Here is a 48,930-nt window from a genome sequence, read left to right on the forward strand (position 1 = left end):
TGCGCAGAAATGCTCACCCGTGATTTTCCAAACAGGCTCTAAGGGGCCTGGTCATTCCTTATCGTAGAATGATTTTCCGCAGTGTGAGAATGCTTGACACTGTCAGTGCTCGTGTCATGGCACTGATTGTCGCGACGACACTGCCACTCGCTACCATTGCGGGACTTCTTGCGTGGCACAATTATCAGGAAAATGTGGGCAATGCGCTTTCTCGAACAGAGAAAGATGCACAGTCAGCCCTGTCTGAACTCTCCAGCGACATGGATCAGACGCACACCGTGCTGGACATGCTCGCAGAAGGAGACGTCTCTGCTGACAATGCTCTCAGAGAATTTGGCCTCGTTCAGACCATATCCCAACATCACTACTGCTCACTGGTTCTGACAGACTCACAGGGTCGCCCCTCTGTGGTTTTGCCCCCTCCAGCTTCGCAGGATCCCGCCATCTGCAAGTCGGGTGAGCTGTTACCGACTCTCTATGATGGCTCTGAACGCCCCAATATCGGCGTGGATGTCCTGAAGGGAAATCGTGGCCCTCTGATTCGCTTTGTTGTTCCCCTGATGAACCAGGGCGCAATTGGCGGCTATATTATCGCGGTCCGTACGCTCGGCTGGCAAAGGAGCCATCTGCCTATAGGAGATGGTCGGCTTCTCCTGGGCGTGAATGACAATGCCCGTCACCTTCTGCTCATGAGCGACGGATCGATCTTTTCGCTATTCCCGGATCATCCCGGTACCCCCGAATTGCCTGCTGTAGTTCACGATCGTCTCCGCGCAGATCTGGCAAGACATGCGCTGCATGATGCTTTTACGATCAAAGGCACGACATATGTTCTTCAAAACGCATACGGCCCAGTCAGCCTTCTCGTGGCAACCGAGCGTACTCACGAGGAGAACAGGGCTCTTAATATTTTCCTCATCCGGGTCGGGCTTATTGCAGGGCTACTCGCGCTTGAACTGATTGGTGTCGCCCTGGCGGCAAGAGCATTTCTGGTGGAACCCCTCGAGCGGCTTGCTCTTGCAGTTGCAGAATGGAGACGCGGCGCCTCTTTTGATCCCCGAATCAATCGTTCCATCCCGCTGGAAATCCGTCATCTTGAACGTGCATTTCTCCGAGCGACACGTCGGCTCCCGCGTCATGAACGCGAGCTGGAACAGTCTGCCCATCATCAGGACATGTTGATTCGGGAAATTCACCACCGGGTCAAAAACAACCTTCAGGTTGTCGCATCGCTGTTAAACCTGCAGGCCAGCCGCATCCGATCCCATGAAGCCCGGGAAGAATTCAGACTGGTACGCGACAGAGTAAGGGCACTCGCCACACTGCATCGCTATCTTTATTCGGAAAATGGCCTGTCTGCGCTGGACGTGCAGAGCTTCCTTGAAGAACTCTGCTCCATTCTGTTTTCCGCACACAACATGAATACACAGACACGCATCCGGTTGAAGCTGGACATCGAGCACGTGCTGATTTCGCCCGATCAGGCTGTTCCCGTGGCGCTCATTGTAACGGAAGTCGTCAGCAACGCGTTACGCTATGCCTTTCCCGAGAACCGATCGGGTTTCATCCGTATTTCCCTTCGCCGTGTTCCCAACCCTCCACCGGAAAAAGAGGGTCTTGTAGAGCTTGAACTAGGAGACAATGGAATTGGCCTGGATGCTGCTCGCGCTTCCGAGTCCCGAACACGTCGGGAAGGCATCGGCATCCAGTTGATTCGGGGGTTTGCACGTCAGATCAGCGCAGATCTGCTGATCAGCAATGATAACGGCACCTGGTACAATCTGAAATTCGTGCCAGCCGACCCTATCCCGACCGCAGTCGCGCTCGCCCAGCAGGCGATCAACAGGAGTGATTCGCCCAATACATAGGGCATCACTGAAAGCTCCGACTCCGGAAAACCCGCATAAAAATCTAAATAAGCTGCAAGAAATCCTTCAAAGGCTGTCTTGTGGCGATTTTGCGACCTATATGCAGGGATCATGAAGGCCGACAAAACAATCGCAAAAGCGTGGATCAAGGCGCAGGGACGAGCCAGCCGTTCCAGTACCTCCTTCGTAGTGATCCTTGGACTGCTCTCGACCCTGCTGGGTCTCATGCAGGCATGGGCTCTGGCCCGGACACTTGCTTCCATCCTGACGTCTCATCCGGGCAATGCGCCGCCAGCTATCGGGCTGTTCCTGATTGTCAGCGTGGCCCGGACGGGACTGAGTGTCATTCAGGACGTCATGGCCTCCACCTCCAGCCTGATCGCACGCCGAAGACTGCGCTCAGACATCCTGGCACGAATTATCGGGGAGGGACCAGCTCTCCTACGCCGTCAACACAGCTCCGTCATCGCCTCAACACTGGTCGATCGCGTTGAAGCTCTGGACGGCTATTTTGCCCGCTGGCTTCCTGCATCAGCTCTCTGGCTGGTCTCTCAGTGGATCGTGGTTGCCGCTGTATTCTGGCAGAATCACAAGGCAGGCATCATCCTTGCGATTTGCTGTGCCACTCTACCTGTTTTCCAGGCAGTCTTTGGAATAGCCACAGCTGTGGCATCCCGCCGGCAATTCCTCGCCATGACCCGTCTTCAGACGCGTTTTCTGGATCGCGTCAAAGGGATCGCCACCATCGTGCTGTCTGGCGGCACCGAACGGGAAACGCAGGCTCTCGCAAAAAGCGCCGATGACCTGCGCATACGCACAATGAAAGTCTTGCGCATCGCTTTCATTGCATCTGCGACGACAGATGTTGCCATGGTGGCGGCTCTCGTCCTGATCGTCATTACCCAGAGCCATAGTCTGACAAATTCAACTCCAGAACTGACCTTGACGCGTGCTCTGTATGCAATCCTGCTGGTTCCGGAAGCCTTCGCCTCGTTCCGTGCCTTGTCGGCCGCCTATCAGGACCGCGCACATGCAACGGCTGCTGCCGAAGCCATGCATGCACTTGAACCGATCCCGAACGAACGTGCTGTCATGGGAGCGATAGCTACAGACGCGGCGCACAGCCTGTCGATCACTGCAAAGGACCTCTCTTTTGCGTGGAATCAAGAGCGCGGCCCCGTCATTCACAACGTCAGTTTTACGCTTCCGGCTGGCGAAACACTGATCCTGGAAGGCCCATCCGGATCAGGAAAATCTACGCTGCTTGAACTGCTTCTCGGCTTTGTTGCGCCATCCGAGGGACGCATCTTCCTTGGTGGTCAGGACATGGCCAACATGACGCCACGCCAGATTTCTTCCCAGATCAGCTGGATCGGACAGAAGCCTGTTCTTTTCGCGGGAACAATCCGCGAAAATATCCTTTTCGCAAAACCTGATGCGTCCGAGCCAGAGCTTGACGCCGCCATTTCGGCAGCAGCCATGGATCGTTACCTTCCGCTCCTTCCGGCAGGTCTGGAAACCCGCATTGGGGAGGGAGGTTTCGGCCTCTCCGGAGGGCAGGCCCAGCGCATCGCCATCGCGCGGGCATTCCTCAAAAACGCACCGATCCTGCTGCTGGATGAACCTACGTCCCATCTCGATCCGGCAACAGAAGCCGAAATTCTGGACAGTCTTCACAGACTGACACAGGGAAGAACTGTCGTCCTCTGTACACATTCGGCACAGGCTCGGCAGTTCCATGGGCGGCACCTCGTTCTCAATAGAGGTCGCGCCATCTCCTATACGGAGGAAGCGGCATGAGCGCCTCTCTTCAGTCCGAGCATCCCAAAAACGGAACAGCTCTTTCTCGCATCATCCAGATCTGGAAGCCACATTACGGTCGCCTGATTACCGGTGGCATCATCGCAGAACTCGCTGTCTGCTCCGGGCTGCTTCTGATGGGGCAGGCGGGCAGCCGTATCGCTGCCGCTGCAGTAGGGGTGGCGGCCGGGTCAGCTCTTTTGCAGATCGCTGGATCGTCCCAGATCGTTCTCCGGTATCTCGAACGTCTCTACACGCATGACGCAATGTTCCGGGCGCTGTCGGATCTGCGTGTCTGGTTCTACCGCCGACTGGCTCAGGGCGCCGCAGCAGGCCTTGGCTTTCAGAGATCCGGCGACCTTCTGTCGCGTCTGGTGTCTGACGTGCAAACGCTGGACAGTCTCTATCTTCGCATTCTCATTCCACTGGCAGCAGCCGTCCTGACGCTGCCAGTAGCGACCATTGTCTGGCTAAAAGCGGGCACGTTACCGGGCCTGATCACCGGGGCACTCTTTGCCATTCTGGCGTTTGCCCTACCTATGATGGCGGCACGCCTCTCCCGGAAGTTTGGTCCTGATATTCTTCATGCAGAATCCGATCTCCGGGTGGCAGCCCTCGATCTTGCGTCGGGTTTACGGGAAGCAAGAGCTTTCGGCGCCGAGGACGTGCTGGCGAACGTCGTAACGCAGCGGCAGGACGTTCTGTTTGCAGCACAACGACGCCAGTCCCTTCGCATGGCTCTTACAAACGGGCTGGCAGGGCTGATTGCGAAAGCGGGTGTTGCAGTCATGCTCTGTGCCGTTGCAGGCGTAATCTTTCACCAGTCTGCGCCTGTTGCCGGTATCGCTGCTCTATTTGTTGCGATCACAGCCCTGGATGCCGTTACGGGCCTCTCCCGTGCAGGCCTTCTATACGGGCAGGTCTCACACGCGGCGGACCGTATTATGGACGTTGCCGAACGTGGCTCTCAAGTCCAGGAAGGAACATCACCCCTACCAGCCCGTCACGATATCCGCATCGAGAACGTGACCTTCCGCTGGACGCCTGAACGGGCACCCGTTTTTCAGGATCTGACACTGACCCTTCGCGAAGGGGAGCGAGCCGCCCTGATCGGCCCTTCAGGTGCCGGAAAGTCGAGCCTTGCCGCGCTGCTCCTTAAGGTCGCCGCTCCAGAAAAAGGCGAAATTCTTCTGGGCGGAACAAATATTGCAGCGCTTCAGAACGACGCGCTTCGGTCCCGGGTCGCATGGCTCTCCCAATCCAGCCACCTGTTTGATGACACCATCCGCGATAACCTTCTTCTGGGGCGCACGAACATTTCCGAAGACGCCCTGTGGGCTGCACTGGAACAGGCGAAGATTGCCGACACGGTTCGGACCCTTCCTGATGGCCTGGACACATGGATTGGTGAAAGCGGATCAAAGCTCTCTGGCGGGCAGGGCAGGCGTATTGCACTGGCCCGTGTCCTGCTCTCGGACGCCCCTGTTCTTATTCTGGACGAGCCGGCAACCGGCTTGGACGCAGATACAGAAAAAGCTTTTCTGGAAACCCTGAACAATGTCGGAGAAGGACGAAGCGTGTTACTGATCGCTCATCGCCTGACAGGCGTTGAAAGGCTTGATCGGATCTGGCGCTTTGAGAACGGACACGTTGTTTCAAGCGCAGGTTGACCAGTCTTTGCCGAAGAGGCACCTAAAGGCCTCAATCCTTTCTTTCAGGACGTTACGCCATGGTTCGTATTTTTTCTTCCATTCGTCTTGCGGCTCCGGCTCTCGTCCTGACCGCCGCTCTGGCGGGCTGCGCAGACCAGCCTTCCCGCGACAGCTACGTCGTGTTCTTCGATCGTGATTCCGTGTCCCTGAGCCCGGTCGCGCAGGCTGTCGTAACGAAGGCCGCAACGGCTGCCCGTAACGAGCACGCACAAACCATTCGTGTTTCCGGCTCTGCTGGCGTGCATGGGGATCCGGCCGTTCTGAAAGAACTTGCAGACAGCCGTGCACAGGCCGTTGCAACTCAGCTCGCCAACGATGGCGTTAATGATGCAAAGATCGAGATCCGCCCGGAGCCGGAAACAACGATCGATGCCTCGCACGTCGCACTGCGTCGTGTTTCCATCACGATCAATCCGGGCCAGTGATCCGGCGCCCGGAGTGACGGAGGGATCCATCCCCCTTGCGCCCGGCCCAGGCCAGAACCCTGAACAGGTCCTTGCGGATGTGTTCGGGTTCTCCGGTTTCCGCGGTCTTCAGGGAGACGCCGTAGAAACCGTAATGCGAGGCGAGGACGTTCTGGTTCTCATGCCCACTGGTGGTGGAAAAAGCCTCTGCTATCAGGTTCCCGCCCTATGCCGTGACGGCATGGGCATTGTTGTCTCCCCCCTGATTGCCTTGATGGACGATCAGGTTGCGGGTCTCCGGCAGCTCGGTATCCGTGCAGCAGCCCTTCATTCAGAGCTTGAGACGGAAGAGCGGGAGATCCTCCGCGACGATCTGCGCAACAACAAGATCGACATTCTGTATATTTCGCCTGAACGGCTGCTCCAGCCAGGCACCGCCAACTTTCTGTCAAAGCGCAAAGTGTCTCTCATTGCGATTGACGAAGCACACTGCGTCTCCGCCTGGGGGCATGAATTCCGCCCCGAATATCGTGCTCTTGCGTCCCTGCCAGAGCTCTTTCCGAATGTTCCCCGCATTGCCCTGACGGCCACGGCTGACCCCAGAACCCGGGATGATATCCTGAACGTTCTGGGAATGCCCGATGCACGGGTGCTTATGGCCAGCTTCCACCGGCCCAATCTGTTTGTGGAAGCACGGCCGAAAGGTGGCGAGAGCAAGCAGCTTCTTGAGGCTCTCGAAAGTCACCGAACCGGCGCAGCCATCGTTTATTGCGGCAGCAGGAACAAAACCGAGCGCACCGCCACCATGCTGCGGGGGAAGGGCCTGACGGCTCTTCCGTATCATGCAGGCCTTTCACCCATCGAGAAGCGTGCGACCCTCATGCGCTTCCGCTCCGGGGAAGACATGGTGATCGTCGCTACGATCGCGTTCGGCATGGGGATTGACCGGCCAGATGTACGTTGCGTGATCCATCTGGATATGCCGTCTTCTCCGGAAGCCTATTACCAGCAGATTGGGCGGGCAGGGCGTGACGGAGAAAAATCCGACACACTTCTCCTGTATGGCGGTGAGGATATGGCGCGGGCGCGCCATTGGCTGGAGCAGTCAAACGCGCCCGACAATGAAAAACGTGTCATGCAATCCCGCCTGGAAAGCATGATCGCCCTTACGGAAACCACAGGATGCAGAACGCAGGCACTTCTGGCCTGTTTCGGCGAGAACCTGTCATCTCCCTGCGGACATTGTGACAACTGCATCACGCCCGTCTCCACGTTTGACGGCACAGAAGCAGCCCAGAAAGTTCTTTCCGCGATCTACAGGACCGGTCAAAGGCTTGGCGCCGTGCAACTGACGAATGTTTTGCGGGGCAAGACGAACGAAACAATCGAACGCCATGCCTATAACCATTTATCCGTGTTCGGGATCGGTAAGGATCAGACGGAAAACTGGTGGCGAGCGGTTGTCAGGCAACTGATTGCCCGAGGCGCCATCCGGACCCATGGCGAGCACGGCAGCCTGGCCCTTCAGGCAGAAATCGCACGGCCGATCCTGCGCGGGGACGAAAAAATACTGCTCCGTCAGGATACGCGCCAGAGCCTGATCGCCCGCACGCCGTCGAGCAATCAGGAAAACGAGAGCCTGTCTCCCGAAGAAAAAACCGTGTTCGATGCGCTGCGTCAGTGGCGGCTTTCAGAAGCCCGGGAACAGGAAATCCCGCCTTACGTCATTTTCCACGATTCTGTACTGCGTGACATCGCCCGGGAGCATCCGGTCAGCCATCAGGAGCTTGCCAGCATCAAGGGCGTGGGAACATCCAAGCTCGACCGGTATGGCGAATCGGTTCTGGCGGTCATCAAGGAAATCTCGGCCACGATCATGGCCTGAGACTTCCGGGAATTTCACTTTACGCTTTTGACCGCAAACCCGATCGTAACGCTGTCTCCATCCAGGAACTGGAAGGTAAACGGAATTTTTTCTCCCTGTTGCAGGGACTTTGTGATGCCGCTGCACAGCAGGTGATACCCTGAAGGAGGAAAAATCATTTCCGAATTATGGGGAAGAGACAGATGGGAAAACAGGTCATTCGTCGCCTGTGTCTGTTCCTGATTGGTATGATGCGCGGTGATGCTGGAGCAGATCGGGGACGACACGCCTTTCAGCAGATGATCGACATCATCGTCATTGCGAATCGTAAAATACCCGTTGGCATATGACGTGTCATGCGATGAGGGGGATAGCGTTCCGTCCAGAACAACGATTTTCTGGCGATTATGCTGGGCCGCAGGGAGCGCCCCGGCATCCTGAGCAAAGCCCGGAACCGCAGAAAACGACAGCAGAACAGCAAAAGCAGCAGATACCCGTTTCAACGACAGTCTCCTAAAAACGGACAGGCCCGTTTTGGGTTGGAACGTATGATCCGGTAAACTGCCTCCAATTCCCCGGCCACCACAAGGCCCGAACAATCAGGACCGTCCATGCGTTGCCCTTTCTGCGGACATGAAGACACTCAGGTGAAGGACAGTCGCTCCAGCGAAGACGGAACGGCAATCCGTCGTCGTCGCGTCTGCTCCGCCTGCACCCAGCGCTTCACGACCGTTGAGCGCGTTCAGCTTCGGGAACTGACCGTCATCAAGACTGACGGTCGCCGCGCACCGTTTGATCGGGACAAGCTCGCACGCTCCATTCGTGTGGCCCTCCGCAAACGCCCGGTTGAGGAAGAACGTCAGGAACGGCTGGTCAACGGGCTGGTCCGACAGCTTGAGGCCTCCGGGGAACAGGATATTTCTTCACATCGTATCGGCGAACTTGCCATGGACGCATTGCGTGAGGTGGACGGTGTGGCTTATGTCCGCTTCGCCAGCGTCTATCGCGACTTCCGTGAAGTCGAGGCTTTCTCGAAGATCCTCGCCGACATGAACCCCATTTCCGGGGACGCACATGCGTCCCTGCCGACCAAAGACTCTCAGGAGACACCATGACCGCATCCGACGCGCCCACGAGCCCCCCGACGCGCCGCAGCCGGACAATCGCCCGTGTTGCTGCCGTTCAGGCCCTGTTCCAGTGCGAACAGTCCGGCGACAATGCGGAGACCGTTCTCAACCAGTTCCTCCGCCACCGCCGCGTCAGCCCGACAGCTTCATTCGAAGACGGTCACATTCCTGATGCAGACCTGACGCTGATGCAGGAAATCGTCCGTGGCGTCACACTCAAGCAGGACAAGGTTGATCATACACTGAGCGACCTGTTGCCAGAACAGTGGCCAATTTCCCGTCTTGATCCGGTCCTCCGCAGCCTGCTGCGTGCGGCCGTTTTTGAGATCGCAGAGACAGATACACCCGACCGCATCGTCATTAACGAATATCTGGACGTCGCCCATGGCTTCTTCTTCGGTGACGAGCCAAAGATGGTAAACGGTATTCTGGATACCCTGAGCCGTCGCGGTGAAGGCAACGCCTGATCCATGTCGGGCGAATTCAGTTTCATCGCCCGACACTTCCGGCCCCTCGCAGGCCGGGAAAGTCTCGACCTTCGAGATGACTGCGCCCTGATTTCCTGCCCTCCGGGGCAGGAACTGGCCATTTCAACCGACACAATGGTCGAGAATGTCCATTTCCTTCCGGATGATCCTCCGGAAACGCTTGGACGCAAACTCCTGCGCTGCAATCTGTCAGATATCGCAGCCATGGGAGCAGCGCCCTACGCCTACACCCTGAACGTCACCATCCCCCGGGGACCACGTCACAACGACACCTGGTTCAGCGCTTTCGTAGCCGGATTATCAGAGGACCAGGCCCAATACGGCGTGACGCTTCTGGGAGGCGACACAACCTCCACGTCCGGACCTCTGGTTCTCTCTGCCACGGTATTCGGCCGCCTGAGCAAAGGAACCGCGCTGCGACGAAATGGCGCCAAAGCGGGCGACAGCCTGTGGGTCACGGGTACAATCGGCGATGCCGCGCTCGGCCTTCTGACTCTTCAGGGAAAAATTTCTGATCCATCAGGTTTTCTGGCTGACCGCTATCGCTTACCGCAGCCAAGAACAGGATTGGCCCTGAACGGTATCGTGCATGCAGCGATGGATATTTCAGACGGCCTTATTCAGGACTGTCAGCATATTGCCGAAGAATCCGAGGTCGCCATCGACCTTCAGACAGAAGCCGTACCTGCATCACCAGCCGCAAAAACCCTGGGCCCGGCGTGGCTGGAACAACGACTGACCGGGGGGGATGACTATGAACTGCTTCTGGCCTGTCCGCCTGAGCACGAACATTCCCTGGCTCGTATCTGCCGGGAAGCCGGAGTTCCCGTAACGCGAATAGGATCATTGCGATCAGGACGCGGCGTGCGTGCGCTTAATCGGGATGGGCAGGTCATCCAGTTTTTAAAAGGAGGATGGCAGCACTTCTGAACGCTGCCCATCGCGTTCCTTTTTCGGCCTTCAGCCCTCAATCGGGCACTCGTACAGGCGATACCGCTTGTAAGGATGCGGTACGACAGCTTCCGCCAAGTTCTTCATCCGCGTATCGGATTCCTGGATCCACCCCAGCTCGACCCATTTATAAGGGAGAGATTGACCACGGCGCAGCAGTTCCGAAATCGCTAGGGACGGCAGCAGAGAGCCGAGCATGGTTCCGTGAAGTTTCCGGGTGACCCCCAGCAGGATCACGCGTGCAGAGTGGAACCGGTGGAGCCCAAGGCGAGCACCAAGCTTTACCCAACCCAAAGGTGAGGGATCTCCACCAAGATCGCCGGCAATGTCGTAAAGGTTTGGAACGACCAGAGCCATGGCGACAGGCTCTCCGTCCTGATCAATCTGCACATAATGCTCAGGCCGCAGCAGCGGCTTGAGCTGAGCGATCATGGCCTTCATTTCATAGTCCTGAAGGGGGACGAAGTTGTACTTCCCGCTCCAGGCATCGTTATAAAGCGTGCGCAGGACTTCTCCCTGCGCCGCAATCTGCTTCTTGGAGAGGCGTGTCAGGGAGATTGACCCAAGACGTCCTTCGCCAATCGTCAGATCACCCGGAACACGGAAAATCGATTCGCTTTTATCCGTCAGGTCCAGCTTGTAGCTCAGCAGATCTTCGGTTCGCTGATAACCAGCCGCTTCCACCAAATGCCCGAGCAACTTGGGATGCCACGGCATCGCAATCATCAGAGGCTGATCCTGCCCCTCGATCATGAGGCCGGACTCACCGTTTCCGCTCAGCGTAACGGGGCCACGAACGCGTTCCATGCCCTGCAACCGGAGCCAGTGCCGTGCAGCATCCAGCAGCGCAGACACGACAGACGCTTCTGGAACAGCATCCAGCGCCCCGAAGGACCCGATTTTCTCGCCCCAGAACTCGATCGCGCGATGATCAACAATCGCAGCAATGCGACCGACCGGGGTATTGCCACGCCAGGCCAGAAAGTAGCGGATGCTGGAGTGACGAAAAATCGCCGCCTTGCGGGGGTTGAGAAGGTCGTTCTGTTCCATGTCCAGCGAAGGAACAAAGCCGGGCATCCCAGCGTAGATACGACGGGGCAGGATAATGAAGAGCTTCAGATGTGCCCGCGTCGTAACTGGACGGACTACTAGATCATCTTGCGGAGCGGGCGATGTCATAGGGTCGGGCCTTGCACCTCTGGTTGGAAAACAGGTTCCGGAATAAAGGGTAGCGTGCCGTTCAGGCACGGGGTCGCATCTTCTGGCATGGGAAGGCTATACCTTTCCACCATCAATCCGACCATGACTTTCAATATGTGGATCTTTCTTCCATGACATCGACACCGCCCAACAGGCCCGGTCTTCAATCACGCATCCTGATCACCGGAGCCTCAAGCGGCATCGGAGAAGCCCTTGCGCTTCATTATGCACGGGCTGGCACACATCTCATACTCTGGGGACGCAACCAGACACGTCTGGATCGTGTCGCAACGCAGGCCGCCAGACACGGCGCAACGACCGAGACACTGGCTCTGGATCTCCGGGACCCGGATGCAGCCCTTCAGGCCCTTCGCACGGCCGATGACAAAACTCCGGTTGATATTCTCATTCTGGCGGCTGGCCTGGGCGATATCCGGCCGGAAGGTGAACTCACGGAACTCCCCGAAGAGGTAAAGACAATCTCGCTGGTCAATTTCACCACGCCCGTCACACTGGCGACCGAAATGTCCCGGAGAATGATCAAACGGGGCGGAGGTAACATTGCCCTGATCGGGTCTGTCGCCGCATTCCATGATCTGCCGATTGCCACGGCCTATAGCGGTTCCAAGGCAGGCCTGGCCCGGTTCAGCACAGCTCTTCACGCAGCTATGACACCGCATAATGTCCATATCACGCTAGTCTCTCCCGGCTATGTGGACACGCCGATGAGTCAACGCCTTGAAGGAGCCCGACCTTTCCTCGTTTCCTCCAGCAGGGCTGCACGCCTGATTGCTCGCGCAATCGGTCAGGGGAAGGCCCATCTCATGTTCCCATGGCCGTTTGCACTGGCGCGTCTATTGGAGATGCTGGTGCCCCGACCCATTGCCCATCGCCTCCTGCGCTCCGCAGAAGTGCGACAGCGTGCGTCAAATTAGGAAAATCAACGTCTCGCTAACTTGACGCCACGCAGCCGGTAAGCGACTGCTTCCACATTAAATCCGCCAGACAGGCCAAAGGAAAGTTGTCATGAGGGAAATTGTTGCGGTCGACATTGGGGGCACCCACGCCCGTTTCGCGATTGCAAGCATCGAGAACGGGAAAGTTGTTGAGCTCGGAGAAGCCGTCACCCTGAAATGCGCCGAGCACGCCAGTCTTGCTCTCGCCTGGGAAGCTTTTGGCCGCTCCCTTGACCGGCCGATGCCAAAAGAAGCGGGTATTGCTGTCGCCTGTCCGGTCACCGGCGAAATCCTGAAGATGACCAATAATCCCTGGATCATCCATCCGTCCCAGCTGGCTCAGCGCCTGCATCTGGAAAATTTCGTGCTGGTCAACGATTTCGGTGCCGTCGCCCATGCAGTAGCGCAGGTTGACCCCTCCTACATGCAGCATCTCTGCGGACCGGACATTGACCTTCCTCCACAGGGAGCGATTACAATCGTGGGCCCCGGTACGGGCTTGGGTGCCGCATGCCTTCTTCGACGCGGATCGAGGTATTTCGTCATGGAGACAGAAGGCGGCCATCTGGACTACCCACCGCTCGATGACGTTGAAGACCGGATCCTGAAGGCTCTGCGTCAACGTTTCCGCCGTGTATCGGCAGAGCGGATCGTGTCCGGACCGGGCCTGACGAATCTTTATGAAGTCATCGCGGAACAGCAGGGACTGCCCATTACCCTGCGTGACAACAAGACCCTCTGGCAGAACGCAATAGAAGGCTCGGATACCATCGCCGCTGCCGCCCTCGAACGATTCTGCCTCAGTCTCGGCGCGATTTCTGGCGACCTGGCTCTCGCGCATGGAGCAAAGGGCGTCGTGATTGCGGGCGGCCTGGGCCTGCGTCTGGCAGGAATTCTTGGAGAGTCCGGATTTGCAGAACGCTTCGTTGCCAAAGGGCGTTTTGAGGCAATAATGAGCGAAATGCCCGTCAAGATCATCATGCATCCGCAGCCAGGACTATTTGGCGCGGCGGCAGCATATGCGGAAGCTCATTCCTGAGGGAACAAGGAAAATGCTCGGATTTTCAAGGGGATAGATAAGGTCTCCTGGAGGTCCGGGCGGGAATCGAACCCACATTCGCGGATTTGCAGTCCGCTACATCACCATTCTGCCACCGGACCTCGGGGAGACAGGCGCTGTATCGTCTCTCAGAGCGTTTTGGTCAAGAGAGATATTTCAATCCGGAAGAGGATTTTTCTTCTTGGAATGAACAGGCTATTAAGAGCTGATTCACGAAACGCTGCGATACAGTGTTCAGACGGGCAGGATATCTCATGACTTCAGGATGCAACGGCGCAAAGACAATGACTGGTCCTCTCGGGCTGGGTCTTCTGACCTTCCTCCTGAGCGGTACCGCTCTTGCTCAGAAATATGATGGAAGCGGTTCGCCAACCTTTGTGCCGCATACGTTGCAGGAAGCCCTCTCCACCGCCTATCTGACCAACCCGACCCTCAGGGAAGAGCGTGCCCGCCTCCGTGCGACGGATGAGCAGGTGCCGACAGCGATGGCTGGATGGCACCCGACCATTCAGGGCACCATGAACCTGAGTTATTATGACGGCGCCACCAATTACGCCTCAACAGGCGGATCACTGGGAAGCAACGTCCGGTATCAGACACCTGGTTACAATGGCGGAGTAAATATTTCGCAACCGCTTTATCAAGGCGGAAAAACTCTTGCCAGCATCCATGCGGCGACCAATCAGGTCATGGCGGAACGGGCCAAACTGATTGCGACTGAGCAGGACGTCTTTACCAACGTTGTAAATGCATATGTTGGTGTCATTGAAGACGAACAACTCCTTCAGTTGGCCATCAACAACGAGCGTGTTCTTCAGCAGCAGCTTCAGGCTACGGAGGAGCGTTTCCATGTGGGAGAAATCACCCGCACGGATGTCGCTCAGGCACAGGCAGCACTGGCAAGTGCTACCGCGCAACGCCAGCAGTCAGAAGGGACGCTTCAGAGCGCACAGGCTACGTATCTGCAGATCGTTGGTATTGCAGCGCCTCCGAACCTTGAGCCGCCTCAGCCTCTGAACCTTCCTGTGAAAAGCGAAAAAGAAGCTATTGGGCTAGCCGTTCAGAATAATCCCAATGTTGTCAATGCGCTCTTCACGGAAGCACAACAGAAGGACAATGTCTCCGTTCAGATCTCCGCAATCATGCCCAAGGTCTCCGCGGAACTGAACTACCAGCACTCTGTCAATCAGGGGTACAGCCGGTCGCTGACAGACAACAAGTACGGAGTGATCGCATTCCAGGTCCCCATTTATCAAGGTGGATCGGAATATTCCGCTATTAGGGGGGCGCGCCAGCAGACACAGGCCGCCCATCGGGAAGTCGACGTACAACGTCGTCAGGCTCTGCAGAAAGCCGCCGCCAGCTGGCAGCAGATGGTTGCCTACAAGCAATCCATCGCCAGCGACCGTATCGCCATTTCCGCAAACGTGGTGGCGCTGGATGGCGTCGAGCGACAGGCACTTGTTGGCACCAGCACAACCCTTGCAGTTCTCCAGCAGCAGCAGACCCTCCTCTCGGCACAGCAGGCCCTGGTACAGCATCTCTCCAATCTGGTGCTGTCGTCCTATGCTGTAGCAGCCTCCATTGGCCGCCTGACTGCATCGGACCTGAAGCTGGGCGTGCCGCTCTATGACGAAAAAGCCTATTACAACGCCGTCAAGAACAAGCTGTGGGGAATGAGCGATTACGCCATCAACCAGCCAGGGCGTTAAAACTTTCCTGTAAGCCGCGGATAATTTTGCAGCCCATGACTTCCCCAGTGCAACCACCGTCCCAGTCGGGCAGTGATGACGAAACAATTGAAACCGTTCTCAGCTCGATCCGCCGGATCCTGCATGACGATACGATTAACAAGGATAAAAAGGGTCAGCTTATGACGTCCACCACACCTCAAGATGAGCTTACCCTTGATTCTTCCATGATGGTTTCCGCACCAGAGGCGGCATCTCCGACCGAGCAGAAATCAATGGAAAGTTCTGCATCAGACGACCTCATGGGTGCACAGACCATCGCAGCAGCTGAACATTCCCTCAAGGATCTTCAGAGTGCGTTCAGCGCGCGCGGCAGCAAGGCCATCCCATCCGATACCGTCATCAGCAATGGCAGCGGCATGACAATTGAGGATATGGTACGCACAGAGGTGAGGGCCATGGTTCGGACGTGGATGGACGCTCACCTGCCATCACTGGTGGAAATCCTTGTCCGCGCCGAGATTGCGCGCCTTCGCCCTAACAGCTGAAAAGCTTTCACTCGTCTTCCACTTTAACAGCAGTCGCTGATCTTTCTGGATTATCATGCTCGAAAAAAGTTTTGTTCCCGCCGAACACGAAACCTCCCTGTACGACAACTGGGAGAAAAGCGGGGCTTTCCGTGCCGACCCGAATGCACCGGGAACACCTTTTTCGATCATGTTTCCACCCCCAAATGTCACGGGTACGCTTCATCTGGGTCATGCCCTGACCTTCACTCTTCAGGACATCCTGATCCGCTGGAAGCGTCAGGAAGGTTTCAACGTCCTTTGGCAGCCAGGAACTGATCACGCCGGCATCGCTACCCAGATGGTTGTTGAGCGTGCTCTGGATAAGGAAGGCGTAAGCCGGACTGCACTGGGACGTGAAGGTTTTGTGGAGCGCGTCTGGGACTGGAAGCAGCAGTCTGGTGGCGAAATTGTTCAGCAGCTCCGCAAACTCGGCGCATCAGCCGACTGGGAGCGTGAGCGCTTCACGATGGATGAGGGGCTTTCGAAAGCTGTCCGCAAAGTCTTCGTTCAGCTTCATCAGGAAGGCATCATTTACCGTGACCGCCGTCTGGTAAACTGGGACCCCAGCTTCCGTTCCGCAATCTCGGACCTTGAAGTCGAAAATCGCGAGACCAGGGGATCAATGTGGTACATCCGCTATCCGCTTGAGGATGGCCGGACCATTACCGTGGCTACCACTCGCCCCGAAACAATGCTGGCGGACGTCGCAGTAGCCGTTCATCCTGAAGATGAACGTTATGCTGACATGATCGGCAAACTGGTAACGCTTCCTCTGACAGGCCGGCGTATCCCGATCGTAGCGGACCTTCATTCCGACCCGGAAAAAGGTACAGGTGCCGTCAAGATCACACCTGCGCATGACTTCAACGACTTTGAAGTTGGCAAGCGCCATGATCTGCCTGCCCCCACCATGCTCGATGAAACAGCATGCATCTGGCTTGATGAAATCCGCAGCGAGTTGCAGGACGTTGAGGGCCTTGCCTCTATCGAATTTGTGAATTCTCTGGCTGGCATGAGCCGGGAAGAAGGGCGCAAGCGGATTGTCTCCGAACTTGAACGTCTGGAATGGCTGGAAAAAATTGAGCCACACAAACTTCAGGTTCCGTACGCAGAGCGTGGCGGTGCCGTTGTTGAGCCTCGCCTGACGCTTCAGTGGTACTGTGACGCACAGAAGCTTTCCGGCCCGGCAGTAGACGCTGTCGAAAGCGGTAAAATCGTTTTTGAGCCCCGGCAATGGCAGAATACATTCTTCGCCTGGATGCGGGATCTTCAGCCATGGTGCATCAGTCGTCAGCTTTGGTGGGGGCATCGTATTCCGGCCTGGTATGCGCCAGACGGAAGCGTTTTTGTTGCCGAAAACGAGGCCGAAGCTCAGGCTCAGGCCGGCGAGGGCATACCACTCACGCAGGACGAAGACGTTCTGGACACATGGTTCAGTTCGGGCCTCTGGCCGTTCACGACGCTCGGGTGGCCGGACAAGCCCCCAGAACTGGCACGGTATTATCCAACAAGCGTGCTGGTCACAGGTTTTGACATTATCTTCTTCTGGGTCGCCAGAATGATGATGATGGGTCTGCATTTCATGGATGACGTTCCGTTCCGTACGGTCCTGATCCATGGTCTGGTTCGGGACGAAAAAGGACAGAAAATGTCCAAGTCCAAGGGGAATGGCCTCGATCCTCTGGATCTTATCGCCGAGTTTGGTGCTGATGCCACACGTCTGGCAATCTGTGCAGGAACCGGCCCGGGACGAGACATCAAACTTGGCAGAAAGCGCGTTGAAGAACATCGTGCCTTCGTCACCAAACTCTGGAATGCGGCACGGTTTCTCGAAATGAACGGGGCGGCACCCGTCACAGATTTTGACCCTGCAGCAGTTCAGGGCAGCCTGAGCCGGTGGATTCTTACCGAAGCCAATGCGGCTATTACCGAAGCCCAGCAGGCTCTTTCGGCCTATCGCTTCGATGAGTATGCGAACTGCTGCTATCGTTTCGTCTGGAGCCGCTTCTGTGATTGGTTCGTAGAGTTCTCCAAACCCGTTTTCGCAGCAGAAAATGCTGAAACGACTGAGCTTCGCGCCGTAAGCGCGCATGTTCTGGGCCTGATTCTACGCCTGATGCAGCCAGTGACACCATTTGTCACGGCGACGCTTTGGGAGCAGCTAGGTTACGCTGGTGATTTCACAGCCATCCAGTGGCCGGAAACCATGTCCGTTCAGGGGGCCGAAGAAGCCCGGGCAGAACTCGACTGGGTGGTGCGACTGATCAGCGAAGTCCGGACTGTTCGTTCAGAAATGAATATTCCTCCGGCCCAGAAAGCTCCGCTGATTTTCCGGGATGTTTCCCCGGAGAATCTTGCCCGCGCCAAGACCTGGGAAGAAGCCATCGGGCGTATGGCGCGTGTTTCGGAAGTGGATGTTCTGTCGGGCGATATCCCTCGCAATGCCGCACAGATCGTTCTGGACGAAGCCACGATTTTTATTCCTCTTGAAGGGCTTATTGATCTCGATGCAGAGCGCGCGCGTCTTGCAAAAGAGATCAGCAAGAACGAAGGTGAAATTGTTAAAGTCCGCCGCAAACTGGACAACGCTGATTTTGTTGCACGCGCAAAGCCTGAAGTGGTTGAAGAAAACCGCCAGCGTCTTGAAACTTTCGAGCATGACCTCGAACGCCTCAAGGCCGCTCTGGCGCGACTTGGCTAAAACCCGGCATTTTACTTGTCTTGCTCTGGCGATAACACTTTCGCAGGTGTTTCCCGCCAGAGCCTCAGAACTTCCAACTGGATCGAGTATTCAGAAAGCTGTTCTGTTCGGCCAGACCATGGAGATGGTGGCCTTCAGGCCACCGGACTGTCAGTTGCGCGCAATTCTGCTCGTCATGGCAGCCAAAGATCGCGATAGCCAAAGCTATCGCGATGACAGTGTCCCGCTTGCCAATGCTGTTTGTGGGGTTGTTTTTTCCCCGACATTTCCTGAGAAACAGTTTCCGACCTGGCAATACCAGCGAGGCGGTTTCCCTGTGCGGAATAACGAACTTCCAACAGCAACTCTGATCAAACCCATGGAACAATGGGCTTGGCAGGAAACCGGGCTTCCCCAACTTCCTATCATCCTGATTGGCCATTCTGCTGGCGCACAGTTTCTGGATCGTGTGGCGGCTTACGCTTCCGCCGATGAAGCAGAGATCATTCTCATGAATCCCGCGACCTATGTGGAGCCTGAGACGGAAAGCCCTGTGCCATACGGCTTCAATGGCTGGCCGGAAAATATCCAGCAAATCTCGATCAAGCATTACCTTGCCGAGCACATCACCATTCTTCTGGGCTCCGATGATGTTGAAACAACGCTTGGAGCAGGGCGGGTTGCACAGGCTATGGGGCAAGGACGTAATCGCCTTGAACGGGGCCAGTGGGCATTTGCGCAAGCGCGGGAACAGGCCTATCGCCTGAACGTCCCATTTAACTGGGACATTGATATCGTTCCGAATACCGGCCATGACGGCCAGAAAATGATGGCCTCTCCCGAATTGAGAGAGGCCGTGGAGCGCGTGATTAGCCGCGGGTCTTCACAATGATCTGTGAAAGATCGCGAACAGCACCGTTCGCAGCACTGGTCGTCATCGCAGCATAAGCCTGAAGGGCGCGGGAAACATACCGTGTCCGGTTCGGCTTCCAGGCCTGCTCACCACGATTGTGCATGGCTTCACGACGGCTGGAAATCTCTGCATCCGAAACATCCAGACGCATGATGCGGTTCGGAATGTCGATCACGATGCGATCGCCATCTTCCACCAGTCCGATCAGACCACCTTCCGCGGCTTCCGGAGAGACATGTCCGATGGACAACCCCGAGCTACCGCCAGAAAAACGACCATCCGTGACAAGAGCACAGACTTCTGCCAGTCCCTTGGATTTCAGGTAGCTGGTCGGGTACAGCATTTCCTGCATGCCCGGCCCACCGCGCGGTCCCTCATAGCGAATGACAACCACATCCCCGGCACCAATCCGGTTGCCCAGAATGGCAGCAACTGCGTCATCCTGACTTTCGAAAACGCGGGCAATACCCGTGAATGTCAGAATGTCTTTTGCGACGCTGGCCGTCTTTACGATGGCACCATCTTCGGCAAGGTTGCCGTACAGAACGGCCAGTCCACCATCCTGCGAAAAAGCATTTGGCCTGTTGCGCAGAACACCTTCTTCACGGTCCAGATCCAACTCGTGATACCGGCTGGACTGTGAGAACGCATGAACGGTACGCACGCCGCCCGGCGCGGCACTGAACATATGACGAGCTTCTTCATCGCCGTGCACGATGTCCCATTTTTGCAGGGCATCAGCCATGGTGGATGAATGAACCGTAGGAATCGACGTCTGGAGCAGGCCAGCACGATCCAGTTCACCAAGAATGGCCGGAATACCCCCAGCGCGATGCACGTCTTCCATATGCACATCTGCTTTGGCTGGTGCCACCTTGCACAGATGTGGAACCTTGCGGGACAGGCGGTCGATATCCGCCATATGAAAATCGACTTCTCCCTCACGCGCCGCAGCCAGCAGATGCAGCACAGTGTTCGTGGAGCCGCCCATGGCAATATCAAGCGTCATGGCGTTTTCAAACGCACTCCGCGTCGCGATGCTGCGCGGCAGAACAGAGGCATCGTCCTGCTCATACCAGCGACGTGCCAGCTCAACGGAGAGACGGCCAGCCCGCAGGAACAGATCGCGACGGTCCGCATGAGTCGCCAGCAGGGAGCCATTACCAGGCAGCGCAAGACCCAGAGCTTCCACGAGGCAGTTCATGGAATTGGCCGTAAACATGCCAGAGCATGATCCGCAGGTCGGGCAGGCGGAACGTTCGATCTGTTCGGATTCACTATCCGTCACATTCGGATTTGCCGCAGCAACCATGGAATCCACGAGATCCAGCTTACGCTCGATGCCCGGACCGTTAAGCTTGCCCGCTTCCATGGGGCCGCCAGACACGAACACGACAGGAATATTCAGCCGCAGGGACGCCATCAGCATACCCGGCGTGATCTTGTCGCAGTTGCTGATGCAGACGATGGCATCGGCGCAATGCGCATTGACCATGTATTCGACGGAGTCAGCGATCAGCTCACGTGAGGGCAGCGAATACAGCATTCCGCCGTGACCCATCGCGATGCCGTCATCAACGGCAATCGTGTTGAACTCCTTGGCAACACCGCCTGCCTCTTCAATAGCGGAAGCGACAAGAGATCCCATGTCCTTGAGGTGGACATGGCCCGGCACAAACTGGGTGAAGGAGTTGGCAATCGCGATAATGGGCTTTCCGAAGTCACCGTCCTTCATCCCCGTCGCACGCCAGAGGGCACGCGCGCCAGCCATGTTGCGGCCATGGGTCGTAGTGCGGGAACGATAGGCAGGCATCAGAACAGAACTTTCATAACGGAAGGAGCCATGCTCCATAGCGAATCAAACAAAAAAAGAACAGTGCGGGAAAGATATGAAAAGCATTCTCTCCCGCTCTTGCTAGATGGGAACACACGAGGCCAAAATCCATCCAAAGATCAGGAGCCTTTTGTGAAACGTTATCTTCTCAGCCTTGGAACGGCTCTTTCCCTCGCATGCATCCCTGCCGCACTGGCTGCTCCAGCATCTGCTGGACCGGCCGTAACGCCAGACATGATCCAGACCGGAAACGACATTCCAGTTCATGCCGCCCTGCCAACTGATCAGCAGGATTACATCAAGCGTGACGTCATGATTCCCATGCGGGATGGCGTGAAGCTCCATACCGTGATTGTCATCCCCAAGGGAGCACAAAACGCACCAATTCTACTCACACGGACACCTTATCATGCCAGTGAGCGCCTGAACCGCATTCCCAACGCACCGACCATGCGTGAGATCTGCCCTCAGGGGGACGGCGTCTTCGTCGAGGAAGGCTATATCCGCGTTTTCCAGGATATTCGCGGAAAGTATGGGTCTGAGGGCGACTACATTATGACCCGGCCGCCCATGGGGCCGCTCAACCCGACCAAGACGGACGACACCACCGATGCGTGGGACACGATCGACTGGCTGGTAAAGAATCTGCACGAAAGCAATGGCCGCGTTGGCATGACGGGTTCATCCTATGAAGGCTGGACCGTCGTGATGGCGCTGCTGGACCCGCATCCGGCCCTCAAGGTCGCCGCTCCGGAAAGTCCCATGGTGGATGGCTGGATGGGTGACGACTGGTTCCATTACGGCGCATTCCGTCAACCTGGCCTCGACTACTTCACCATGCAGATGAGCGAAGCCGGCGAGGGACCGACCATTCCCCGTCCGGATGCAGACGATTACACCAACTTCCTGCTTGCAGGCTCTACAGGCGCCTTTGCGGCGAAAGCAGGCCTGAACCAGTATCCCTGGTGGAACCGCCTGAAAGCGCATCCAGCCTACGACGCATTCTGGCAGGAACAGGCTCTCGACCAGATTATCGTCCGCAAGCCCCTGAAGGTCCCAACAATCTGGGAGCAGGGCCTCTGGGATCAGGAAGACATGTGGGGGGCGATCCATTCCTGGATGAACCTCAAAGCGCATCACACGCAGGTCCCGAACGTTCTCGTCATGGGGCCATGGCGGCATAGTGGCGTCAATTATGACGGCTCTACGCTCGGCCCGCTTCACTTCGAAGGCGACACCGCCCTCTGGTACCGCTCCAATGTCATGCGCCCGTTCTTTGATCACTATCTGAAAGACGGCGCTGATCCGCATCTTGATGAAGCGATCATCTACAACACGGGTGAAAACCACTGGGATCATTTCCGCAACTGGCTTGGGGACTGTGACACGACCTGCATGATGCGGGGCGAGCGCCTCTACCTTCAGCCTGATCACGGCCTGTCTTTCAAGCGGACATTACCGGGAACGGATGCCTACATCTCCGATCCGGCGCATCCGGTTCCATTCATGCCGCGCCCTTACACAGCCAACGATCCACGCTGGAAACCCTGGCTGGTCACAGATCAGCGTTTTGCAGAAAGCCGCCCGGACGTTCTGACTTACGAGACACCCGTCCTTGATGCGCCCGTCCGTGTTTCTGGCGTTCCAACCGCTGACATTTTCGCCTCCACCACGGGCACGGATGCAGACTGGGTTGTGAAAATCATCGACGTTCAGCCCGGCGTCACACCGGATCGACCGGAGATGGGAGGCTATGAGCTGCCGGTCTCCATGGATATTTTCCGTGGCCGTTACCGCAATGACTTTGCCCACCCGTCCGCCATTCCGGCAGGGCAGGTTCAGGAATACAAGTTCACGCTGCCAGCCGTGAACCACGTGTTCCAGAAGGGGCATCGCATCATGGTCCAGATCCAGTCGAGCTGGTTCCCGCTCTATGACCGCAACCCGCAGACCTATGTGCAGAATATTTTCGATGCCAAGCCATCGGACTACCACACCGCCACGCAGACCATTCATCGGGGCGGAAACGCTGCCAGCGCGGTCTGGCTGCCGGTCGTGAAATAAGGACGGCGCCTCCCTATATGGGGAGGCTTACCTCCTCAGGAGATCCAGTTCATGAGCACACAGTCTTCCATTCTTCTTGGTGCAGGCTGCTTCTGGTGCGTGGAGGCCGTCTTTACCGGCCTTCGTGGCATTATTTCGGCTGATCCAGGGTACGCAGGAGGCCAGGTCGACAACCCGTCCTATGAGGCTGTTTGCACTGGCAATACCGGTCATGCGGAAGTCGTGAAGGTCGTTTTCGACCCTGAAGAGATTTCCCTGCATGATATTCTGCGCGTCTTTTTCACGACCCATGATCCGACGCAGCTCAATCGTCAGGGTAATGACATCGGCACACAATACCGGTCTGTCATTTTCGGGGATGAAGAGCAGCAGCGAGTTGCCCAGGCCGTAAAGGATGAAATCACCGCGGAACAGATCTGGCCTGCGCCAATTGTCACGAGCATCGAAGGCCCGGCCCATTTCTGGCGTGCCGAGGAAAAACACCTCGATTATTTTGCCCGCAATCCGGAAACGGCCTACTGCGCAGCCGTCGTAGCGCCAAAGGTCGCCAAGGCCCGTAAACTGTACCGGGATCGCCTGAAGACCCCGGCCTGAAACCTTACTCTTCGGTTTCCAGATGGAAGCGGTCTGACTCTTCATCATAATCGAAGAGTTCCGCGTACCGTGCCCAGCCGATCGCTGTCGTCAGCGTCTGCTGGGCATAATCAGGCGACATGTTTTCTTCCAGTGCTTTTCGGAAGCGATTGGCGTCCACGACATGATTGGGACGCTCATCAAGCGTGCTGCGGATAACACGGAGCAGGGGCAGGTAATGCAAAAGCGCCGTCCGCATGATGTCACGGCGGGCATCCGCATCCCCTTCGACAAAAGACCGCCCGTCATTTGTCAGAAGAATGTCGCCATCTTCGAGTTCCGCAAGTTCCAGAAGCTGTAACGATTCACCCAGCGACAGCAGATCGTCGAGCGTCATCTGCAGACGCTGCGCCAACTCGGGGAGATCCGCACGCCCGGACAGGGGCGCACCATTCAGCACCTCCATCAACCCGACGAGAACTTCCACCTGAAGATCAGGCAGCACAATGGAGAGCGGAGGAAGCGCTGCAGGAGACAGCCCGACCGTTGTATCCACCTCAGAGACGATCGGCGCGCGGCGGGTCATCAACGTGTAGATCTGATCCACAAACCGGCGGAAATCCGCGTCTTCACGGTTCCGCGGATGGGGGAAGGGCACATTGATCTCGTGCGTTACCCGGCCAGGACTGGAAGAGAAAATCAGAATCCGGTCACACATCAGCACGGCTTCCTCGATGCCATGCGTCGCAAGCAGCATGGCATGAAGGGACGACAGCCGCTTTTCAGCCCAGAGTTCGATCAGATCCGTGCGCAGATTTTCCGCACTCAGAACATCCAGAGCAGAAAAAGGCTCATCAAGCAGAAGCAGGGACGGCTGGAGCGCCAGAGCCCTTGCAAGAGATGCGCGCTGACTCAGGGCGTCTGACAGTTCCTTGGGGTAAGCGTTCTCATACCCTTCAAGCCCCATAACCGCGATCGCCGCACTGGCCTGACTCTCACGGTCCGCCCGCGGCAGGCGACGCGCCTCAAGACCAAGAAGAACGTTCTGTCGAAGGGTCAGCCATGGAAAGAGCGCTCCGGACTGAAAGACCGTCGCAACCCCATCAAGAGGCCCATTGACTGGTTTTCCCTGCCAGAAAACCTTTCCCTTCACAGCCGGCATCAAACCGGACATGACGCGCAAAAGGGACGATTTTCCGGAGCCGGAGCGCCCAAGCAGACCAAGAATTTCTCCGGCACGGACATCAAAGCTGACCTGATCGAAAACAACGAGATCAGCATTGCTGTCTTTCAGATAGGTCTGACGGCAGTCCTGGAGGCTGAGCAGGGTTCGGGTCATTGGATCGCGTATTTCTGGGCGGCATGAACCGCAAGGGGCTGAAGAACGAGACGGTCCAGCAACATGGACAAAAGCGTGAGAAGCATGAGGACAACAACCTGCGCCGCGATTTGCCCCTGAAGCATATCGGCCAGCAACGTTGCCCCCAGACCGGTGTCTGACGGCACAAACGCCTCTGCAATCATGACTGCATCCCAGATCGGGACGGCTGCCAGCAGAAGTCCACCACACAGGTCAGGTGCCACAGCAGGAAGGATAAGCCGTTTCCAGAGCAGCACCCCTTTGAGGCGCAGACCACGTGCGACCTGACGGAATGGCCCTGGAATAGCCTGCATGGCGTCCAGAACGGTTCCTCCGGTCAGCCAGTGCGCACCGATGAACAGCAGAACCGCTGCCGGAATAATGTCGACCTCACGGAAGAGAGGATAAAAAAGGACAGCCGGGAAAAGCCCACCTGCAAGCACGAGCAGTCTTGCTGCCCGAAACACACGCTCGCTGGCATCAAAAAAGAACAGTGCCAGAGGCAGCCAGAGCAGTCCGCACAGCACCAACGCTCCACAGACATGCGAAAGTGTAAGAATGCTCTCAAGCAGATCATAGGACAGGCGGTCTGTCAGGTGACTTTGCGCAACTGCCAGCCCCAGAAAGAGCAGAGACGCCAGCGGCACAAGCCAGTCGGGCAAAAAAAGCGATGCGTATGACATCGCGGGCGCATGCCGCCGCGCTCGACCCACACGCCAGTTTCCGATCCCTCCGATCAACCTGTGCAGACCTACACTGGCCCCATTCAGGATTGCAGACTCACGCCAGAACTGGAGCATCCAGGACCGTCCCCGACTTTTCTGGGGCTGCGGGCCATCCAGTCTGTAACGCTGTGCCCAACCCATCATCGGCCGCGTCAGACATTGATCGACAATCAGAATCAGCAACACCGCCAGACTGCCAGCGATCAGAAACCACAATGCATGATGCGTTTCGAGCCCGATAAGAGCCTGCGCTCCCAAACCGCCAACATCTTGACACATCAGCAGGGTAGCAAGCCCCTCCACACACAGCAGCCGGAACCACAGCCCCGGCAACGCCTGAGACGCCCGGAATGCCACAAGAGGAATCGCAACCGGCATCTGCAAACGCCAGAAATGCTGCCACCCCGTCATATGAAGGCCGATAGCAACTTCGTTCAATTCGGGAGGGAGCGTTTCTTCAGCATCCAGAATGGCCGTGAGAACACGCCAGATCATGTTAAAGGCAGCCACGATTACGATGGTTGCAAGAGGTGGCAAGACCAGCGCCAGAAGCCCCGTCAGCCCCAGTCCGGGAATGGACCGGGCAACAGACAGCGCGGGAACGAGTAATCTGCGAAAGCCAGGAAACTGACGGGAAAGCCCGGTCAAAGCCAGCGACACGATCACGACCGTGACCAAAGCCAGAAACACATGCAGAAGCGTGAACAGGAGTTCCTGCCAGATGGGGACTGCGGCTCTACCAGGCAGTGGCAGAGAAGCAGGCACCCAGGCTGCCTTTTTCACAAGGAAAAGGCACAGGGCAGCCCCGGCGAACAGAATCGAAAGTTCAATGCCACTCATGCGCTGTCGCCAGCGATGCATGACGCGGATGGGCATGGCCAGAGGGCTGCCCGTCATGATGACCGTTGTCCTCCCGGTTTCAGAGTGACCGAGAGTAAGGAAGGTTCTTCCGGAGGCTCAAGTGTTTTCTGCATATCCCAGAACGTTTCAGTGGCCCGTACTGCCAAAACCACCGGCGCCACGCTCCGTTTCATCCAGAGAAGGAACTTCCTGCCAGCGCAGACGGGACACCGGGGCCAGAACGCCCTGGGCAATCCGTGTGCCACGTTCGATCGTGAAGGCTTCCGTCCCGGCATTCATGACAATGATGCCAATCTCACCACGGTAATCTTCATCGATCGTTCCCGGAGAGTTAGGCAGCGTAATGCCATGCTTCAGAGCCAGACCAGACCGTGGGCGCACCTGAAGCTCGTAAGCTGAGGGAAGGGCGATGCACAGACCGGTCGGGACCAGGGCGCGGCCGCCCGGGGCAATCGTCATCGGGTCAGTGATGGCCGCCACAAAATCGAAGCCGGCAGCCCCGGATGTGGCATAGGACGGAAAAGAAAGCCCTTCTGCATGAGGAAGGCGGGTAATGCGTACATCAATCAGATCGGTCGTCATGACGCTTCTCTTATCCCGGATTTTCAGGCGGTTGAAGACCTGAAGGTTTCGGCAATCCGCTCTGCCAGTTTCCCGGCGACAGCTGACTTGTCCATCTCCGGCCAGGTCTCGATACCACTGCCATCAATCAGACTGACAAGATTTCTGTCCGCCCCAAAAACTCCACGACGGACATCATTGGCAACCAGCCAGTCACAACCCTTTCGCTGACGCTTGGCCAACGCATTTTCCCGAACATCGTCCGTTTCCGCCGCAAAGCCGACAACCAGCCTCGGGCGTCTGGCATGATGGCACAGCGTTGCCAGAATATCCGGGTTCTCAACAAGATTAAGAGCTGGAGGGCCATCGCCCGTCTTCTTGATCTTACGTCCAGCCGGAACACTGGCGCGCCAGTCACTGACGGCAGCCGTACACACGGCAATATCTGCGGGAAGCGCCTGTTCACAAGCGGCCAGCATCTCCTCCGCAGTCTGGACCTTCACGCAGGTCACCCCCCTGGGCGCAGGAATGGAGACAGGCCCACTAACAAGCGTGACCCGCGCGCCCAGGGCCGCAAGGGCTTCTGCAATGGCATAACCCTGCTTGCCAGACGAATGATTGGAGATGAAACGAACAGGATCGAGAGGCTCAACAGTTGGCCCAGCCGTCACAAGAGCATGACGCCCGACCAGAGACTGCTCTGACGTCAGAGCAGTCACAATAGCGTCCCTCAGTACGTCAGGCTGGCTCAGACGGCCCGGTCCGAACTCACCACAGGCCATGCTGCCCTCATCCGGCCCGACCACCTGCACACCACGTTGCCGAAGAAGCGTCAGATTGGCCTGCGTGGCCGGATGCTCCCACATGCGCACATTCATCGCAGGAGCAAGCAGGATGGGCGTTGTGGTTGCCAGAAGCAGCGTGGTGGCCAGATCATCCGCCAGACCGTGCGCCATACGAGCCATAAGATTGGCTGTAGCAGGACAGACCACAACCAGATCCGCGCTCCGCGCAAGCGCGATATGACCAATCTCACTCTCCTGTGTGGGCGCAAAAAGCGCGTCATGCACGCGCTCCCCGGACAGGGCTTCCAGACTAAGTGGCGTAATGAACGCCTTTGCCGCGTCTGTCATGACCGGGGCGACGGCAATATTGTCAGCCTTCAGAAGACGCACGAGTTCGAGCGCCCGGTAAGCTGCAATACCTCCACCAACAATCAGCAGAACACGGCGCATGACTTACAGGCGCCAGCCGGAATGGATCGCAGCGATACCGCCTGAAAGGTTCCGGTACTGAACACGCTCAAGACCCGCATCGCGCATCATCTGGGCGAGCGTTTCCTGATCCGGGAACATACGAATGCTTTCCGCCAGATACTGGTAGCTCTCCGCATCCTTTGCGATCAGCTGACCCATCTTCGGCAGAACCTTGAAAGACCACGTGTCATAAACCGGTGACAGAGCGGCAATTTCCACGCGGGAGAATTCAAGACAGAAGAAACGTCCACCCGGCTTCAGCACGCGGCGCGCCTCACGGAGGACTGCATCCTTGTCCGTGCAATTCCGCAAACCAAAGGCAATCGTCACGCGGTCAACGGAACAGTCGGGCAGGGGAATCGCTTCTGCATCAACAACACAGACTTCGATCTGGCCGATCAGCCCGGCTTTGATAGCGCGGTCCCGCCCCACGGAAAGCATGGCAGAATTAATGTCTGACAGGATGGCCGGACCGCCACCAGCGCGCAGCCAGCCAAATGTGATGTCACCCGTTCCACCCGCCAGATCCAGCAGCTTCATGTTGGGACGCGCACCGAGCATACCCACAAAAATCCGCTTCCAGACGCGATGAATGCCCAGCGACATGACATCGTTCATGATGTCATACTTGCCAGCGACGCTCTCAAACACCTCCCTGACCATGGTCTTCTTCTGGTTCCGCGGAACATTGCGGTAACCAAAATCCGTGGTGTCTCCGGTCTGTTCGGAAGACGGGAAGGGCGGGACGTTATGTTCAGCGCTATCGGTCATGGGGCAATCGATATATCTTTGTGACCAGTCATGCCAGAGCTTCCAGAAGTCGAAACCGTCATGCGTGGGTTCCGCACTGCCTTTGAAGGGCAGAGGATCCGTCACGTTACCGTCAACCGCCCAGACCTCAGATGGCCATTTCCCTTGGATCTCCGGGAACGGCTGGAAGGGCAGGAGGTGCTCTCCTTTCATCGTCGTGCGAAGTATATTCTCATGCGCGTCGGGAATGGCATGAGCATGATGCTGCATCTCGGAATGTCCGGCCGGCTGCTCCTCGGACAGTCTGGTATGAACACGACTCCACCCAGACATGAACATCTGGTGCTGGAGACGGAAAACGAAGCGCGTGCGGGCCTCGTGGACCCCCGCCGGTTCGGGATGGTGGATCTTGTCCCAACAGATCACGAAGACACCCACCGCCTTCTGAGCGGTCTCGGAATCGAGCCACTATCAGACAAAATGACGGGTCCATATCTGCACAGCCTCATGCAGAGCCGACGCACGCCAATCAAGACAGCCTTACTGGATCAGCGACTGATCGTTGGCCTTGGCAATATTTATGTCTGTGAAGCACTCTTCCGCAGCCATATCCACCCCACACGCGCGGCAACATCCATCACGCTACAGGAAGCGAACAGGCTCGCTACGTTCATAAGAGCCATTCTGACAGAGGCCATCGCGTCTGGAGGGTCGTCTTTAAGAGACTATGTTCAGGCGGATGGCACAAAGGGAGGCTTTCAGGACCTGCACCTTGTTTATGGACGGGAAGGGGAGCCATGTTCATACTGCGCAACAGGCTATACTGTCTCGCGCATCACACAGTCAGGCCGATCCACGTTCTACTGCGCGAACTGCCAGAAATAAGGGCTGCTTATACCGAGCGCCCAGTGTGTATAAAATGTGTAAAACGCTTGACGTCCCCGTTCATGACGGGTAGAGGGCGCCAATCATTTTCCGCGACAAGACCGCTAACTGAACCGAAAGATCCATGGCAAATACAGCTTCTGCCCGTAAGCGCATCCGTCAGAACGAACGCCGCCGCGAGCGCAACGTGGCCCGTATGTCCCGTATGCGTACCTTCATCAAGAAGGTCGAACAGGCCATCCAGTCCGGCGACAAGACGGCTGCTGCCGAGGCCTACAAGGTTGCACAGCCTGAGATGCAGCGCGCTGCCGGCAAGGGCGTGATTGCAAAGAACACGATCAGCCGCAAGCTGTCCCGTCTGTCTGCTCGCATCAAGGCTCTGGCAACCGCCTGAGCCCCTTTGCAGGGTACGAACTGAAGAACGCGCTCCTGGAAGGGAGCGCGTTCTTTTTTGACTATACTGCAACACCTTACCTCGGCATCTCTGAACCTTTCGTGTTCCAGCTTGCTTCGGTCTGGTCAGAAGCCTATCCTTCCAGATCAAGCTCAGTGCCAGAGGCTCTGTTTTCTCCGGAAAGCGTCAGCTTTTTTGAAGCGCCATACAATCCTGCGTGGCTGCTTCCCGTTGAAGACGTATCTACCCTGCGTGCAGGGAACCATGACAGACGCCCCTCCGTATTCGGGGCAGAAATGAAAGGGGGTACCATAGGTGGAAAACGCTCAGTATCTGGACGCCAGCGCCTCCGCCCCCGGCTCGGCGAGCCTTTTGGAAGCCTCCTGGCACAAAGTTCGTGAGAAGCTGAAGGGCGAAGTCGGCGAAGTCGAATATCGTACATGGCTTCGTCAGATCGTTCTGGGCCCGATCGAGGATGGTGAACTCATCCTGTATCTACCGAGCCGATTCCTTCGGGACTGGGTTCGCAGTCAGTACGAAGAACGCCTTCAGACGCTGTGGCGTACCGAGCGCGCGGATGTGCAAGGTATTGAACTCCAGGTCAAACGTGGCCTGCCCGAAGCTCCCCCCTCCGCCGATATCGAGAGCGACAGCGCCGTCGAAGAAGTCACTGCCCAGGTTGCGGTCAGTCACGAAGTTCGCAGCGATCTTGCCGTCCCTCTGGACCCGCGCTTCTCCTTCGACAGCTTCGTTGTGGGCAAGCCAAACGAATTTGCGTATGCCTGTGCACGGCGCGTGGCTGAAAAGCCATCCAGTCCGGGCTTTAACCCGCTTTTCCTTTACGGCGGGGTCGGTCTTGGCAAAACGCATCTCATGCATGCCATCGGCTCGGAACTGACAAAAACCGGCAACGTCTCGGTTGCCTACATGTCAGCCGAGAAGTTCATGTACCGCTTCATTGCGGCTATCCGCTCCCAGTCGACCATGGAGTTCAAGGAACAGCTGCGTTCCGTGGACGTGCTGATGATTGACGATCTTCAGTTCCTGATCGGCAAAGACAATACGCAGGAAGAATTCTTCCATACGTTTAACGCTCTGGTGGATGCCGGACGCCAGATCATTGTCAGCGCAGACAAGAGCCCGTCTGATCTATCAGGCCTTGAAGATCGCCTGAGAACACGCCTCGGCTGTGGCATGATTGCGGATATCCACGCCACAACCTTTGAGCTGCGTATTTCCATTCTGGAAGCCAAGGCCAAGGCCTCCGGCACACATGTTCCGTCCAAAGTGCTGGAATATCTGGCACACAAGATCACGACAAACGTTCGTGAGCTTGAAGGCGCACTGAATCGCCTGATTGCCCATGCCGATCTGGTCGGTCGCCCTGTCACCCTGGATACGACCCAGGATGTCCTCAAGGACATGCTGAAGGCTCATGACCGCCGCGTGACGATCGAGGAGATCCAGCGCAAGGTTGCGGAACACTGGAATATCCGCCTGACGGACATGTCTTCCGCGCGCCGTGCGCGGGCTGTAGCCCGTCCACGTCAGGTCGCCATGTTCCTCGCCAAGCAGTTGACCAGTCGATCCCTTCCGGAAATCGGACGCAAATTCGGCAACCGCGATCATACGACCGTCATGCACGCCGTGAATCGCGTTGCAGAACTGATGGAGCAGGATACGTCTTTTGCCGAAGACGTCGAACTGATGCGCCGGATGCTTGAGGGCTGAGTAGGGACGACAACCCGCTATCGGTACCTTTCACCGCAAGCGGGTGTCTGCTAAGAAACGGCAAAACTTAAAGATTGCCGACCCAGGGAAAAAAACGATGAAATTCAAGGTTGACCGCACCCTGCTGCAACGGGCCCTGGCGCATATTCATGGCGTTGCAGAAAAGCGGAACACCATTCCCATCCTGGCGAACGTCCTGCTGTCCTACGAAGGTGACATCCTTCGCCTGACAGCCACGGATATGGAAATTGCCGTCGTCGAAGATATCGCAGCCACAGGTGAGCGCCTCGGCTCCACCACAGTGCCTGCTGCCGTGCTTTTCGAAATCGTCCGCAAGCTGCCAGATGGCGTGGAAATCGAGTTCGATCACCCGGAAAGCGATGCTCCGCTCGCTCTGCGGGCAGGACGTTACGCAACAAGCCTCAACGTGCTGCCAGTAGATGATTTCCCCGCCATGGTCGCCGGAGATCTGCCGCATCGTTTCCGCATCCCGGCTGCAACGCTGCGTGGCCTGATCGACCGAACGAAGTTTGCAATTTCCAACGAGGAAACACGCTACTACCTGAACGGTATCTATCTGCACGTTGCGGAAGGCGGCACATTCCCGATGCTGCGCGCTGTCGCGACGGACGGTCACCGTCTGGCGCGCGTAGAGACTGAACTGCCAGAAGGCGCCCGTGGCATGCCGGGTGTCATCATTCCTCGCAAAACAGTCGCAGAGCTCCGCAAACTTCTGGATGAAGGTGCGGCCGATCTGGAAGTGTCCCTTTCAGACACCCGCATCCAGTTCCAGGCCGGGCCTGTCCTGCTGACGTCCAAGCTGATTGACGGTACGTTCCCCGAATATGAGCGCGTCATTCCCAAGGGTAATGACCGCATTCTTCGCATCACGAAGAAAGACTTCGCCGCCGCCGTCGGTCGCGTTGCAGCCATCAGTCAGGAGCGTTCGCGCCCGGTAAAGCTGTCGGTCACGCACAACATGCTGACACTTTCCGCCATCAGCCCCGATCAGGGAGTGGCGCACGAGGAACTGGACGACAGCACGGTAACGTATGACGCGCCGCCTATCGAAATCGGTTTCCAGGCCCGTTATCTGACGGACATCACGGACCAGATCGACGTCGAGGTTGAGTTTGCCTTCGCAGACAGCTCTGCTCCGACGCTGGTGCGTGACACGGCATCCCCATCCGCCCTGTACGTTCTGATGCCGATGCGGGTCTGATTGGTCCGCATTGAGACTGACGCGCCTTGCCCTGACGGATTTCCGGAACTACCGGCATTCCGTCTGGAAGCCTGAGACAAACATCTCCATCCTGACGGGCCAGAACGGCTCAGGAAAAACAAACCTGCTGGAAGCTATCTCGCTTCTAGCCCCGGGGCGCGGCCTACGGAGCGCCCCTCTTCAGGCGTTATGCCGCACAGATGCCCGTCAATGGGGCGTTGCCGCCACACTGACCCACGGTATTGACCAGACCCTACTGGGCACGGGGGCCGACCTCTCCGAAAAAAGCAGACGGTCCTTCAGACTGGATGGCGTTGCCGTTCGATCTCAGGCCGAGATCGCGCAGGTTTTTTCCTGCGTCTGGCTGACGCCACAGATGGATCGACTTTTCCTGGAAGGGGCCAGCGGGCGCCGACGCTTTCTTGATCGTCTCGTCATGGCGCTTTCCTCGGATCACGCCCGGCAGATGGCTGCGCATGAGCGATCCGTTTCCAGCCGAAACCGCGTCCTTGCAGATCGTCCGGACGAGAATTTATGGCTCGCCTCTCTGGAAGATTCCATCGCCCGCCACGCAGTTGCAGCCTCTGCGGCACGTCTGTCCCTTGTGGAGAGCATGAACGCACAGCCTTTTGCCAGTGCCGATTTTCCTCAAAGTGTCCTGCACCTGGACTGTGAGATTTCCCAGCAACTTGCAAACGGTCCAGCCCTAAAGGTGGAGGATTGGCTACGAGCAAAACTGCGTGACAGCCGAGGGGAAGACCGCGTTCGCGGCAGTACGTCTTTCGGTGCCCACAAGGCGGATTTTCTTCTATCCGATCGCCAAACAGGCCGATCTGCTGAGCTTTCCAGTAGCGGGCAGCAGAAAGCCATGTTGATCGGCGTCGTCCTGTGTCATGCTGCATTAATCGAGCAGAGCAGGGGCGACGCACCTGCCATTCTTCTGGATGAACCACTCCTTCACCTGGATGAGCCCCGCCGTGATGCGCTGCTCGCCAGTCTTGCAAACATTGAAACGCCCATCCTACTGACCGGGACGGATACTGCGCCCTTTTCAGCCCTCAACGGAAAAGCCGGATTTTTCAATGTTCAGGATGGCCATATCCGACCCGCCTGACCCAGGCGCTCTGGCCTCACCGGCTTCGACGCGCTATAATTGAGACAATAGTTTTTCAGAGTTCCACGGAGACCGCCTCGCGCATGTCAGAGACCCAGAACCAGCCGGAGATTCCAGGCGCAGACGGTGACGATTACGGCGCCTCCTCGATCTCGGTACTGAAGGGACTGGACGCTGTCCGTAAACGCCCTGGCATGTATATCGGTGACACGGATGATGGCTCCGGCCTTCATCACATGGTGTTCGAAATCATCGATAATGCCGTTGACGAAGCCCAGGCCGGACACGCCACCCGCTGCATCCTGACGCTGAACGGAGACGGCTCCGTTTCCGTACGCGATGACGGACGTGGCATCCCAACAGACATGCATCCCGAAGAGGGGATCAGTGCTGCGGAAGTCGTACTGACCAAGCTCCATGCGGGCGGCAAGTTCAACCAGAATTCCTACAAGGTTTCTGGCGGTCTCCACGGTGTGGGTGCGGCTGTTGTGAATGCGCTGTCCGAGTGGATGGAAGTTCGCATCTGGCGTAACGGGCTCGAGCATAAAATCCGCTTCCAGCACGGTGAGCGCGACGAAGCCCTGAGCGTTGTCGGCCCATCTGACGAACCGCGCGGCACGCTTGTCACATTCAAGCCCAGCAAGCAGACCTTTACCAAGGTAGAGTTTGAATTCTCCATTCTGGAACGTCGCGTTCGCGAACTGGCCTTCCTGAATTCCGGAATGGAAATCATTCTACGTGATGAACGTCATGCCGAGAGCAAGGAAGTCCGCTTCTTTTACGAAGGTGGCCTGAGCGCGTTTGCTGAGTGGCTTGATTCGTCCAAAACGTCTATTGTAACGCCACCGATCACAGGCGCGATCGACCACACCGAAAGTGGTATCCGCGTTGAGTTTGCCTTGACGTGGAACGACAGCTACCACGAAACGATGCTGTGCTTCACAAACAATATCCCCCAGCGGGATGGCGGCACACATCTGGCAGGCTTCCGTCAGGCCCTGACCCGCGTGGTCGGCAAGTATGCTGAAAGCGTTTCCAAGCGTGAATCTGGCTCCCTGACGGGCGAAGACATGCGTGAAGGCATGACGGCAATCCTTTCCGTCAAGGTTCCTGATCCAAAGTTCTCGTCCCAAACGAAGGACAAGCTGGTCTCGTCCGAAGTTCAGCCTGTTGTACATGCCACCGCTGCTGACTCGATTTCACATTGGTTTGAAACGCACCCCAAAGAAGCCAAGGCAATCGTCGCCAAGATCATTGATGCTGCCAGCGCCCGTGAAGCTGCGCGTCGTGCCCGTGAACTGACACGCCGTAAGGGTGTGCTGGACGTTTCCTCACTCCCGGGGAAACTGGCGGACTGTCAGGAACGTGATGCTTCCAAGGCCGAAATCTTCATCGTCGAGGGTGACTCCGCAGGTGGCACAGCAAAGCAGGGACGTGATCGTCGTTTCCAAGCCATTCTGCCTCTGCGCGGCAAGATCCTGAACGTCGAGCGTGCACGTTTCGACCGTATGCTGGGTTCTGCGGAAATCGGCACTCTGATTACAGCGCTTGGCACCGGTATCGGGCGCGGCGAGGTGGATCAGGGCGGTTTCTCTGCCGAGAAGCTGCGCTACCACAAGATCGTCATCATGACTGATGCTGACGTCGACGGCTCCCATATCCGTACGCTGCTGCTGACGTTCTTCTTCCGTCAGATGCCTGAACTGATCGAACAGGGTTACCTCTATATCGCCCAACCGCCGCTCTATCGTGCTAAGCGTGGGCAGGAAGAGCGCTATCTGAAGGACGATGCTGCGCTTGAGCAGTATCTGCTCGACAAGGCTCTGGGTAATGCATCCCTGCGTTTTGGAGACAACCTTGAACTGACAGGGGAGGAACTCCGTGAGGAAGTCCGCTTCCTGATCGCTGCAAGCCAGAACCTGAAGAACATCGCGACCAAGATTCCCGTCTGGGTGCTTGAGCAGGCTGCCATTGCACGCGTTCTAGAGCTGGACCCGACCGCCATCAGCGAGCGCATTCCGGACTTCCAGCGCAAACTCGATGAAGCATCTCCCGAAAATGAACGCGGCTGGAAAGTTTCCCTGTCCAGCACTGGTATCGAGTGTGCCCGTTCGGTTCGAGGGGTCAGCGAAATTTACCGTCTTGAACAGACCGTTTTGAAATCTGCTGAAGCACGATGGCTCGCGGCTGAAGGGGAGCGTCTCGCCCGCGACTTCATCACGCCTGCCACTCTCCGTCTTGACCAGACTGAAAGCCGTATGTTTGGTCCTTCCAACGTCATGGACCGGATCTTCGCACAGGGTCGCCGTGGCTTGACGATCAACCGCTTCAAAGGCCTGGGCGAGATGAACGACGAGCAGCTCTGGCACACGACACTCGATCCTTCTACCCGCACCCTGCTTCAGGTGAAGATCGGTGACGTGGAAGATGCGGGACAGGTATTCTCGACCCTGATGGGCGACGTGGTGGAGCCACGGCGCGACTTCATCGTCGGAAATGCCCTGAAGGTGGCTAATCTTGACGTTTAAAGCGCTCCGGGCGCTGGTTGGCGCAGGTTTCCTGCTGCTCGCTGGCGTCTCCACCGCTCATGCAGCAGCCGGTCAGGTCAACACATCCTACGCAGTCTATCTGCGTGGGCTGCATGTGCTTGATGCCGATACTTCCTACCAGATTGAACACTGGGGCTATGGCGGCACCACGCATATCAGGCCGGCAGGGCTGATCAGCTGGTTCGTCACGATGGACATCCGGTCCCGCGTGGAAGGGGACTTTATAGAGGGCGGAAACGTCAAGCCCATCCGCTATGACAGCGGCGGCCTGTCTCGCGGGCAACATCGTCGGGTTCTGCTGACCTATAACGGCAATACTCCACATGTTGATATTCTGGAGCCCATCGAAACAGACCGTGACCCCGTACCGGATAGCGAGCTGCCTCATACCATTGACACTCTGAGCGGCATGGCCCGTCTTCTTGAGACCCTGACGCAGACGGGCCATTGTGATGGGTCTGCTGTTATTTTTGACGGCCTGCGTCTGACGAAAATGACCGTACATGGTCCCACGCAGGTCAATATCCCGCAGACCCACAAGCAGGCCTATTCCGGAACCCCCGCACTCCGTTGCGATTTCATCGGTCAGCAGGTTGCCGGATTTATAAAAGACTCTCCAAATCGCGCAAAGATGGCTATGCCTCAGCCTGGTTCAGCCTGGTTCAAAGATGTTGAAGGTATTGGGCTAGTCCCCGTCCGGATCGAATTCAATCATCCGAAGCTGGGACATGTTACTGTTGTCATGCAGAACCCGCTTCCACCCTCAAAATCAGCGACCACCATTTCGCAATAAATGGCAATCCGAAGTGATGGTGCGTCGCTCAACCATCGTTTGACGAACTGGCGCGGTTTGGATACCCGGGACGGAACATGACCAATACCGCACGCCACACCACAGCCATCATCCTTGCAGCGGGCCTCGGCACGCGCATGAAGTCCCGCCTTCCCAAGGCTTTGCATCGCCTGGGAAACCGCCCCATGATCACGCATCTGATCGAGACTGCCCGCGAAGTCTTTGACGATGTGGTTGTTGTGGTCGGGCCGGATATGCCCGAACTGGAACGCGTCGTTCAGCCTTGCAAAACGGTCGTGCAGGCCGATCGCCTGGGAACGGCACACGCCACCAACATGGCAAAAGACCTGTTCGGTGACGGAGATATTGCCGTCCTGTATGCCGACAATCCCTTAATCACCGCAGAGACAATGCGCAGACTCACAGCAGCTCGTCAGAGCGGGGCAAGTCTCGCACTTCTTGGTATGCGTCCCGCCAATCCGGGTCGTTATGGGCGGATTGTCGAAGAGCAGGGCCGTGTCAGCCGGATCGTCGAATTCAAGGACGCAACCGAAGACGAACGACAGATCACGTTATGCAATGCAGGCGTCATGTGCGCTGGCGCCGACGATTTTCGGACCTGGCTCGCCGCTGTCGACAACAACAATGCACAGGGTGAATATTACCTGACGGACGTCGTTGCCATGGCGGCAGTCCAAGGACCGGTTCAGTGCGTTGAATCTCCCGAGACCGAGCTGGCAGGCGTAAACTCCCGAGCAGAACTGGCACAGGCAGAAGCGACGCTTCAAGCACGCCTGCGGACTGCTGCCATGGAAGCAGGTGTGACGCTTGTCTCTCCTGAAACCACATTCCTCAGCACAGATACGGTTCTGGAACCGGATGTAGTTGTCGAACCGAACGTCTTTTTCGGACCAGGTGTGACAGTTCGCAGCGGCGCGTTGATCCGGGCATTCTCACATCTGGAAGGGTGTACAGTCGGCGAGGGTGCCATGATTGGTCCCTATGCCCGCCTGCGTCCCGGCACGGTCTGCGCCGCAGACACGCATGTTGGAAATTTTGTCGAACTCAAGAACGTCGATCTCGGCCGCGGCGCAAAAGCCAATCACCTGACCTATCTCGGGGACGCCTCCGTCGGCGCTGAAACCAATGTTGGGGCAGGGACCGTGACCTGCAACTACGATGGGTACTTCAAGCATCGGACCATCATTGGTGAACGTAACTTCATCGGGTCGGATTCCATTCTCGTGGCCCCCGTCACGATCGGAGACGACGCACTGATCGCAGCGGGGAGCACCATCACGGAAGATGTTCCTGCTGAGGGTCTCGCATTCGGACGTGCGCGTCAGGTCGTCAAACCGGGCCGCGGCCTCGAAATCAAACAGACCCTTAAAGCCAAGAAGGAGCAGGGCTGATGTGTGGAATTTGTGGCGTTGTAGGCCATCGTCCAGCCACCCCGATCGTCTTCGAAGCACTCCGTCGGCTTGAATATCGCGGTTATGATTCCGCCGGCATCGCGACCCTGTCTGCAGATGGCACGATTGATCGTCGTCGCGCAGCTGGCAAGCTCGATAATCTGGAAGCGATTCTAAAGGCCGAGCCCCTCAGCGGCACAACCGGTATCGGCCACACAAGGTGGGCCACTCACGGCGCACCGACCGAAACCAACGCTCACCCGCACGCTGCAGGCCGCGTAGCCATCGTTCATAACGGGATCATCGAAAACTTCGCCACGCTAAAAACCGAGCTTGAAGCCCAGGGCCGGATCTTCCTGTCCGATACGGATTCAGAGACCGTCGCCCATCTGGTCGATTTCTATCTGGATCAGGGCAAGGCACCTCGCGACGCTGCTTTTGCTGCCATCCAGCGTCTTGAAGGCGCTTATGCGATTGCCATCATCTTTCAGGGCCATGATGGCCTGCTGATTGGCGCACGTCACGGCGCCCCTCTGGCCGTCGGGTATGGCGAAGGCGAGATGTTCCTCGGCTCCGACAGTCTGGCTCTGGCACCTCTGGCAAGCCGTATCACCTATCTGGATGATGGCGACTGGTGCGAACTCACACCCGGTAACGCCATCATTTTCAATGGCGAGGGTCAGGAAGTCAGCCGCCCGATCCAGAACATCGCGTTCATGGCAGGGCAGGTCGGCAAGGACGGCTATCGCCATTACATGGAGAAGGAACTGCACGAGCATCCGGTCGCCATAGGCCAGACGCTTCAACGCATCACAGACCCTGCCTCCAAAACCATCACTTTGCCAAAGATGCCTTTCGATCCGGCTCAGGTTCCTCGCGTCACCATCACTGCGTGCGGTTCTGCGTTCTATGCTGGCATGGTCGGGCGTTATTGGCTTGAATCTCTGGCCCGAGTTCCCGTCGAAATCGATGTGGCCTCCGAAATGCGCTACCGGGACGCGCCTCAGCCTGACAAGGGTGTGGCACTACTGATTTCCCAGTCTGGTGAAACGGCAGATACGCTTGGTGTATTACGCAGCCTCAAAAAGGCCGGGCAGAGTATTGTCTCGGTTCTGAATGTCGAGCACTCAACCATGGGTCGCGAAAGTGACCTTGTTCTCGGCATGGTCGCAGGACCGGAAATCTCGGTCGCTTCCACAAAAGCATTTACAGCCCAACTCTCTGTTCTAGCAGCTCTTTCCATCGATTTCGCCCGTGCTCGCGGGACGATTGACAAGACACGGGAAGAAAGCCTGACCGCTAACCTTCTTGATCTTCCATCCCGTGCAGCCGAAGTTTTCACGCGGGTTGAAGCCATTCAGGCCATGGCACGTGTCATCGCAGAGGCTCGGGATGTGCTGTATCTCGGTCGCGGAATCTGTACGCCGATCGCTTATGAAGGGGCTCTAAAACTTAAGGAAATCAGCTACATCCATGCGGAAGCTTATGCGGCTGGTGAACTGAAACATGGACCCATCAGCCTGATTGACCGGACCGTCCCTGTTGTGGCGATCGCGCCATCCACGATCCTGTTCGACAAGACCCTGTCCAATCTTCAGGAAGCCAAGGCACGCGGAGGCCGTATTCTCGCGTTTACGGATGCGGCGGGAGCCAAACGCCTTGAAGGCATTGCAGAACACATTGTCGTTCTTCCGGACGTAGATGCGTTTGTTGCCCCTATTCTCTATGCGATCCCCGTTCAGATCCTCGCCTACGAGGTCGCTCTCCTGAAGGGTACGGATGTAGATCAGCCTCGCAATCTGGCCAAATCCGTCACGGTGGAATAAGGACATTTTCTTCCGGTAGGCAGGGCTTTCCAAGACGGTTCATTTCGCAGAGGATAGCCCTTCAACACTCTGCGAGGACGGGGAGAAAACCATGGGTGGCGATGCAGCTTTATCAGGCGAGAGCGGGCAATCTGGTCTCACTCTGGCCGCGTCTGAAATTGCCGCCCGCGATACTTTCCTGGCTCGACTGACAGCCGAAGGTTTTGAAGGGGATGTTACCCCGCAGGTCTCGGCACGGCTTGTTGCTGCAACTGACAACAGCATCTATCAGCGACTGCCCGCGCTCGTCATTTATCCCCGGACTATTGAAGACCTGAACCGTGCTGTCCGCGCTGCTGCCGGGGGACGCCTGACGCTCGCGGTACGAGGCGGTGGAACCGGCACGAACGGCCAGTCCCTGACGTCGGGCATCATCGTAGATCTGGCCCGATATCTTGACCGTATTCTGGATTTCGATGCCGAAGCAGGGCTGGTTACGGTCGAACCCGGCGTTGTGCTTGCGAGACTGAATGCCTTCCTGAAACCACATGGCTATTTTTTCCCGCCAACAGTTTCAACGGCAACCCGAGCCACGATCGGAGGCATGGTTGCCACCGATGCATCAGGCAAGGGATCCCGTATTTATGGCCGGACGTCCGACTACATCGAAACTATGGACGTGGTGCTGTCTGATGGGTCTGACCTGCATGTTGGGAAACTCTCACCAGAGGAACTCAAGCAGGTCGAGGCACGAGAGGACCTTCCGGCACGGATCTACCGCGAAGTTCATCGGGTTGTCACAGAACAGGCCGACGAGATCCGTCAGGTTTTTCCGGATATGAACCGTGGCCTCACGGGCTACAATCTACAGAATATCCTGCTTGAAAACGGGCAATTCAGCCTTGCTCGACTGCTCGCGGGTTCTGAAGGGACGCTGGCTCTGACAAAGCGCATGGTTCTGCGCGTGCGACGCCTGCCAAAGTTCAGGCAGCTTCTGGTCGTCCGTTATGCCAGCTTCGATCATACCTTGCGCGACGTTCAGACCATTCTTCCTTCCAATCCCTCGGCTATAGAAGTGCTGGATGACCGGGTACTGGAAAAGGCATCCCAAGATATCGTCTGGCAATCCCTTGAGAGCGTTCTGGGTGCCCGGTCCGAAATACCGGTTCAAGGCATGAGCTTTGTGGAATTCGTTGGAGATGATGCCGATCATCTGCATCAACAGATGCAGGAGGCGGTGACTCTTCTTGAGAACTCTCCTTACGAAGTTATTGATTATAAACCTGTTTCTGATCAGGAAATCATCAACCAGCTCTGGACTTTGAGGGAGAAGTCCGTCGGATTGTTAGGACGACCTGACGGCCGGAAACAGGGCGTGGCTTTTGTTGAGGACACTGCGGTTCCTCCGGAGTCCCTGGCCGATTATGTCGCCGAATTTCGTGCCATTCTGGATAAGTATGATCTGTCCTATGGGATGTTCGGGCATGCTGATGTTGGATGTCTGCATGTCCGACCGTTTCTGGATATGCTGTCCGACAAAGATCGCGCGCTGATCCGGCCGATTTCCGACGCCGTTGCAAATCTCACCAAGAAGCATGGCGGCCTTCTATGGGGAGAGCACGGGCGCGGCTATCGGGGCGAATTCTCCCCGCTGTTCTTCGGTGAAACGCTTTTCAGGGAATTGTGCAGGATCAAGGAAGTCTTTGATCCGGAAGATATTTTCAATCGCGGGAAGCTCGCTCCGGTTGGTGACATGTATCCCGTGGACCGGATCGACGGAATTCCGTTCAAAGGTCAGTTCGACGAAAAGATTTCTGCTGATCTCCGGGAAAAATTCGGCCTTTCAGTCAGTTGTAACGGCAACGGCGCGTGCTACAACCGAGAGCCGGACATGGCAATGTGTCCATCCTACAAGGCGACGAAAGATAGACTCCAGTCACCAAAGGGACGCGCTACACTTCTGCGCAGTTGGGCACGCCTGAACTCACTGCCGGACGACGCTCCTGACAGAAATGCTCTTCCTGAACTGACGGCCGAACTCAAAGCGTCACTCGATACCTGCCTGTCGTGCAAAGCCTGTGCGACCCAGTGCCCGATCCGCGTGGATATTCCCTCCATGCGATCGAAGTTTCTGGATCTGTATTTTCAGACCCGCAAGCGCCCGGTGAGAGATTATCTGGTGTACTGGCTGGAGCCACTGCTTGGAATTGGGCGACGGATGCCAAGACTGGCCAACGCTCTGATGCACAATCCACTATCGGCTGGAGTTCTGAAAAGAGTTGGTCTGGTTGATCTCCCGACACTGAAACCAGCCTCTCTTCCACGAACAGCGCTTCTGACACAGGAATGGCTTCGGCAGGCGACGGAGAATGATCGTTCTGTTGTCCTGATCCAAGATTCCTTCACGGGTACTTTTGATGGTGGCGTTATCGAAAGTGCGTATACCCTCCTGTCTTCACTCGGGATGGATGTGCGTGTCACGCCCGTGTGGGATAACGGCAAGGCGCGGCATGTTCGTGGTTTTCGCAAGGGGTTCGCGTCCGCCGCACGCGAAACACTTCGGCAACTTCGCAATATCAGTCGTCACAATGTCCCTGTCATCTCCCTGGATGCTGCAACCGGCCTGATGTTCGAGCAGGAATATAAGGATATTGCAGGCACTGAACCTGTCCCAGATGTTTTTTCCCTGGAAGGTTTCCTGAAACGCCAGATTGAAAAGGGCCTGCTTGCGAAAAAGGTTCCAACCGCTGAAACGACAGCGCTGACAGTCATATCTCACTGCACGGAGCAGGCTGTACGTCCTGGAAGTGCTCAGGACTGGGCCACCATTTTGCAACACCTGGGCATACACGCACAGGCTGGCAAAGCGGGATGTTGCGGGATGGCTGGATTATTTGGGCACGAAAGCGAGCACGCTGAACTCTCAGCAGCCATTTTCGAACAGAACTGGAGTAAAAAGGGCAACGTTCTGGCAACAGGGTTTTCCTGTCGCTGTCAAGCGAAGCGACTGGCCGGGCAGCGTCCATCGCACCCCGTAGAAATTCTTTCTGCCAGCATTCAGCAGTACACTTCGGAAGTTTAATTAACATAATGAATTTAAAGGATTTTTCTCATTATAAGAGATTTTCGAAAACCGTTGTTTTGCCGATTTTGTTACTCGCTCTCTACCTCGTCCTCGCTACCCATGTTTCGTCCCTTTGGCCCAAAACGTCCGATCAGGCGTCCTATTTCCTTGCAGGGCTGGATGTCCTGCATGGTAACTGGCGTCTTAAGGGCTGGGTTCTGACACCACCTGACTTCTGGACGTCTGACATTGCGTTAAGTGCTGCTCTTGCTGGCCTGTGGCATCTGCTTGGTCATCCCGCAGGAAACCCGTTTCTGCTGATAATGCAGCCAGCCATTCTCTGGACTGGCGTCGTTGCATCCGCATTCGCCGTAGTTTTTCTCCGCCTCCCAGACCCCAAGGCCCGACTGGGGGCTGCTGCACTCTTATTGCCGGTGCTGGCATTCCCGTTGATGCGCTCCCCCATTGCGTATTTCATTACGCTTTCAGCCATCCACATGGGGGTGCTGATATATGGGATATGGGCTTTTCACTGGGCTGATCGGTTCCTCTCGTCCGGCTCTTATCGTTCGCTGACCATTATGGCGCTCCTTCTCTGTCTGGGCGTTATTGGCGATCCGCTCCTGGCCATCACGGGCGCTGGCTCGCTTCTGCTATATGCCTTGTTGGCAAAAGAGCTTTCCAAGGGACGGCGCGCCCTATTGGCGGCAGGCACACTTTTTGCCGTCACTCTGGCCAAGATCGCACTGCATCTGAACGTCATAACTGGCGGTTTCGAAACCGAAGGGCTGGAGACGCGATTTGCAACCTGGGAGCAACTCAGCAGCAATCTGCTGACAACATTCCGCTCCATCCTTCTGGTGTATGGTGCTGAACCTTCAGGCCAGATCGTCGGGGCAGTCATCCCGGAATGCCTTCGCCTCGCTCTTGTGGTGCTGGCACTTGCAGCAGCCTATCGGGTTGCCCGCACGGCCTGGGCGAGTGGCGGCCAGGACAATCCTTTCTGCTCCCTGCTCATAGTCTCCGCGTTACTGGACTTTACGGCCCTCGCGATCAGCAACCGTATCGCGCTTGATGGTAGCCCTCTCGCCGTAGGCCGCTATCTTTTTCCACTCTGGCTCGATCTGGCCTGCATTGCCGCCCTTGTCTGGCCAAAATCCCGTATGGCGGCAGGTATCTCAACAGCCGTACTGGCCGTGACCCTGATCACGGATTACCGGGACATTCCTCCATATTCGACCGGGATCCTCAGTTCGGAAGATAACCAGCTTCTCAGCCGCCTGGAGAAGGACTTTCCACCCGATGGAATTGGCTCCTGGTGGAGTTCAGGGAATCTGGAAGTGGCGTCCTTAGGGAAAATTCATGTGTATCCGGCCATGATACAGGGGAACGGAACGATTGCCCCATTTGTGCATATTCGCAAACGGCTGAACTGGCACAGCTTTGATGGTAAAGCTTTTTTTGTCGTCATTCCTCATCCTGATGAGACCTTTAATGAAGGTGGTGTCATCAGAACTTTCGGCATTCCAGCAGCCCGTATGACAGAAGGCCGGTACACCATCCTTCTGTACAATGCCGATCATCTTCCTGCGCGAGCCTCCTGACCAAATCCAGAGAGGTGTGTTACACTCGCTCCGGATTTTCTGAGAGGGCATGCATGACGGGACCTCACATTCTGGTTCGTGGAGCCGGGGTGGCCGGAATGGTCACCGCTGTCGCCCTCGCTGAGCACGGCGCCCAAGTCACGGTTCATGATACCGGCGGACGGGTTGGGGCCGGAGCCTCATGGTTCGCTGGCGGGATGCTTGCACCATGGTGCGAGGCAGAATCTGCTCCCGATGAAGTCACACAGGACAGTCTGACATCGCTTGACTGGTGGAAAACCCATGTTCCGGATGTGATGCAGGCAGGAAGCCTGGTGGTTGCTCCCCCGCGTGACACACCGGAGCTTGCGCGGTTTGGACGTCGAACCAGCCATTTTGAAACCATCGGCGTTGAGCGCATCAGAACTCTCGAGCCCGATCTGGAAGACCGCTTCGACAAGGCGCTGTTTTTTGCAGAAGAGGGCCATGTTGATCCACGCAAAGCCCTTCAGGCCCTTGCGGACAGACTGGTTCAAAACGGCGGAACCCTTCTGTCACAGCACCCTGCAGATGAGGCACTCTTTGACTGGATTGTAGATTGCACAGGCGTGGCAGCGCGTAACTTTCAGAGCGACCTGCGGGGAATGCGAGGCGAGATGGTGCTTCTGCGCTGCCCCGAAATCACACTTCATCGCCCGATCCGAATGCTGCATCCGCGTATTCCAGTCTATATCGTGCCACGGGATAACTCTGTTTTCATGGTCGGAGCGACTATGGTGGAAAGTGATGACACCCGCGCCATTACCGTGCGCGCCATCACAGACCTTCTCAACGCCGCCTATACGCTTCATCCAGCCTTTGCCGAGGCTGAACTTCTGGAAGCCAATGCAGGGCTGCGACCCGCCTATCCGGACAATGTTCCCCGCGTCCGACGAGAGGGGAACAGGATTTCCCTGAATGGCATGTATCGCCATGGGTTCCTGTTATCGCCAGCGCGCGCAAGGGAAGTCTGTGACATCATTTTCGGAACAGATCGGGCCTGAACCCTTTCTTCCTCATACAGCCCTGGATGGGAGAGACATCATGCAGATCACCGTCAATGACGAACTCAAAGAGGTTCATGCCCGCACCCTCGGAGCCATTCTTGATGAACTGGGCTATGGAAAGACTCGCGTCGCCACCGCACTGAACGGCTTCTTTGTGCCTGCAACGCAGCGCAGCCTCAAAACGGTGGACGAGGGGGCTGTCCTCGAAATCCTTGCCCCGATGCAGGGAGGCTGAAACATGAAATTCTACGGTACCGAACTGTCCTCACGCCTCATGCTGGGCACGGCGCAATATGACAGCCCGGCCATTCTTGCTGATGCGGTCAAGGCCGCACAGGCTGGCGTCGTGACGGTCTCCCTTCGACGTGAATCCGCCGGCGCACAGGCCGGGCAGGCCTTCTGGTCGCTGATCCAGAGCCTGGACGTTCCCGTCCTGCCGAATACGGCCGGCTGCCACGGCGTTCGTGAAGCTGTCACGACAGCTCAGATGGCCCGCGATGTCTTTGATACAAACTGGATCAAGCTCGAAGTCATCGGGCAGGGGGATTTGCTCCAGCCAGACGTTTTCGGGCTTGTGGAAGCAACCCGTATTCTGACGGAAGACGGGTTCCAGGTGTTCCCATACACGACAGAAGATCTTGTCGTCGCGGAACGGCTGCTACGGGCGGGTGCGGAAGTCCTCATGCCATGGGGGGCGCCAATTGGCTCGGGCAGGGGCCTGAACAATCTTTTCGGCCTGCGCGCGCTCCGTGGGCATTTCCCGGATGTTCCGATGGTTGTGGATGCTGGCATCGGCAAGCCGTCACATGCAACGGCGGCGTTCGAGCTTGGATTTGATGCTGTGCTGATCAACACAGCCGTTGCCAAGGCTGGAGATCCCGCACAGATGGCAAAAGCCTTCCGTCTGGCCTGTGAGGCCGGACTGGCAGGATACGCCGCAGACCCTATGGAAGAACGCGATATGGCGGTGCCATCGACCCCGACACTGGGTCTGGCCCGCGGCCTTGGTGGAGAAACGCTCTGATGTCCCGTCTGCCCTCGAAAATTTATCCGGTTGTTGATCATCCCCGCTGGGTTGAGCGCCTTGGCGGCGCAGGCGCACGCTTCATTCAGCTTCGCCTCAAGGATCTTCCGCCCGAAGAACTGCGTGCCCAGATCGAAACCGCACAGGAACTGGCTGTACGCCATAATGTCGCCCTTGTGCTGAACGATTACTGGGAGCTGGCAATCGAACTCGGCTATGAATGGCTGCATCTGGGACAGGAAGATCTTGATACAGCTGATCTAAATGCCATCCGGCAGACAGGTATTCGCCTCGGCATTTCCACCCATAGCCATGAAGAGCTGCAACGCGCTCTGGCCTGCAAGCCAGACTATGTTGCGCTTGGCCCGATCTGGGAAACAAAACTGAAGAAAATGGCGTTCGGTCCTCAGGGGGTTGAGCGTCTGACGGAGTGGCGGGAGCTGTGCGGGGACGTGCCCCTGGTGGCGATCGGGGGCATTACGCTGGAGCGTTTGCCGTCCTGTTTGAAAGCAGGGGCAGACAGTGTGGCGGCCGTCAGCGATTTCATTCGGGCAGAAGATCCGGAAAGTCAGGTGAAACAGTGGCTTGCCGCTGCTGACACATAATTTGAAGACAGCGCTATCTTGTAGCGGAAACGCTCTCTAGGATGGCTTTCGAACTAAAGGAGTACGGAATACAATGATGGTGACAGGGCTTGCAGCCGTTCTTCTCGCGATTGCGTTCCTGCTCACGCTCGTCAGCATCATTCAGCCTCTGGCCAAACGGCTTGAGATTTCCGAAACGGTTCTGCTTGCCCTTGTTGGCATCGTTCTTGGCGGCGCTGCATCTCTTGTCGTGCGCTCGTCTGCCACGGACCTGCTGGATGGCGCGGCAGAAGCCCTGATCTACTTTCCGATCAACAGTGAAGCCTTCCTGCTGATCTTCCTGCCCATTCTGGTCTTCCAGGGCGCCATGGCCATTGATGTGAGACGTCTGGCCCATGAAACGGCAACGGTCCTTCTCCTGGCCGTTGTGGCGGTCGTGGTTTCAACCGCCACAATC

At 57.1% G+C, this 48,930-nt stretch carries 40 protein-coding genes and 1 tRNA gene; 32 read left to right on the forward strand and 9 right to left on the reverse strand.

Translation table 11 applies throughout. The features are described 5' to 3' along the window. The first annotated feature begins 89 nt into the window (after nucleotides 1-89). The 5 genes from B7444_RS14120 to recQ all read left to right on the forward strand — a co-directional run bounded on the left by B7444_RS14120 (nucleotide 90) and on the right by recQ (nucleotide 7,669). Nucleotides 90-1,868: a sensor histidine kinase gene (locus B7444_RS14120; protein WP_231502739.1), complete on the forward strand. Its 1,779-nt coding sequence runs from the start codon at nucleotides 90-92 to the stop codon at nucleotides 1,866-1,868. Nucleotides 1,869-1,979: 111 nt separating this feature from the next. Continuing rightward, nucleotides 1,980-3,668: a thiol reductant ABC exporter subunit CydD gene (gene cydD / locus B7444_RS14125; RefSeq protein ID WP_007281992.1), complete on the forward strand. Its 1,689-nt coding sequence runs from the start codon at nucleotides 1,980-1,982 to the stop codon at nucleotides 3,666-3,668. After that, nucleotides 3,665-5,338 (forward strand): thiol reductant ABC exporter subunit CydC, encoded by a 1,674-nt coding sequence (cydC, locus tag B7444_RS14130; protein ID WP_007281993.1) that lies wholly within the window; start codon nucleotides 3,665-3,667, stop codon nucleotides 5,336-5,338. Before cydD ends, cydC begins: the two co-directional genes overlap by 4 nt. Before the next feature lie 59 nt (nucleotides 5,339-5,397). Further along, nucleotides 5,398-5,805: an OmpA family protein gene (locus B7444_RS14135; RefSeq protein WP_007281994.1), complete on the forward strand. Its 408-nt coding sequence runs from the start codon at nucleotides 5,398-5,400 to the stop codon at nucleotides 5,803-5,805. 13 nt (nucleotides 5,806-5,818) lie between these two features. Next, complete coding sequence (gene recQ, locus B7444_RS14140) at nucleotides 5,819-7,669, forward strand: DNA helicase RecQ (RefSeq protein ID WP_007281995.1); 1,851 nt, start codon at nucleotides 5,819-5,821, stop codon at nucleotides 7,667-7,669. 14 nt (nucleotides 7,670-7,683) lie between these two features. Here recQ and B7444_RS14145 read toward each other — a convergent pair whose 3' ends face one another. Next, on the reverse strand, nucleotides 7,684-8,151 hold the full coding sequence (locus B7444_RS14145; RefSeq protein WP_007281996.1) for a copper chaperone PCu(A)C: 468 nt from the start codon (nucleotides 8,149-8,151) through the stop codon (nucleotides 7,684-7,686). 108 nt (nucleotides 8,152-8,259) lie between these two features. Here B7444_RS14145 and nrdR point away from each other — a divergent pair, with 108 nt between their 5' ends. The 3 genes from nrdR to thiL are packed head-to-tail and all read left to right on the forward strand — an operon-like array spanning nucleotide 8,260 to nucleotide 10,193. Beyond that, nucleotides 8,260-8,763 (forward strand): transcriptional regulator NrdR, encoded by a 504-nt coding sequence (nrdR, locus tag B7444_RS14150; RefSeq protein ID WP_007281997.1) that lies wholly within the window; start codon nucleotides 8,260-8,262, stop codon nucleotides 8,761-8,763. Then, nucleotides 8,760-9,242, forward strand: coding sequence for a transcription antitermination factor NusB (nusB, locus tag B7444_RS14155; protein WP_007281998.1), 483 nt, complete (start codon nucleotides 8,760-8,762; stop codon nucleotides 9,240-9,242). The genes nrdR and nusB overlap by 4 nt, the downstream gene beginning before the upstream one ends. 3 nt (nucleotides 9,243-9,245) lie before the next feature. Further along, nucleotides 9,246-10,193 (forward strand): thiamine-phosphate kinase, encoded by a 948-nt coding sequence (gene thiL, locus B7444_RS14160; protein WP_007281999.1) that lies wholly within the window; start codon nucleotides 9,246-9,248, stop codon nucleotides 10,191-10,193. A gap of 30 nt (nucleotides 10,194-10,223) precedes the next feature. On the opposite strand, the gene B7444_RS14165 is transcribed toward thiL, so the two are convergent. Further along, nucleotides 10,224-11,393 (reverse strand): hypothetical protein, encoded by a 1,170-nt coding sequence (locus tag B7444_RS14165; RefSeq protein WP_007282000.1) that lies wholly within the window; start codon nucleotides 11,391-11,393, stop codon nucleotides 10,224-10,226. Nucleotides 11,394-11,545: 152 nt separating this feature from the next. Here B7444_RS14165 and B7444_RS14170 point away from each other — a divergent pair, with 152 nt between their 5' ends. Together B7444_RS14170 and glk are read left to right on the forward strand one after the other, a co-directional pair. Further along, nucleotides 11,546-12,349 (forward strand): SDR family NAD(P)-dependent oxidoreductase, encoded by an 804-nt coding sequence (locus tag B7444_RS14170; RefSeq protein WP_016738253.1) that lies wholly within the window; start codon nucleotides 11,546-11,548, stop codon nucleotides 12,347-12,349. Between the two features lie 91 nt (nucleotides 12,350-12,440). Beyond that, nucleotides 12,441-13,409, forward strand: coding sequence for a glucokinase (gene glk / locus B7444_RS14175; RefSeq protein ID WP_007282003.1), 969 nt, complete (start codon nucleotides 12,441-12,443; stop codon nucleotides 13,407-13,409). Between the two features lie 48 nt (nucleotides 13,410-13,457). On the opposite strand, the gene B7444_RS14180 is transcribed toward glk, so the two are convergent. Continuing rightward, a tRNA-Cys gene (locus B7444_RS14180) sits at nucleotides 13,458-13,531 on the reverse strand. A 153-nt stretch (nucleotides 13,532-13,684) separates the two neighbouring features. On the opposite strand from B7444_RS14180, the gene B7444_RS14185 reads away from it, so the two are divergent. From B7444_RS14185 to B7444_RS14200, 4 genes are all read left to right on the forward strand, one after another. Further along, nucleotides 13,685-15,142: a TolC family outer membrane protein gene (locus B7444_RS14185; RefSeq protein ID WP_186810552.1), complete on the forward strand. Its 1,458-nt coding sequence runs from the start codon at nucleotides 13,685-13,687 to the stop codon at nucleotides 15,140-15,142. Between the two features lie 35 nt (nucleotides 15,143-15,177). Next, entirely contained in the window at nucleotides 15,178-15,669 is a 492-nt protein-coding gene (locus B7444_RS14190) for a DUF2497 domain-containing protein (RefSeq protein WP_186810551.1), read from the forward strand. Nucleotides 15,670-15,724: 55 nt separating this feature from the next. Beyond that, the gene (locus B7444_RS14195) at nucleotides 15,725-18,391 is read left to right on the forward strand and encodes a valine--tRNA ligase (protein ID WP_007282006.1); all 2,667 of its coding nucleotides are present in this window, start codon (nucleotides 15,725-15,727) and stop codon (nucleotides 18,389-18,391) included. A 154-nt stretch (nucleotides 18,392-18,545) separates the two neighbouring features. Beyond that, nucleotides 18,546-19,262, forward strand: coding sequence for a hypothetical protein (locus tag B7444_RS14200; protein WP_252365388.1), 717 nt, complete (start codon nucleotides 18,546-18,548; stop codon nucleotides 19,260-19,262). Here the strand turns inward: B7444_RS14200 and ilvD are convergent. Then, complete coding sequence (gene ilvD / locus B7444_RS14205) at nucleotides 19,240-21,096, reverse strand: dihydroxy-acid dehydratase (protein ID WP_016738249.1); 1,857 nt, start codon at nucleotides 21,094-21,096, stop codon at nucleotides 19,240-19,242. The genes B7444_RS14200 and ilvD overlap by 23 nt on opposite strands. A gap of 153 nt (nucleotides 21,097-21,249) precedes the next feature. Between ilvD and B7444_RS14210 the strand changes: the two genes are divergently transcribed. Both B7444_RS14210 and msrA read left to right on the forward strand, forming a co-directional pair. Next, nucleotides 21,250-23,181: a CocE/NonD family hydrolase gene (locus B7444_RS14210; RefSeq protein ID WP_007282009.1), complete on the forward strand. Its 1,932-nt coding sequence runs from the start codon at nucleotides 21,250-21,252 to the stop codon at nucleotides 23,179-23,181. A gap of 51 nt (nucleotides 23,182-23,232) precedes the next feature. Continuing rightward, the gene (msrA, locus tag B7444_RS14215) at nucleotides 23,233-23,775 is read left to right on the forward strand and encodes a peptide-methionine (S)-S-oxide reductase MsrA (protein ID WP_007282010.1); all 543 of its coding nucleotides are present in this window, start codon (nucleotides 23,233-23,235) and stop codon (nucleotides 23,773-23,775) included. Between the two features lie 4 nt (nucleotides 23,776-23,779). Here the strand turns inward: msrA and B7444_RS14220 are convergent, their stop codons facing one another. The 5 genes from B7444_RS14220 to B7444_RS14240 all read right to left on the reverse strand — a co-directional run bounded on the left by B7444_RS14220 (nucleotide 23,780) and on the right by B7444_RS14240 (nucleotide 29,288). Beyond that, nucleotides 23,780-25,093, reverse strand: a complete 1,314-nt coding sequence (locus tag B7444_RS14220; RefSeq protein WP_007282011.1) for an ABC transporter ATP-binding protein — start codon at nucleotides 25,091-25,093, stop codon at nucleotides 23,780-23,782. Next, nucleotides 25,090-26,736: an ABC transporter permease subunit gene (locus B7444_RS14225; protein WP_007282012.1), complete on the reverse strand. Its 1,647-nt coding sequence runs from the start codon at nucleotides 26,734-26,736 to the stop codon at nucleotides 25,090-25,092. Before B7444_RS14225 ends, B7444_RS14220 begins: the two co-directional genes overlap by 4 nt. A 90-nt stretch (nucleotides 26,737-26,826) precedes the next feature. Continuing rightward, on the reverse strand, nucleotides 26,827-27,282 hold the full coding sequence (gene dut / locus B7444_RS14230; protein ID WP_007282013.1) for a dUTP diphosphatase: 456 nt from the start codon (nucleotides 27,280-27,282) through the stop codon (nucleotides 26,827-26,829). Nucleotides 27,283-27,305: 23 nt separating this feature from the next. Further along, complete coding sequence (gene coaBC, locus B7444_RS14235) at nucleotides 27,306-28,496, reverse strand: bifunctional phosphopantothenoylcysteine decarboxylase/phosphopantothenate--cysteine ligase CoaBC (protein WP_007282014.1); 1,191 nt, start codon at nucleotides 28,494-28,496, stop codon at nucleotides 27,306-27,308. 3 nt (nucleotides 28,497-28,499) lie between these two features. Next, nucleotides 28,500-29,288 (reverse strand): class I SAM-dependent methyltransferase, encoded by a 789-nt coding sequence (locus tag B7444_RS14240; RefSeq protein ID WP_035729001.1) that lies wholly within the window; start codon nucleotides 29,286-29,288, stop codon nucleotides 28,500-28,502. Nucleotides 29,289-29,318: 30 nt separating this feature from the next. Here B7444_RS14240 and mutM point away from each other — a divergent pair, with 30 nt between their 5' ends. The 16 genes from mutM to B7444_RS14325 all read left to right on the forward strand — a co-directional run. After that, nucleotides 29,319-30,152 carry a bifunctional DNA-formamidopyrimidine glycosylase/DNA-(apurinic or apyrimidinic site) lyase gene (gene mutM / locus B7444_RS14245; RefSeq protein WP_035729004.1) on the forward strand — a complete coding sequence of 278 codons (834 nt, stop codon included), beginning with the start codon at nucleotides 29,319-29,321 and terminating at the stop codon, nucleotides 30,150-30,152. Nucleotides 30,153-30,276: 124 nt separating this feature from the next. Beyond that, a complete protein-coding gene (gene rpsT / locus B7444_RS14250; protein ID WP_007282017.1) occupies nucleotides 30,277-30,546 on the forward strand; it encodes a 30S ribosomal protein S20 in 270 nt (89 codons plus the stop codon). Between the two features lie 315 nt (nucleotides 30,547-30,861). Next, the gene (dnaA, locus tag B7444_RS14260; RefSeq protein WP_007282019.1) at nucleotides 30,862-32,277 is read left to right on the forward strand and encodes a chromosomal replication initiator protein DnaA; all 1,416 of its coding nucleotides are present in this window, start codon (nucleotides 30,862-30,864) and stop codon (nucleotides 32,275-32,277) included. Nucleotides 32,278-32,374: 97 nt separating this feature from the next. Then, complete coding sequence (dnaN, locus tag B7444_RS14265; protein ID WP_007282020.1) at nucleotides 32,375-33,499, forward strand: DNA polymerase III subunit beta; 1,125 nt, start codon at nucleotides 32,375-32,377, stop codon at nucleotides 33,497-33,499. Nucleotides 33,500-33,509: 10 nt separating this feature from the next. Further along, a complete protein-coding gene (recF, locus tag B7444_RS14270; RefSeq protein WP_007282021.1) occupies nucleotides 33,510-34,613 on the forward strand; it encodes a DNA replication/repair protein RecF in 1,104 nt (367 codons plus the stop codon). A gap of 83 nt (nucleotides 34,614-34,696) precedes the next feature. After that, nucleotides 34,697-37,141 (forward strand): DNA topoisomerase (ATP-hydrolyzing) subunit B, encoded by a 2,445-nt coding sequence (gene gyrB / locus B7444_RS14275; protein WP_007282022.1) that lies wholly within the window; start codon nucleotides 34,697-34,699, stop codon nucleotides 37,139-37,141. Beyond that, nucleotides 37,131-37,955 carry a DUF3108 domain-containing protein gene (locus tag B7444_RS14280; protein WP_007282023.1) on the forward strand — a complete coding sequence of 275 codons (825 nt, stop codon included), beginning with the start codon at nucleotides 37,131-37,133 and terminating at the stop codon, nucleotides 37,953-37,955. Before gyrB ends, B7444_RS14280 begins: the two co-directional genes overlap by 11 nt. A 77-nt stretch (nucleotides 37,956-38,032) precedes the next feature. Then, the gene (glmU, locus tag B7444_RS14285; protein WP_007282024.1) at nucleotides 38,033-39,367 is read left to right on the forward strand and encodes a bifunctional UDP-N-acetylglucosamine diphosphorylase/glucosamine-1-phosphate N-acetyltransferase GlmU; all 1,335 of its coding nucleotides are present in this window, start codon (nucleotides 38,033-38,035) and stop codon (nucleotides 39,365-39,367) included. Next, nucleotides 39,367-41,193: a glutamine--fructose-6-phosphate transaminase (isomerizing) gene (gene glmS / locus B7444_RS14290; RefSeq protein WP_007282025.1), complete on the forward strand. Its 1,827-nt coding sequence runs from the start codon at nucleotides 39,367-39,369 to the stop codon at nucleotides 41,191-41,193. The genes glmU and glmS overlap by 1 nt, the downstream gene beginning before the upstream one ends. A gap of 91 nt (nucleotides 41,194-41,284) precedes the next feature. Further along, nucleotides 41,285-44,254 (forward strand): FAD-binding and (Fe-S)-binding domain-containing protein, encoded by a 2,970-nt coding sequence (locus tag B7444_RS14295; RefSeq protein ID WP_007282026.1) that lies wholly within the window; start codon nucleotides 41,285-41,287, stop codon nucleotides 44,252-44,254. A 59-nt stretch (nucleotides 44,255-44,313) separates the two neighbouring features. Beyond that, on the forward strand, nucleotides 44,314-45,840 hold the full coding sequence (locus B7444_RS14300; protein ID WP_231502741.1) for a hypothetical protein: 1,527 nt from the start codon (nucleotides 44,314-44,316) through the stop codon (nucleotides 45,838-45,840). Between the two features lie 53 nt (nucleotides 45,841-45,893). Beyond that, nucleotides 45,894-46,862 (forward strand): glycine oxidase ThiO, encoded by a 969-nt coding sequence (gene thiO / locus B7444_RS14305; RefSeq protein WP_015073953.1) that lies wholly within the window; start codon nucleotides 45,894-45,896, stop codon nucleotides 46,860-46,862. 40 nt (nucleotides 46,863-46,902) lie between these two features. Continuing rightward, nucleotides 46,903-47,100, forward strand: coding sequence for a sulfur carrier protein ThiS (thiS, locus tag B7444_RS14310; RefSeq protein WP_007282029.1), 198 nt, complete (start codon nucleotides 46,903-46,905; stop codon nucleotides 47,098-47,100). Nucleotides 47,101-47,103: 3 nt separating this feature from the next. Next, the gene (locus B7444_RS14315) at nucleotides 47,104-47,889 is read left to right on the forward strand and encodes a thiazole synthase (RefSeq protein WP_007282030.1); all 786 of its coding nucleotides are present in this window, start codon (nucleotides 47,104-47,106) and stop codon (nucleotides 47,887-47,889) included. Then, nucleotides 47,889-48,494 (forward strand): thiamine phosphate synthase, encoded by a 606-nt coding sequence (locus tag B7444_RS14320; protein WP_007282031.1) that lies wholly within the window; start codon nucleotides 47,889-47,891, stop codon nucleotides 48,492-48,494. The genes B7444_RS14315 and B7444_RS14320 overlap by 1 nt, the downstream gene beginning before the upstream one ends. Nucleotides 48,495-48,567: 73 nt before the next feature. Beyond that, nucleotides 48,568-48,930 (forward strand): cation:proton antiporter domain-containing protein (locus B7444_RS14325; RefSeq protein ID WP_048855202.1); only part of this gene is annotated, 363 nt, incomplete at its 3' end.

Origin of the sequence: Gluconobacter thailandicus F149-1 = NBRC 100600 (assembly GCF_000964465.1) — a bacterium.
GTDB classification, from domain to species: domain Bacteria; phylum Pseudomonadota; class Alphaproteobacteria; order Acetobacterales; family Acetobacteraceae; genus Gluconobacter; species Gluconobacter thailandicus.

Coding starts and splice junctions, on each gene's coding strand:
- B7444_RS14120 (WP_231502739.1), top strand. CDS start 90: ATGCTTGACACTGTCAGTGCTCGTGTCATGGCACTGATTGTCGCGACG.
- cydD (WP_007281992.1), top strand. CDS start 1,980: ATGAAGGCCGACAAAACAATCGCAAAAGCGTGGATCAAGGCGCAGGGA.
- cydC (WP_007281993.1), top strand. CDS start 3,665: ATGAGCGCCTCTCTTCAGTCCGAGCATCCCAAAAACGGAACAGCTCTT.
- B7444_RS14135 (WP_007281994.1), top strand. CDS start 5,398: ATGGTTCGTATTTTTTCTTCCATTCGTCTTGCGGCTCCGGCTCTCGTC.
- nrdR (WP_007281997.1), top strand. CDS start 8,260: ATGCGTTGCCCTTTCTGCGGACATGAAGACACTCAGGTGAAGGACAGT.
- nusB (WP_007281998.1), top strand. CDS start 8,760: ATGACCGCATCCGACGCGCCCACGAGCCCCCCGACGCGCCGCAGCCGG.
- thiL (WP_007281999.1), top strand. CDS start 9,246: ATGTCGGGCGAATTCAGTTTCATCGCCCGACACTTCCGGCCCCTCGCA.
- B7444_RS14165 (WP_007282000.1), bottom strand. CDS start 11,393: ATGACATCGCCCGCTCCGCAAGATGATCTAGTAGTCCGTCCAGTTACG.
- B7444_RS14170 (WP_016738253.1), top strand. CDS start 11,546: ATGACATCGACACCGCCCAACAGGCCCGGTCTTCAATCACGCATCCTG.
- glk (WP_007282003.1), top strand. CDS start 12,441: ATGAGGGAAATTGTTGCGGTCGACATTGGGGGCACCCACGCCCGTTTC.
- B7444_RS14185 (WP_186810552.1), top strand. CDS start 13,685: ATGACTTCAGGATGCAACGGCGCAAAGACAATGACTGGTCCTCTCGGG.
- B7444_RS14190 (WP_186810551.1), top strand. CDS start 15,178: ATGACTTCCCCAGTGCAACCACCGTCCCAGTCGGGCAGTGATGACGAA.
- B7444_RS14195 (WP_007282006.1), top strand. CDS start 15,725: ATGCTCGAAAAAAGTTTTGTTCCCGCCGAACACGAAACCTCCCTGTAC.
- ilvD (WP_016738249.1), bottom strand. CDS start 21,096: ATGCCTGCCTATCGTTCCCGCACTACGACCCATGGCCGCAACATGGCT.
- msrA (WP_007282010.1), top strand. CDS start 23,233: ATGAGCACACAGTCTTCCATTCTTCTTGGTGCAGGCTGCTTCTGGTGC.
- B7444_RS14220 (WP_007282011.1), bottom strand. CDS start 25,093: ATGACCCGAACCCTGCTCAGCCTCCAGGACTGCCGTCAGACCTATCTG.
- B7444_RS14225 (WP_007282012.1), bottom strand. CDS start 26,736: ATGACGGGCAGCCCTCTGGCCATGCCCATCCGCGTCATGCATCGCTGG.
- dut (WP_007282013.1), bottom strand. CDS start 27,282: ATGACGACCGATCTGATTGATGTACGCATTACCCGCCTTCCTCATGCA.
- coaBC (WP_007282014.1), bottom strand. CDS start 28,496: ATGCGCCGTGTTCTGCTGATTGTTGGTGGAGGTATTGCAGCTTACCGG.
- B7444_RS14240 (WP_035729001.1), bottom strand. CDS start 29,288: ATGACCGATAGCGCTGAACATAACGTCCCGCCCTTCCCGTCTTCCGAA.
- mutM (WP_035729004.1), top strand. CDS start 29,319: ATGCCAGAGCTTCCAGAAGTCGAAACCGTCATGCGTGGGTTCCGCACT.
- rpsT (WP_007282017.1), top strand. CDS start 30,277: ATGGCAAATACAGCTTCTGCCCGTAAGCGCATCCGTCAGAACGAACGC.
- dnaN (WP_007282020.1), top strand. CDS start 32,375: ATGAAATTCAAGGTTGACCGCACCCTGCTGCAACGGGCCCTGGCGCAT.
- gyrB (WP_007282022.1), top strand. CDS start 34,697: ATGTCAGAGACCCAGAACCAGCCGGAGATTCCAGGCGCAGACGGTGAC.
- glmU (WP_007282024.1), top strand. CDS start 38,033: ATGACCAATACCGCACGCCACACCACAGCCATCATCCTTGCAGCGGGC.
- glmS (WP_007282025.1), top strand. CDS start 39,367: ATGTGTGGAATTTGTGGCGTTGTAGGCCATCGTCCAGCCACCCCGATC.
- B7444_RS14295 (WP_007282026.1), top strand. CDS start 41,285: ATGGGTGGCGATGCAGCTTTATCAGGCGAGAGCGGGCAATCTGGTCTC.
- thiO (WP_015073953.1), top strand. CDS start 45,894: ATGACGGGACCTCACATTCTGGTTCGTGGAGCCGGGGTGGCCGGAATG.
- thiS (WP_007282029.1), top strand. CDS start 46,903: ATGCAGATCACCGTCAATGACGAACTCAAAGAGGTTCATGCCCGCACC.
- B7444_RS14315 (WP_007282030.1), top strand. CDS start 47,104: ATGAAATTCTACGGTACCGAACTGTCCTCACGCCTCATGCTGGGCACG.
- B7444_RS14320 (WP_007282031.1), top strand. CDS start 47,889: ATGTCCCGTCTGCCCTCGAAAATTTATCCGGTTGTTGATCATCCCCGC.